A 41,930-nucleotide genomic window follows, 5' to 3' on the forward strand; every position below is an offset into this window, starting at 1 on the left:
TTTTCTTCAAGTCCCTTCATTCCTTCGTTTTCATAATGATGAACCCATCGACGAACCATAGAATGATCAATACCCAACTTTTTAGCCACAGTTTTGTATCCCATTCCTTCATTCTTATACATATCCACTGCTTTCTTTTTGAATGCTACATCATATGTGTTTCGAATTTTACCCATAGAAAAATCCCCTCCATAATAGACAGACTAATGGTTTTTCTTTTTTCTGTCTACTATAAGGGGATCATATCATATTAGGGTTTCTTTTTTGGTCTAAAATAATCATGAAATTCAGTTACGGAGCATTCGAAGATGGTTAATTTTAACCCACTTTTTTATTAATATACAATGCAACAATATTACAATTTTGTTACATTAATGCAAAGCTATTTAAATATCTAGAATGGGAGTGATTAATCTGATATTAAATTAAAACTTTTGACAATACAGAATAATACATGGAGGAAAAATTATGAAATCAAAAATATTGTTCTTATCATTTATTTCGGTTATTATAACTGCTGTTTCAATGTATTTTATTTCAAATGTAGTTTATTCTGTTTTAGGTGCTCTAGTAACATCAATGTTAGTGGGATTATTGTATGTCAATTCAATCATTAAAAGATTAGAAGAATTAAAAAACGGTGTTGAGGCACTAGCAAATGGAGACCTAACAATAAATCTTCAAATGACTTCCAATGATGAATTTGCAAAGATAGGAAAAGCAATTAATAATGTTGTGAATGATCTAAGGTCTAAAATTGGTGAAGTCAAAGATAATGCTAACGAGCTCGAAAGTAATATTGGAATGATTAATTCAAGTATTCAACAGACATCAGCAGCAATGGAAGAAATAGCAAGTGCGATTACTGAAGTGGCTAATGGGACACAAAGTCAAACAAAAGACCTCGAAAACACTGCTTCTAATATAACTCAAATATCAGCAATGATAAAGGAATTAGCAGAAAATAGTCAAAACATTACTTCAATAGCGATAAAATCAGATGAAGATGCTAAAAATGGAAGTAAAATTATCCTTGAAGTTATTAAAAATATAGAAGAGCTTAAAAACACTATAGAAAGTAATGTAAATAATGTATTAACCTTAAAGAATAATGCTGACAGTATAAATAAAATTGTAGATGTAATTACGGAAATATCTGACCAAACAAATTTATTGGCATTAAACGCTGCAATAGAGGCTGCTAGAGTTGGAGAAGCTGGAAAAGGCTTTGCTGTAGTAGCAGATGAAATAAGAAAATTGGCCGAAGAAACCAAGAAATCAACAGATGAGATTACGGCATTAATTAAGACGATTCAAAATGGAGTAGATGACACATCTTCATCAATTTTACATATTAAAAATGAGGTGGATGATGCTCAGAAACAGTCTAAAATTGGTGAAGTAGAGATTCAAAAAATTATTACTGGAATGGGTAATATCCGAATGGAAATTGAAAAAATAGCTGCAGGGCTTGAAGAGATGACTTCAAGTAGTGAGATGGTCGTTGAAGCTACAAATAGTATAACAGCCGTTTCTGAGGAAACCTCTGCTTCAACAGAAGAAATATCTGCATCGACAGAAGAAACAAACGCATCCATGCAAGAAATAGCTGCAAAAACTGATGTACTCACTGACATGGTGACAAAAATGAGAGGGTCAATAGCTCACTTTGTTTTAGAAAAAAGTGTGAATGAAGGAAGGAAAAACTAAGATGGCTGAAAAGCAATATGTTTTTTTAAAACTTGCAGAGGAAGAGTACGGTATAGATATATTACATGTGAGAGAAATAATTAACTATCAAGAAACAACTAAACTTCCAAACACATCAAATGTAATAGATGGTGTAATAAATTTTAGGGGAAATATAATACCAGTTATTAACCTAAAAAAAAGATTTAATTATAATGAGACAATTGTAAAAGAAAATAGCAAAATTATTATCGTAAATATGAGAGAAATAAATATAGGTTTGATAGTTGATGAAGCATCACATATATCAACACTTGACGAAAAAGATATTGAAGACTCACTAGAAACAGTAGAAGGCATGGATCAAAAATATATCGCGGGTATCGGAAGAATGAATGGAAAGATTGTAATTCTATTGAATTTGTCAGAAATCATATCTCTTTGAAATATTATTCTCTAATATTTTAATGTTATAGGTGCCATAGGGGGTTTATGATAATGTAGGGATTCATTAACAAACTCCATTAAAATTTTCTATGGTATCCTTTTAAATAATCTAAGGTGCAGTTATGTATCTTTTTACCTAATAATACTAATAAATATTTTTAAATTGTTTTCTAATTGAATAAAATTAGTTATACTAAATACTATCAATGATTGTAAACCTTTACAATGACCGTTTCTAATATTTAATGTATTAAATTTTTGACAATACGGACAATATCATGAGGGGAAAAATAATGAAAAAAATGAAGCACGAAACATTACAAATAAGCTACAATAGGCAATTTATTTTTTATGTGATTGCAATTTTAACTGTGTTTCTATATCTATTGATGACACCCCCTGTATTAGCTAACGAGAGCATTAAAATAGGTATTTATGACAACAAACCTTTGTTATTTAAGGAAAATGATGAAATACAAGGTTTTCTTGTAGATATACTAGATTATATTGCTAGTGAAGAAAAGTGGGAAATTGAATATGTATATGACACCTGGGAAAATAACTTAAATAAATTAAAAAACAATGATATTGATATGTTGATTGGAATTGCATATTCTCAAGAGCGGGACAAATTATTTGATTTTAATAATGAGACCTTCATCACAAATTGGGCACAAATATATTCGCAAAAAAATCTCGATATTCAATCTATCCTAGATTTAGAGGGGAAGCAAGTTGCAGTACTAAAAGGAGATATTTTTTATACTGGAGATGGGGGCATTAAAGGACTATTAAGTAAGTTCAACATCGATGTTGATTACGTAGAAGTTAATAGTTACGAAGAGGTCTTTCAAAGTATTAGGGATAAAAATGTTGATTTAGGACTCGTAAATAGAATTTATGGTACTCTATATGAAAATAATTACAATGTTAAGAAGACGCCGATAGTATTTAAACCTGTTGAAGTGCGTGCGGCAGTTTCCAGTGGTCAAGGGAAAGAATTATTGGATAAAATAGACGAAAATCTTAAGGCACTAAAGAAAGATAAAACTTCTTTCTATTATCAAAAATTAGATTTTTGGTTAAGTAAAAGTTTAGGTTTTAATCATCAAGCCTTTCTTTGGTACATACTCAAGATATTTGGAGTTTTGCTACTAATTTCATTTATCGTAATCCTAATTACGAGACACCAAGTTATAACTAAGAAAAACGAATTAAAGTTAAGTTATCAACAATTAGAGAAAAAAAATGAAGAATTAATTAACATTAATGAGGAACTTGAGGCGACATATCAACAAGTAGATGCATTGAATAATAATTTAGAAAAAACAATTGAATTGACCGGTAGTTTATCAAAAACGTCTTTTGATAATGAAAAGATTTTTTTATCGAATCTCTTACATACAGCATTAAAATTAATACCTGAAGCTGATTATGGGAGTGTATATACCTATCAAGATAATAATATCAAATTTATTGATGCAATCGGTCATGATCTGGAAATCTTAAAAAAACTATCTATAAAATTAGAAGCTTTCTATCATGATGACAAGGTTAGTATTAAACATAATATTTTACAACACACCGCTAGTAAAATGGATATAAATACAGTTGACAAATTTATGAAAGCATGTATGCCCGTAAAAGAGACATTGACATTTGACTTATATATAGATAATGATAAAATCGCTGGAATAAGTTTAGATATTGCAAAAGAGAGTAATAAAAATTTTAGCGATGATGCTAAAAAGGTTATGAATTCATTTAAGAATCTTGCTTCAGCATTCTTCACCGTGAAGAGGTATAGAGAAGCTCAAGAAGAGTTTCAAAGGGATATAATTGTTTCAATAATTCAGTTACTAGAAATCCATGATAAATATACGAAGGATCATTCTCAAAATGTAGCATTATTAGCTCGAGAAATTGCGAAAGAAATGGAGTTGTCTCGGGAAGAAATTGAAAAGGCATATTGGGCCGGTATGTTGCATGATATTGGAAAAATATTAATTCCCGAAAGCATATTAAATAAAGAAGGACCTTTAACAAAGGATGAATATCAACAAATCAAAAATCATCCTTATTGGGGTTATATGACTTTAAGTAAGTCGAAGTTGTTAACGGATATTTCAGAATATGTGTTGCAACATCATGAACATTGGGATGGTAGTGGTTACCCCAAAAATTTAAAAGGTGATGAGATCCACTTAATTTCGCAAATACTTGCGGTTGCTGACACCTGGGATGCCATGCGTTCAGATAGATCATATCGTAAAGCTTTAACCAAGGAGATTGCTATAAAAGAAATAGTAGATAAAAAAGGTGAACAGTTTTCTCCAAAGGTTGTAGACGTGTTTTTAAGGGTAATCGATAATCAAGTTTAAATAAATAAAGATAAAAAACGAAGAACAAAATCGCCGGATAAGGGTGACTTTGTTCTTTTTATATCATTATTTAGCTTCTTTAACCGCTTGGATAGCTTTTTCATAATTTGGATGGTCTGTTACTTCTTTGACATATTCCACATAGATAACTTCGTTTTCAGAGTTCAATACAAAGATTGCTCGTGCTTCTAAGCGTAAATCTTTGATATATGTTCCATACGCTTTTCCAAAAGACATAGATTGATAGTCTGATAGGGTTATTACACGGTCAATCCCTGCAGCTCCACACCAACGTTTTTGTGCGAATGGAAGATCAACGCTAATCGTTAATACTGTAGCATTTAAATTTGCCGCTTCTTCATTGAAGCGTCTAGTTTGCGCGTCACAAACGGGGGTATCTAAGCTTGGTACTACACTAATCAGTTTGACACCATCAAAATCAGAAAGTGATACAGGTTTAAGGGAATTATCTACAACTGTAAAATCCGGAGCTTTATCGCCAACCTTTATTTCTGGTCCTAATAAAGTTACTGGATTACCAGCAAATGTAACTATTCCATTACGTTCCTCCATTATCCACATCTCCTTTAATAACTTTATATACAATATAGTTTATTATGTATAAATAATATCAACAAATTATTGATTTGTAAAGTATTGAAGATTAACCTTTTTTTAAATAGGGTTTAACAATTAATCGATGTAAACTTATTTCAACAACTCCAAGAAAAAAGGCTAATAAAAGAGTGGATAAAAGGGGAACTTGACCATCAGTAAAGACTATAGGAATTAAATATGTAGTAGTACCCATAAAAATACTTCCCATTAAAGCAGAAGGGATATTATGAAACTTAGGTACAATTATCCAGTCAGCTATAACTCCGATAAAGGTAAAAAAGAGAGGAATAAGGAAAAGATAAAGCTTTGGTAAAATAATTAAATGGACCATTTGAAATGAAAAAAAAATTAATAAAAATAATAAATATTTAATTAAAAAATTTTGTATGTGTACATGGGCAGGAACTCTTTTCATAATATATTTATCACCTAACCCTCTTTTCTTTTTATTCTAAGTATTACCTAGAAAGAAGGGATATATCATTATCTATTAATTTAAATTTCTTTGTCATTTTTATGAAGAATTAAATGTTTATCAATTAAAGTTATTATAATATCCTTTAATTCACGCATTTCATTAGGTGAAAGCCGATCTAAATTATCCAACTTATCCTTAATTAATTCGATTATTTCATCATGTAATGATAAGTCTTTAGGTTTGGTTCGATTAATAAAAAACGTTGCAATCGAACCCGTTAACATACCGATAGTTCCTATTCCCATAAACATCAGAATTGCAGCCACAATTCTTCCTCCTGTAGAAGCCGGAGAGATGTCACCATATCCAACAGTTGTAGTTGTTACAATGCTCCACCATAACGCATCACCAAAACTATCTATTGAATCTTCGAAATACATAATTCCCAAAGAGCCAAATAACACTAAGGCTGTTGTTATAGATAACACGTAGTGTAGTTTATTTGTTCTTAATAGCTCTAGAAGGGGCAACCATAATCTCTTAGAAATAGAAATTACACGTAATATGCGGAATAATCTAGCTAATCTAAAACTCATAAATAGATAATCAAGTGGGATGATAGCTAATAAATCAAAGATGTTTTCTTTGATAAATTTTAATTTTCTATTTGCTAGATATAAACGAAAAAAATAATCGATAGCAAAAATAATTAAGATGGCTTTATCGATAAGATGCAAACTCATAAGTTGCTCATCGGTAAGATTGTAATTCATTTCGATTGTTAAAGTAATAATGACAACGATAGCTAAAATGACTGAAATTATATCATAAACATTTTTATACTTTGAAGGAAGTTTGGAAATTTTAAGTCTTATTTGCTCTTTTAAATACATACTATTCCTCCAGTTCATTTAGTAAAAAAATTTTTTAATTCACATTCAATGAAATAAATTGTTGCATATCCTCCGGATAAGGGACTGAAAAACTAAGAAACCTTTCAGAAATAGGATGATTGAATTGTAATTTAATGGCATGTAATGCTTGGCGATTCATCCCAGCTATTTTTTGTCCACCGTATAAATCATCTCCAACAAGGGGGTGATTTATATGACTCATATGGACTCGAATTTGGTGTGTTCTTCCAGTTGCAAGTTCTAGCTCCACTAAAGAAAAATCTTTTGATCTTTTAATAGTTTTGTAGAAAGTAATTGCTGGTTTACCTTCTTTAAGAATTTTTGGGACTACAATTCTCTTCACAGCATGATCTGGATCCTTTAAAATTGGAGCATCGATAATATCTGCTTCTTTAGCTACAGTTCCGTGGACTATGGCGTGGTAGATCCGTTTTAGATTTCTTGTTTGAAGTTGAAGAGCCAATTTATGGTGAGAATATTGATTTTTTGCTACGACAAACAATCCAGAAGTATCCTTGTCCAAGCGGTGTACAGGACGGAAGCGGTATTGTTTACCTTTGGTTTGCCAATAGTACATTAGTCCGTTTGCAATTGTTCCTAGAAAGTGGTTTTTTGTAGGATGTACTACGATATTTGGGGGTTTGTTTATTACAACAATGTCAAGGTCTTCATAGACAATATTTATTGGTATTGGTTGGGGGATGATGTCCGTTGATGTTTCCTCGGGTACGAGTATCTGCAAAGTGTCTCCCTCTTTAACTCTCATCGTTACATAAACGTGCACACCATTTAAAAAAATACCTTTGTTATTTTTAATTTTTGCAAGAGACTTTCTTGAAAAGTGATAATGGTCATATAATATTTCCTTTATCATCAAACCATCGAAATCTTTAGCTATCTTAATTTTTAGTAATTCATTCATCTGACTCATCCTTTGATTGCTTATCATAATAACATCTTAACCAATCACAAGGCTACAAATCAATCAAAATCTCTCTGGTTCCCTTAATTGCTGCTGTAAGTGTTATATATATATATTGGTTTAAACGCTTTTGAATGTAGTATACTATGATTACTAAGATTAAATGTAGAAAAAATAAAGGTAGGATAAATAAAGGAGAGGAATAACAGTGAAAAAATATCAAATATATAAGATAGATAAGTGGAATCAGATGAATTTAGAAATAAAAGGACGTAAAATCATTGTTAGTAAAATTTCAACCGATTGGGGAGAAGAAACATTTACTTTTAATGGTAGAAGTGAATTGCTTAATTGGGCTGAGAAATATTTCGAAAAAACACCACTCGAACAAACTGATGAAGAATACGATAGGTGGATCAGATTATTCAAATCGATTTAAATGAAAATGCCTTTATGATAAAAATTTTTTTAAACTGTATAGATGATTTTTTTGTGGGGAGATGGAAAGTAATTGTTTTTTCATGGTATTAATTATCAACATATGTTGTTTCAATACCCAATCTTATCTCCTAGATTAACTATTAAAAGACAAAAAATGGAGCAAAAAAAGGATAGAATTCATTTAGTAGAACGGTTTGGTTTTGAACCAGTTCACTTTTTGGAATCGAGCGATACCTATTCTATTCAGAATTGTTTAGAATCCTGTTTTTCTTTTGGGAACGTAGTGGTAGTCTTTAAAGAATTACCCCTACCTATGTTACAATTATCCAAAAATGAAGTAGGTGTTCCTGCTATAGATCTTCGTCTTGCAGACTATTTTGTTGTGGAAACGTTAAAGTTAATGTCTGATCTCAGAAAAATATTCCCTAAAACCCCAATATTTTATTTTAATCAATTGGAGCGCATAAGTCCATTTATTCAATTTAAACGAATTAAATTGCTTAAGAAAGTAAGAATAGGGGAATATAAAGCCTCAATATAAAGAGGTTTTTTCTTTTTAAATTTTGATGTACAATGAAAATGTTATGAAAATTAAGAAAATATCAAAGAAGGTGTCGCTTATGTCCTATCAATTAACTCCTATAGAGGAACTTAAGAAAAGGGTAGATAATCTCCAAAAAAAAATAACTGAATTAGAACTCGATGGGGTACTGTTAACTAACAACGTGGAAATATTTTACTACTCCGGTAGTATGCAAAATTCTATGATGTATATACCTGCAGCAGGTGAACCGGTTCTCTTTGTAAAAAAAAGTGTGGAAAGGGCGATGAAGGAAACCTTATTTTCTGTGGAACCAATGCTTAGCGTTAAAGATCTTCCTCAACTTATTGATAATAGAGGCTTAACATACAGAAAAGTAGGTATTGAATTAGACGTATTACCTTATAATCAATTTCAACGGATTCAAAGGGCATTTAATGGGACGGATTTTTCAGATATTTCACAAGTAACCAGATTACAAAGAAGTATTAAATCTAACTTTGAAATAGAAGCTTTACGTCAATCTGCAGAAGTTGTTAATGAAGCAATCTTGGAAGTTCCTAAGATTTTAAAAAAAGGGATGAAAGAGTTTGAGTTTCAAGCTGAATTAGAAAGGTTTGTTAGATTGAGAGGGCATTTAGGTTATATTAGAACTAGAGGATATAATATGGAACTTGTTTTAGGTATGGTGGCATCAGGAATATCTGCTGCCGTTCCAACATCATTTGATGGTCCCGCCGGTGGCCAAGGGATTTCACCAGCTATGCCACAAGGGGCTGGATGGAATGAAATCAAGGAAAATGAGCCGATATTAATCGATATAGCGGCGGCTGTAAATGGATATATTGTTGATCAAACACGAATGGCTGTAATTGGAGATTTAGACCAAGAGTTAGAACATGCATATCAAACTTCTTTAGAGATAATTAAGGAAATAGAAACTAGCGCTAAACCTGGTACAACTTGGTCAGAACATTTTGAAACGGCTAAGCGTCTTGCAAAAGAGGCCGGCTTAGAAGAACATTTTATGGGTTATAAGCAAAACAAAGTTAAGTTCGTAGGACATGGAGTTGGTTTGGAGTTAGATGAATTACCAATTTTAGCTAAAGGATTAGATCGACCTTTAGAGGCTGGAATGGTAATTGCCATTGAACCAAAGTTCACCTTTCCTAATAAAGGGGTTATTGGAATCGAAAACACATATGTGGTTACAGAGACTGGTTTAGAACTTATCACAATTGCACCTCAAGAAATTATACGACTACCTAAGTAATAAAATAATATAAGTTAGTGCTATCTTTATTTTAAATACAAAAAATTCCCTTAATTTAAGCTACTACCCATGCACTTTATTGTTATTTCTAACATAATATAATCTGAAATCACCCTTGTGAATTGATGGGCCCGAGCAAGGAGGGGTGGAACTTTTGAAGGGTAATGACCAGCATGTAAAGCCGTTATTAACCAATCGAGAAAGAGAAGTATTCGAATTATTAGTCCAGGATAAAACAACCAAAGAAATTGCAAAACAATTATTTATAAGTGAGAAAACCGTTCGCAACCATATAAGTAATGTTATGCAAAAGCTAGGTGTAAAGGGAAGGTCGCAAGCAGTTGTAGAATTGGTTCGGCTCGGGGAACTAAAAATATGAGCCCTTGTGAACCCCTAAAAGCTCTACTATCATGGTAGAGCTTTTAATTATGTCCATTATTATAATATTCTTCTCTTTACCAAATGTTTTTCTGCTATAATGATTGATAACTGAAAATTGCTGTACCAAATACCTAATAGATAAATTGGGTAATAGCTGAGAAACTGTTGTTACTATAGTTCATACTATAATCTGTAATAATATTTCGTAGGGGGAAGAAATAAAATGGATCGACATCAACCTATTGGAATTTTGGATTCTGGAGTTGGTGGATTAACCGTTGTTAAAGAGATTTTCAGACAATTACCACATGAAGAAGTGATTTATGTTGGGGATACTGCCAGATGTCCCTATGGTTCAAGACCGATTGATGAAGTAAAGCAGTTTACTTTGGAGATAGTGGATTTTTTATTAAAATATAACGTGAAAATGATTGTAATTGCATGTAATACGGCTACATCATTTGCACTAGATGCGGTAAAAGAAAAAGTTAAAATTCCAGTGGTTGGTGTCATTCGTCCGGGTAGTTTAGCGGCTATTAAAAACACGAAAACTGGTAAAATAGGGGTAATTGGAACAGAAGGTACGATTTTAAGTGGTGCATATCAGAAGGCATTAAATCAAATCAACCCCAATTTAACTGTTACAAGTCTTGCCTGTCCAACTTTAGTTCCGCTAGTGGAAGACGGTAGTCAATCAGAAGAAACGATTAAAAAAGTAGTTAAACAGGCCCTCAAGCCTATTTTGAATCACGATTTTGATTCGTTAATATTGGGATGCACCCATTATCCTATAATAAGTGAGTATATTCAAGAGGTTGTCGGTAACGAAGTTATGCTTTTAAGCTCTGCTGAAGAAACGGCTAGAGAGGTAAGTATGATTCTTCATTACCAAGATTTATTAGCTTCACACATTAATAAACCGAGTCATCGTTTTTTTACTACAGGAGATAAAAAACACTTTAAACAAATTGGTGAGAAATGGTTACAACAGGAGATAAACGTAGAACATATTGATCTATAATTAGAAGTGGCTAACGTAAAAACGTATTGACATTTATTTAAACAACAAATATAATCAAAGTATAATATCTTGAATTCAAAATAATTTAATTCAAGATATTATACTTAATTTTTTCAATGGATGTGCACATTACAAATTTTTTTAAAATTATATCTTGAATTCGAGATATTTTAGAGACAAATTTTTAAGGAGTGATTCTGTGACCAAAATATTAATTCCCTATTATAGCGCTTATGGCCATATTTATACAATGGCACAAGCAGTTGCTAAAGGTGTAGAAAAAGTTGAGGGTAGTACAGCTAAATTAGTAAAAATACCTGAAATTGAGGTTGCTAAACAAGCTCTATCAACTCAAGAATATTACGTTAAAGCTCAAGCGGTCCAAAATGATGTTCCTGAAGCAACATTGGATGATCTTGATTGGGCGGATGGAATAATTTGGGGAGTTTCAAGTAGATACGGTTTGATGCCAGCTCAAATGAAACAATTTTTAGATTCTGCTGGTGGTAAATGGATGACCGGGGCTTTAGAAGGAAAACCTACTGCGGTTTTCAATAGTACCGGTTCAATACATGGTGGTCAGGAATCTGCTATTTTAACTACGGCAATATCGTTATTACATTTTGGTATGATATTTGTTGGTCTTCCTTATGGTGAAAATCAAGAACAGTTAACGGCTGATGGGATCGGAGGTTCACCATATGGCGCTTCAACAGTAGCTGGTCCGGATGGATCATTGATACCAAATGAGAGGGAGTTATTAATGGCAGAAAGACTTGGTAGTCGGGTAGCACGTATTGCCAAAGCACTTAAATCTGAAAAATAATTTTAAGTTTGCAGCTGTTAATAATATCAGCTGCTTATTTTTTTTATAAAGTAAAATGGTGTCTAATAGACTTCATCTATGATAATGTAATATAATTAATAGATGAATTTATTTCTGACGTAACACGAAAAGGATGAAATATCATGAATAATGAAAAATTCGAGAATACAACGATAGATGAGGATACAGAATTATCATTAAATCTTTTTATAGTGTTCGCCCGTTCATATAGAGAGATTGCTGAGCTAGTCAGACGTGATATCCAAAACTACAATTTAAACCCAACAGAGTTTGGTGTATTAGAATTACTTTACCATAAAGGACCTCAACCATTACAACATATTGGTAAAAGAATATTATTAGCTAGTGGTAGTATTACTTATGTTGTTGATAAACTAGAAGAGAAAGGTTTGTTAAATAGGAAGAATTGTCTTAAGGACCGTCGCGTAATATATGCTGAAATTTCTGAGCAAGGAAAAAGGTTAATGGAAGAAATATTTCCTAAACACCGTGAGGCTCTTAAGAAGATTTTTTCCGGTATTGATGTTGAAGAAAAACGTTTGGCAATAGCATTACTTAAGAAAATTGGTTTTTACGCTAATAATCTTGATAGCCAATAACATTGATGTAATTGGTTTATGAAAAAATGTTCCATGGAGGAAACAAATGTCGGATATATTTGTTTACGCACAAGATCTAGTTAATAATTGGCAAACAATACTTATTAATTATGTGATTGCCTTTGTTATTTTTCTCTTTTTTCTTTTTCTCAGAAAAATATTTACTAGATACCTTTTTAACTTATTTTTAAAAATGACTAAAAAAACGAAGACAGACGTGGATGAGATTTTTCTCATGGCTTTCCAACGGCCATTAAGACTTTTTATTGTTATATTTGGTTTATATTTATCATTAAGTTATTTACCGCTTAGCTCGGGGTACGATGTAATCAGCTTAAAAATTTTTCGTTCCGCAATCATTATTTTACTAGCTTGGGGAACAGCAAATTTATCTAATTCAACTCAACTATGGATCGAATGGTTAGGGAAAAGGTATAACTTAGAGATCGATAAGATTTTAATTCCATTTTTTTCAAAGGTTTTAAAGTTTATAATTATCGCATTAACGATTAGTATCGTAGCTCAAGAATGGAACTATGATGTTAATGGCCTAATTGCAGGCTTAGGTCTTGGTGGTTTAGCATTTGCTTTAGCTGCAAAGGATGCGGTTGGCAATATTTTTGGTGGAATAGTCATTATTACTGAAAAACCATTTACTTTAGGAGATTGGATTGAGACGCCTAGTGTTGAAGGTACGGTCGAAGATATTACATTTAGAAGTACTAAAATTCGAACTTTTGCTCAAAGTTTAGTTACGATCCCTAACTCAACTTTAGCCAATGAACCGATCACAAATTGGAGTAAAATGGGTAAAAGAAGGATTACTTTTTATCTAGGTATTACTTACGATACCCCTCGGGAAAAAATTGAAACTGTTGTTAAACGCATCAGAGAAATGTTAGAAACGCATCCAGAAATACATCAAGAAACAATTTTTGTCCGCTTTGATAAGTTTAGTGAAAGCAGTTTAGATATTTTTCTATACTTTTTCACCAAAACAACTAATTGGGGAGAATGGTTGCGGGTTAAAGAAGACTGCAATTTAAAGATATTAAAAATCTTAGAAGGAGAAAATGTTTCAATCGCATTTCCAAGCCGAAGTATTTATCTTGAAACTCCTATAAAACAGGAGACGTAATTGCAAAAAATACTATATTATAAATCATGGGTGCTGTTCTCTGAACAGCATCTTTTTTTATTTTAAAACAATATTTTTTCAATGAATTATAGCTTATTAAACTTCTATTTGTTTTTTTGGACAAAATGGGTAATATTTCTCCTTAATGCTCGTATACATAGAACTAGAGATGCATTGAGGAGGGGGAAAAATGTTTACAAGCAAGCGATTAATGGTAATAGTAATATTAAGCTTGATTATTCTTTTATCAGGATGTGGATTATATGGACCTGAGGAAGCGGTAGAAATAGACCCACCACCAGTAACATTAGAAGTACCAAATGATACGGAAATAAGTCTTGATACGACAGAAGTTGCTGCAGACGAATTATCTTCTACAGAGGTAAATGATGAACAGGCAAATAAAAAAGTTAGATTAACTATTTATTATTTTGATCAAAGTGATGATGTTGTTCCGCTAACTTTAGATATTCCAAAAGTAGAAGGTATTGGACAACAGATGTTGAAGTATATGACTGTCGGTGGTCCAGCGGAAGAGATTATTCCAACCGGTTTTAGACCAGTCTTACCTGCGGGAACTACATTTACAATGAATGTAAAACCGGAGCAAAAATTGGCTATTATCGATTTTTCCAAAGAATTTCTAAATTATCAAGCGAAATCACCCGCTGAAGAGAAGAAAATATTGGATGCGATTACTTGGAGTATAACTGGTTTTCCAACAGTAGAGCAAGTTGAAATTAGGGTTAATGGATATATTTTAGAAGAGATGCCAGTATGGAAAACTCCGATAGTAGGTCCTTTAAGTAGAGCTGATGGAATAAATTTAGAATTGGCGGGTAATCTTGATATTTCTAGAACTACTCCGGTTACCCTATATTTTTATCGCACTTTGCAAGATAAGGAGTATTTAGTACCTGTTACAAGACTAATTCCAAAAACTGATGATATTGCAAAAGCAACTTTAGAACAGTTGATTATTGGTCCAAAACCTGGGTCAAATTTAACATCATCATTGTTACCAACAACAAAAATCTTAAGCGTTAAAGTCAGCGACAATTATTTAGTTGCTGACTTTGACGAAGAAATACTAGGCTTGGACAAACAATTATCTAATCAGTTGATTGATATGATTGTATATTCTTTAACCGAAAACACAAATATTCCAACGATTCAAATTAAGATAAAAGGAGAAACAGGAAATATACCGGGAATCTTATCTGAACCGATTATGCGGCCAGAAAAAATTAATTCAATAGTCTTCTAAATCATACCGTAAAGAAACCTCCTACTTTAAAGGATAAGGTAGGGGCTAATTTGTTGCTTGCTTGAGGGGAAATTAACCAAATGGTATAATGTATCAAAAGCGTTTTCGTGTATTACAAAGGAGATTTTTTAACACTCCTTTTTTCTTTTTTTACTTTGCTTTAATATGATGATATGATAAGCATCTATCTAATTATTGTCATAATATTAATTGGTCATAATAAGAGAGAAAAGCAAATTGGAGGTTAAAATATGAGAAATGATGAAAGAAAAAATACAGAGTTAAGGAAAGTTAATATAACTAGAGATTACATAAAACATGCTGAGGGTTCAGTTCTGATTGAAGTAGGTGATACCAAGGTTATTTGTACTGCTACGATTGAAGATAGAGTACCTCCGTTTATGCGTGGTGAAGGGAAAGGTTGGGTTACAGCTGAATATTCAATGATTCCCAGGGCCACCCATACAAGAAACCCAAGAGAATCGACAAAAGGTAAAGTTAGCGGTAGAACGATGGAGATATCAAGACTAATTGGGAGAGCTTTGCGTTCTGTAGTTGACTTAGAACTTTTAGGAGAGAGAACCATTTGGGTAGATTGCGATGTAATTCAAGCTGATGGTGGAACAAGGACAGCTTCAATTACTGGAGCATTTGTCGCAATGGTAGATGCTTGTAACAAGCTAATACGGGAAGAACAACTTGAGAAAATGCCGATTCAATCATTTATAGCTGCAACAAGTGTTGGAGTAATTGACGACCAAACGATGTTAGACTTAAATTATGAAGAAGATTCCCAAGCCAAGGTTGATATGAATATCGTTATGACTAGCGAAGGAAAGTATGTAGAGATTCAAGGAACAGGTGAGGAGTCTCCATTTAGCGAAGAAGAGCTTAATCAATTATTGCATCTAGGTAAGCAAGGCATTATGCAATTAATCGAGATTCAAAAAGAAACATTGGGCGAGATTGCCGGATTAATTGGGAAGTGAGTTTAGCAAATGTTTAAAGAAGTAATTGTAGCAACGAAAAATCAAGGGAAATTAAAAGAATTTTCGAAGATGTTAGGGGATCTTGGGATCAATGTACGATCATTGACAGATTTTGATGATGTCCCAGAAATAGTTGAGGATGGGGAAACATTTGAGGAAAATGCTAGGAAAAAGGCTGAGTTTATTAAAAATCTTTACAACTTACCAACAATTGCTGATGACTCAGGCTTAATGGTTGATATTCTTGATGGTAAACCGGGAATTTATTCTGCGCGGTTTGCAGGCGAAGAAAAAAATGATCAAAAAAATATGGAAAAATTACTAAGTCTTTTGCAAGACGTGGAGATAAAAGAAAGAACGGCAAGGTTTGTGAGTGCTATAGCTTTAGCTATTCCAGGCGAAGAAACTATAATAGTACGTGGGACCTGTGAAGGTTTGATAAGTTATGAGCCTAGAGGTAAAAATGGTTTTGGGTATGATCCGATATTTTATTTACCTCAATATGATAAGACTATGGCTGAAATCACTCCAGAGCTAAAAAATCAAATTAGCCATCGTTCTAATGCGTTGAAAGAATTACTGAGAGTGATAAAAAAATTTTAAAAAAGTATTTGACGAAATTAAACGTCCTTGATATAATATATCTTGTCGTCTGAGATGACGAAAACTTAAGTCTCAGTAGCTCAGCTGGATAGAGCAACGGCCTTCTAAGCCGTGTGTCGGGGGTTCGAATCCCTCCTGAGACGCCATATTACAGTACATAAACGTCTCTATCATCGGAGGCGTTTTTTTTATATTGTTTGATAAAAAAATATCCATAGGTCAGGATTGGTAATAATATAATAGAAGAAGATAATTTTGTATGGTTCTAATCTTGAAAAGAAAAGGGTTTATGTTATAATGTAATGGTTATACTGTCAATTAGATAATAAAAACCTTAATTATATATTTTTTATTGAGAATGGTTGAAAGATTAAGGAGGAAGCATTTAATGAAAGCAAGTTGGGGAAAAATAGAAAACGAAAAAAATAAGGGAATACTTCATGTTGAAGTAGAAGCTGAGCAAGTTGCTGAAGCTTTAGACAAAGCATTTAAAAAAGTAGTAAAACAAGTTAATGTTCCAGGTTTCCGTAAAGGGAAAGTACCTCGTAAGATTTTCGAAGCTCGCTTTGGGGTTGAAGTTTTATACAATGATGCCTTAGATATCCTTTTACCAAAGGCTTATGAAGAGGCTATTAAAGAAACAGGTATTGAGCCAGTTGATCGTCCGGAAATTGATATTGAGCAATTAGAGCAAGGTAAATCTTTAATTTTTAAAGCTACAGTTACAGTTAAACCAGAAGTTGAACTTGGTGAGTATAAAGGTTTAGAAATCCCAGAGAAAGACTTTACAGTTAAAGAAGAGGATATTGAAGAAGAATTGAAACAATTACAAAACCGTCATGCTGAGCTAATCATTGTAGAAGATGGAACTGTTGAACAAGGAGATACAGCAGTTATTGATTTTGAAGGTTTTATGGACGGTGTTCCTTTCGAAGGTGGAAAGGGAGAAAAACATCCATTAGAAATTGGATCTGGTTCTTTTATTCCGGGTTTCGAAGATCAAGTAGTTGGAATGAAAAAGGGAGAAGAAAAGGATATTGTTGTTACTTTCCCAGAAAACTATCATGCTGAAGATTTAGCGGGTAAAGAAGCTACATTTAAGGTAAAAGTTCACGAAATCAAGCGTAAACAATTACCTGAATTAAACGATGATTTTGCTAAAGATGTGGATTTCGATACTTTAGAAGAATTGAAAGCTGACATTAAAAATAAATTAGAAGAGAAAGCAAAAAAGGATGAAGAGAACTATCGCAAAGATACTGTAGTTGAAAAAGCTGTTGAAAATGCCCAAGTAGATATTCCAGAAGTGATGATCGAGCAAGAAATTAAAAGAATGACTGAAGAGTTCGAGCAACAACTTACGTACCAAGGAATGAACCTTGAATTATATTACCAATTCTCCGGAACTGATGAAAAAGCACTAAAAGAGCAATTTAAAGATAATGCACAAATTCGTGTGAAGACTAACTTAGTATTAGAGGCTATTGCTAAGCAAGAAAATATTGAAGTAACTGAAGAAGAGGTCGAAGAGGAATTAAAGCGTCTTGCTGAATTATATAAGCGTGATTTAGAAGAAATCAAAAGTATTTTCACTTCCCGTGATAATGGATTAGACGGTTTAAGAGAAGATCTTCGAATCCGTAAAGCGATTGATTTCTTAGTTGGACAGAGTAAATAAATTTAAGAAAACGTAAATAATATATAAAGACGAAAATAATAAATAAGGCACGGTCTTCCGTGCCTTATTTTAAAAAAAAAACCAAAGTGGAACTTTGCAACTCAAAGGATGAAAATGTTAATTTTTATATGGTAGAATAAAGTAGAAGTTTTTTAAGGGCTATACCTTAAAGAAGGGGTGAATAAAGATGTTTAAATTTAGCGACGAAAAAGGAACTTTAAAATGTTCTTTTTGCGGCAAATCCCAAGATCAAGTCCGTAAGCTGGTTGCTGGACCCGGAGTATATATATGTGATGAATGCATCGAGTTATGCAATGAGATTATAGAAGAAGAAATTGGTGCTGAAGAAGAAATAACTCTTAAAGATATACCAAAACCCCAAGAAATTAGAGAGATCTTAGACCAATATGTTGTAGGGCAAGACAAAGCAAAGAAAACGCTTTCAGTGGCAGTCTACAATCACTATAAAAGAATAAATTCTTCCAATAAGTTGGATGACGTTGAGCTGCAAAAGAGTAATATTTTGCTTATGGGTCCGACAGGAAGCGGAAAAACGTTGTTGGCTCAAACATTAGCAAAAATACTTAATGTTCCTTTTGCAATAGCTGATGCAACTTCATTAACAGAAGCAGGTTATGTTGGTGAGGATGTTGAAAATATCTTGTTAAAGTTGATACAAGCTGCAGACTTTGATATAGAGCGTGCTGAACGTGGTATCATCTATATTGATGAGATAGATAAGATCGCTAGAAAATCTGATAATCCTTCAATAACGCGTGACGTATCTGGAGAGGGAGTTCAGCAAGCCCTATTAAAGATCTTAGAAGGTACAATCGCAAGTGTTCCTCCGCAAGGTGGAAGAAAGCATCCGCATCAAGAATTCATTCAAATAAATACTACCAATATCTTGTTTATTGTTGGTGGTGCCTTTGATGGAATCGAAAACATTATTAAAAGAAGAATTGGTAAAAAGGTTATCGGATTTGGAGCGGAAAGTGTTTCAGAGGTTAAAAAAGAAGATATATTATCCAAAGTTTTACCTGAGGATTTGCTCAAGTTCGGTTTAATTCCTGAGTTCGTGGGACGTATTCCTGTTTTAGCTACATTAGAGCAATTAGATGAAGAAGCTTTAATAGAGATTTTAACTAAACCTAAAAATGCTTTAGTGAAGCAATATCGTAAGATTTTAGAAATGGATAATGTTGAGTTAGAATTCGAAGAAGGAGCTTTAGTTGCAATAGCCAAAGAAGCAATAAAGCGGAATACTGGAGCTAGGGGATTACGTTCGATTATTGAAAGTATTTTACTAAATGTGATGTATGAGCTACCTTCTAGAACCGATGTTTCCAAATGCGTTATTACAGAAGACACGATAGTTAAGAAAGTTCCACCGATCCTCTATGATCATAATGGGAAAATCGTAAACTTTGATATTAAAACTGAAGAAAGTGCCTAGATAAAAGCCGCCAGATAATTGGCGGTTATTCTTTGTTCAAATGTTCTTTAATATTTTATTTCTTGTATTAAATGTATATTTATTGATTATGTGTCCATCCCAAAGGAAATACTATATTTTAGGGTTTTATTGGAGTTACCCAAATCATTGAAAACTTTGGGAGGTATATATGAATTTGACAGCGTTAATTATCATTGTTCAGTTATTTTTTGGGATCGTAATCGGTTTGTACTTTTGGAATTTGCTAAAAAATCAACATAACACTAGAACTTCTATAGATAGGGAATCAAGGAAAGAATTTGACAAATTGCAAAGGCTTAGAGAGATTTCCTTGACCGAACCGTTAGTTGAGAAAACTAGACCAAGCAATTTTGCAGAAATAATAGGTCAAGAAGAAGGACTTAGGGCTTTAAGGGCTGCCTTATGTAGTCCAAACCCTCAACATGTAATAATTTATGGTCCTCCAGGTATAGGAAAAACTGCTGCGGCGAGGCTTGTGTTAGAGGAGGCAAAAAGATTACCGTACTCTCCTTTTAATGAAAACTCCAAATTCGTAGAGGTAGATGCCACTACAGCTAGATTTGATGAACGGGGTATTGCAGATCCGTTAATTGGTTCTGTCCATGATCCTATTTATCAAGGTGCCGGTGCTATGGGTCAAGCAGGAATTCCACAACCAAAGCCTGGTGCAGTGACAAAGGCACATGGAGGAATTCTTTTTATAGATGAAATTGGAGAGTTACATCCAATCCAAATGAATAAATTATTGAAAGTGTTAGAAGATAGAAAGGTTATTCTAGAAAGTGCGTATTATAGTTCAGAAGATACAAACATCCCAAAACATATTCATGATATATTTCAAAATGGATTACCGGCAGATTTTAGGTTAGTTGGTGCTACAACTCGACAACCTGACGAAATACCACCAGCGATCCGCTCTAGATGTTTAGAGATCTTCTTCAAACCTTTATCCACAGATAATATTGCAACAATTATAAAAAATGCACTAAACAAGATTGAACTTGAATATGAACCTGGTGTAGTAGAAATAGCTAAGCGTTACGTATCAAATGGTAGAGAAGCGGTTAATTTGGTTCAAATTGCTGCAGGAATTGCTCTATCTGAACAAAGAAAGAAAATTTTGACTAAAGATATTGAGTGGGTAATAAATAATAGCCAACTAACACCAAGACCAGAGAAAAAGGTTTCAGATCATCCAGAAATTGGTGTAGTAAATGGTTTGGCAGTTTATGGTCCGAACATGGGGGTATTATTGGATATTGAGGTTACAGCTAAGAAGGTTACTAAGTCATCAGGAAAAATTAAAATTACAGGGGTAGTGGAAGAAGAAGAAATAGGTGGTAATCAAAAGACTATTAGAAGAAAAAGTATGGTATTAGGATCACTAGAAAATGTGTTAACGGTATTAAATAGTACAACTGATATAGATCCTTATGATTACGACATACACGTTAATTTTCCGGGTGGAACTCCGATTGATGGACCTTCAGCAGGGATCACTATGGCGACAGCTATATATTCTGCCATTAAGAAAATCCCTGTTGATCCTAAAATAGCGATGACTGGTGAATTAAGTATTTTTGGGAAGGTTAAACCGATAGGGGGGGTAGTTGCAAAAATAGAAGCGGCTAAAGAAGCAGGGGTGGAAAAAGTAATCATTCCTAAGGAGAATTGGCAAGAGATATTTAAAGACATAAAAGATATTGAGATTATAAAAGTTGAGAATATACAAGAGGTGTTAGAGATAGTTTTAATAGAAAAGAAAAATGAAGGTTTTACTTCAATAAAGGATGTGTTACCAGCATCTGCAACATTGAATTTTAAATCTTTAAATTAGACAAAAACCGGTATTTAGGTTAAAATTTTTTAAGTAGCATTCATCATGTAACAATCGGAGGTGTAATTAGAATTGGGTTCTAATCATAAAAAGACCATTCCTCTATTACCATTGCGTGGTCTTCTTGTATTTCCAAGTATGGTATTACATTTGGATGTTGGTAGAGATAAATCTGTAAAAGCCCTTGACCAAGCAATGATGGAAGATAATTCTTTCATTTTCTTAGCTACTCAAGAAGAGGTGCAAATAGAAGAACCAACACCTGATGATATTTATAGGATAGGGACAATATCAAAAGTTAGACAAATGCTAAAGCTACCTAATGGAACAATTAGGGTGCTGGTAGAAGGACTATATCGGGCTAAAATCATAGATTATGTAAATGATGATACATACTTTGAAGTGACATATCAAAAATTAGATGATGAAGAACAAGAAGGTTTAGAGATGGATGCTCTTTCTAGAGCAGTATTAGACCTATTTGAACAATATATTAATGCTTCCAAAAAAGTATCTCCAGAAACTTTGGCAACCGTTTCAGATATTAACGAACCAGGTAGGATCGCTGACGTTATTGCTTCACACTTACCACTAAAAATAAAAGATAAACAGCGCATTCTAGAGACTATATCGGTTAAAGAACGTTTAGAAAAAATCTTGGATATACTAAATAATGAACGGGAACTTCTTGAACTTGAAAAGAAGATTAGCCAGCGGGTAAAAAAACAGATGGAGAAAACACAAAAGGAGTATTATTTGCGGGAGCAAATGAAGGCGATTAAAAAAGAACTTGGCGAAAAGGATGGAATTGCAGGAGAAGTCGCTGAGCTACGAGAAAAACTAAAAGATCTTGATGCTCCTGATTATGTTAAGGAAAAAATTAAAAAGGAAATTGATCGTTTAGAAAAAATTCCTGCTGCTTCTGCTGAAAGTGGTGTTATTCGTACATATATTGATTGGCTTTTTGACATTCCTTGGACAGAATCAACAGAAGATGACCTAGATATTCATCGGGCAGAAGAGATACTTGATCAAGAACATTATGGATTAGAAAAGGCTAAAGAAAGGGTGTTAGAATATTTATCGGTTCAAAAGTTAGTTAAGAAGATGAAAGGACCTATCTTATGCCTAGTTGGTCCTCCAGGTGTTGGTAAGACTTCTTTAGCTAAATCGATTGCAAAATCATTGGGGCGGAAAGTTGTTCGTATCTCTCTAGGGGGGGTACGTGATGAATCTGAAATTAGAGGACATCGACGTACCTATGTTGGAGCGTTACCTGGTAGAATTATTCAGGGAATGAAAACTGCGGGTACGGTAAATCCAGTATTTATCTTAGATGAAATAGATAAGATGTCATCCGATTTTAGAGGGGACCCTGCTTCTGCTTTACTAGAAGTATTAGACCCAGAACAAAACAATTCATTTAGCGATCATTATATTGAAATCCCTTATGATCTATCCAAGGTGATGTTTATTACTACTGCTAATTCAACACATACTATACCAAGACCTTTGTTAGATCGTATGGAGATCCTAAATATATCTGGTTATACAGAAATAGAAAAACTACATATAGCCCAAAAATACTTGCTTCCAAGACAATTAGAAGCTCACGGCCTTTCTAAAGATAAATTACAAGTGCAAGAAGGTGCACTAATTGAGGTTATCCGTCGATATACTAGAGAGGCTGGAGTTAGAAATCTTGAGCGAGAAATGGCTACCTTATGTAGGAAGGCAGCAAAAATAATCGTGGCTGGTGAAAAGAAAAAAGTTATCGTTACTGCGAAAAATCTTGCTCAATACCTTGGTAAACCCAAATATCGCTATGGTATGGCAGAAAGGGAAAATCAAATAGGGGCAGTAACTGGTTTAGCTTGGACTCCAGTTGGAGGAGATACCTTGACAGTAGAGGTTTCTGTGTATCCTGGTAAAGGAAAATTAACTTTAACAGGTCAACTTGGAGATGTTATGCAAGAATCTGCCCGAGCGGCATTTAGTTATATAAGAGCAAAAGTTGAAGAATTGCAGATTGAACCGGATTTTTATGAAAAGAAGGATATACATATTCATGTGCCAGAGGGAGCTATACCAAAGGATGGACCGTCGGCTGGAATAACTATGGCAACCGCATTAGTATCTGCCTTAACTGGTAAAAAGGTCTCAAAAAGTGTAGGAATGACTGGAGAAATAACTTTACGTGGAAGAGTACTTCCAATTGGTGGTTTAAAAGAAAAAACATTGGCTGCCCATAGAGCTGGTCTAACTACGATTATTATTCCAAAAGAAAATGAAAAGGACCTAGAAGATATTCCCGATAGCGTAAAAAAAGATTTGGAATTTGTTCTAGTAGACCATCTAGATCAAGTATTAGAGAAGGCATTGGTGAAATGATGAAGATTACAGCAGCTGAAATAATTATAAGTGCAGTAAAACCTGAACAATATCCTAAAGGATCCCTGCCAGAGATTGCACTAGCGGGGCGGTCTAACGTTGGCAAATCATCATTAATCAATAAGATGATTCAACGTAAAGCATTGGCAAGAACTAGTTCTAAACCGGGAAAAACTCAGACCCTTAATTTTTATCTGATTAATGAAAGTTTCTATTTTGTAGACCTTCCTGGTTATGGCTACGCCAAAGTATCTAAAAAACAAAGAGAACAGTGGGCGAAGATGATCGAAGAGTACCTTATAAGTAGGGAAGAACTTAAAGTGGTAATCCTAATTACTGATCTTCGTCATCCACCTACAAAAGATGATAAATTAATGTATGATTGGTTGAAATATTATCAGATACCGGTGATCGTAATAGGAACGAAAGCCGATAAAATACCTAAGGGAAAATGGGATAAACACAAAAAGATTGCGAAAGAAACTCTGGAGTTTGATCCATCTGATAAATTTGTTATCTTTTCAGCGGAGACTGGACTAGGTAAAGATCAGCTATGGAATGAATTACTCGGTTATATAAAAAATTAGCACCCATATCAGGGTGCTAAAATTATTTCCATCTTAACCCTTTTGGGTAATGATTTTTTATTTGTCCATTAGAGATTTTCCCCCAACCTAATGGATATTTACCAATAGTTATCAAGCTCCAGCCTGTTTGTGAGGTATCACTTTGGATTGCTTCGCCCCTTAAATATTTGGTCGCTTGTTTTACATCAAGGTCATAGTATTGTTTCACTTGATCATTCGTTAATCCCATAGCTAAGGCATGACTAGGTTCAAATCGTTTCTTTTTAAGTTCCCCTAAATGCCAACCTAATCTTACAATCTTAATTCCTCTGAGGTCAGGTAATTGATCAGGAACTAGATAAAGGTGTTCAGAAAAGGAATGAAAATGCCCAGAAGGAATATCCTCGAGATATTCGTTAGCAAATTTTTGATAGTATTCCACTGCTTCAGCTAGTGGTTTGAATTTCATCAACTTTATTTTTGAGGTAGCTATACCTTCTTTTTTGCGTAATTTAGCGACAAAATGACCTTCTCCTTGAAAATGATGTGGCCATAATCTAATAGTTTTTTTAAGAGGAGAATCTTCTGAATGGCCTATCCATTTAGGTTGTCCTTCGTCTAAAAGGGAGTTAAGTTGAGTTGTAACTTGTTCAACCTCAAACATGGGATATTTGTTAAGGAAATTAGCGATGGTTCCTTCATTTTCTTCTGGTGCAAAGGTACATGTAGAATAAACAAGTACCCCACCTGGTTTGAGCATCTTTTGAGCTTCGTCTAATATTTCTAGTTGTCTTATTGCACAATACTTAACATTTTCTATTGACCAGTCCTCTATAGCAGTAGGATTTTTTCTAAACATTCCTTCGCCTGAACATGGTGCATCAACTATAATTCGATCGAAGAATTCTGGAAAAACTTTTGCTAGCTTATTTGGTGATTCATTAGTAATTACTGCATTTCTTGCTCCGAATCTTTCCAGGTTTTCTGCAAGTGCTTTGACTCTTGTGGGGTGGATTTCATTGGCTACTAAGAGACCAGTATTTCCCATTAAAGAGGCGATATGGGTTGATTTACCACCCGGTGCGGCACTTAAATCTAGTACTTTCTCGTATGGTTTAGGTTCTAGGATTTTTGCCACCACCATTGCGCTGGGTTCTTGAATATAATAAAGCCCTGCAGCATGGTAAGGGTGTTTACCGGGCTTATCCTCTTCATTATAATAATAACCTTCATCACACCAAGGAATAGGTGTTAAAGAAAAAGGTGAGATTGATAAAAAATCTTTAACATCACATTTTAAGAGATTTACTCTTAAACCATGAGTCTGTTGTCTATTGTATGATTCGATGAATTGATCATATTCATTACCAAGAAGCTCTTGCATTCGATTCATAAAATCTAAAGGAAGTTTTATCATTTCTTTAGCTCCATTCCGTTAATACTTCTATATTACTACATTTCCTATAAATTATAACAAAAAAAACACCGGTAATTAACCAGTGTTATTTAATAGTCAACATTCGCTCTAAAGCTAACAATGCGTTATCAGCAATTTCTTTTTCTACAGTAATTTGATTAACGACTTGGCCTTCTTCTAATCTTTCTAGAGACCATAGTAAATATGGTAAATCAATACGATTCATAGTATAACAATTGCAAGTAAATGGGTTTAAAGAGATGATATCTTTATCATGATGCTCTTTTATTAGGCGATTAACTAGATTATTTTCAGTTCCAATTGCCCACTTACTGCCACTAGGGGCATTTTTGATTGTTTGGATAATTTTATTTGTAGAACCATTTTCATCTGATAATTGTACTACATCAAACGTACATTCAGGATGAACGATAATTTTCCGATCTGGGTCATTTTTTCTGACCTGTTCTACATTTTCTACAGTGAAGTTTTGATGGACAGAGCAATATCCATTCCACAATATTATTTTAATATTTTGGATATCACCCTCATATTCTAAACGATTTTCCTCCGGATCCCAAACAGCCATTTCATCAAGTTTAATTCCAAGATCGTATGCAGTGTTTCTACCCAAGTGTTGATCTGGTAAGAATAAAATACGTTCTTTTTGAGTTAATGCCCAAGAAAGTATCTTTTTTGCATTTGATGATGTTACTGTAGCTCCACCATTTTTTCCAACAAATGCTTTGATAGCCGCTGTGGAGTTTACATAAGTTAAAGGTAGGATAGTGTCTCCAAATAGTTCCGTTAATTTATCCCAAGCCCTTTGGGTCTGTTCGATATTTGCCATATCAGCCATTGAACATCCAGCATTTAGATCAGGCAAGATAACTTTTTGATCAGGTCTTGTTAAAATATCAGCAGTTTCAGCCATGAAGTGAACACCACAAAATACGATAAATTCTGCTTTTTTGTTTTGAGCGGCTAGCTTAGCCAATTGTAAAGAGTCGCCAACATCATCAGCAAATTGAATAACTTCATCCTTTTGGTAATGGTGCCCAGGAATATATAGCCGATCCCCAAACTTTTCTTTTATCTCTCGTACCCGATCCTCCATCTGTTTAACGCTCAGATCCAACAGTTTCATATTTTTTACCTCCTGATATATTAAAGCTAATATCTAATGCGTGTACAGAATGGGTAAGCATACCCAATGAAATATAATCAACACCTGTGTCTCCGTAGTTAGCGATATTTTCAAAGGTAATTCCACCTGATGCTTCAGTAATAATAGAATCTGGAACCAAAGAAACGTATTCTTTCACTTCTTCTGGGCTACAATTATCAAATAAAATTACGTCTGCACCTGCCTTAACAGCTTCAATAACGTCTTCTTTTGATTCAGTTTCTACTTCAATTTTTGTCATATGTCCAAGCTGTTTTTTTACCAGTTCTACCGCTTTTGTAATGCTTCCTGCGTATGCAATGTGATTATCTTTAATCATTACGGCATCATATAAGCCAAAACGATGATTAAAGCCACCGCCACAACGAACAGCGTACTTTTCTAACATCCGTAATCCAGGAGTCGTTTTTCTAGTATCACATACCCTTGTATGGCTACTATTTAACTTATCAACAGCCATTCTAGTCATGGTAGCAATTCCGCTCATTCTTTGTAATAGATTGAGAATAACCCTCTCACCACTTAATAAATAGGCTATCGGTCCATTAACTGTTGCTACAATATCTCCAGCTTTTACTAGATCTCCATCTTTAGCATGGAAATTTACTTCTATGGAAGGATCGAATAATGAGTAAGCCTCCCTGATTATTGGTAGACCAGCGATAACTCCATCTTTTTTTATCAAGAATTGTCCCGTAGTCTTTTCATCTATCGAAAAAATAGTTTCACTTGTTATATCTCTTTCACCTAAATCTTCATTAAACAATTGTTGTAAAAGCATTTTCAGTTTGATAGGATTCATTTTCATTTCTCCTTCTAATAATGCAACGTTTTAACCATAATTTATCATTAGAATCTGGGTAATCATTACGATAATGTCCTCCGCGACTCTCAGTTCTTTGTAATGCAGAGGTAGTAATTAGCCAACCAACTGTTATCATATTTAACTTTATCTTCTGCTCGATTGGAATATCCAAAACGTGTTTTGCTTTAATAAATGGGATAAATTGTTCAAACCATTTTTTAGCGGTAAGGAGCCCTTCTTTACCTCGAACTATTCCAACGTTTTTCATCATTACTGATTGAATTTCTTGCAAGCTTGGTAATGATAAGTCTTCCTTAATTAAAGTAGGAAGAGAAAAATCAACAACTCTGGTAGGTTGTTTGATAATATATTTGGCTAATTTGTTTGCAAAAACTACTCCCTCAAGTAACGAATTGCTTGCTAAGCGGTTAGCACCATGTACACCTGTATGAGCCACTTCTCCGACAGCGTATAGTCGTGGGATAGTGGTTTCACCATGCAGATTTGTTTTTACCCCGCCCATGATAAAGTGGGCTCCGGGTGATATTGGTAGCTTTCCTTCTTCGATATTGATGTCATTTTGTTCACATAACTTTGTTATTGAAGGAAAACGTTGTCTGAAATTGGGAATCATAGATATATCCAAATATACTTTTTCGCCACTTTGTATAGAATTATAAATCTGTCTAGCAACAATATCTCTTGGAGCTAGGTCTTCCAAAGGATGTACACCTTTCATGATCAATTGACCCTTATCATTGATAATTTTTGCCCCTTCACCTCGAACTGCTTCAGAAATCAAGGAATTGGAGCTAATCTCATTGACTAACATAGTCGGATGAAATTGAATAAATTCAAGATCAGCCAAATCAGCACCTGCTCTATAAGCCATTGCGATTCCATCGCCAGTAATTGTTGGATCATTTGAGGTAACTGTATATAATCTACCGATTCCCCCGGTAGCAAGTATCGTATGTTTTGCCTTATAGATAATCAATTGATCTAGATCATTTTTAGCGACTGTACCTACGCATTTCCCGTTTTCAATTATGAGGTCGTAAGCCATAACTCTTTGGTGAATAGTGATGTTTTGTTTAACATGATTTATTAAGCTCTTAATAATTTCTTTTCCCGTTGCATCTCCACCCGCATGAACAATTCTTCTTTTATGATGCCCTCCTTCACGACCCAACTCCAGTTGATTATCTTCGTTGCGATCAAAAGGTATTCCTAGGTCAATTAATTGTTTGATTGCTTCATTTGCACCTTTTACTAGTTGTTTTGTTGTTTCTTCAAGATTATGATTCTTTCCAGCAATTATAGTATCTTTAAAGTGATCTTCCCAGTTATCGTTATCATCTATAGCTGCAGCAATCCCTCCTTGGGCTAAGATGGAATTACTGTTATCAATATTGTTTTTCGTGATTAAAATCACATTTTTTTTATCTGAAAGAAGATTAGCGGTAAATAAACCAGCAATACCACTACCGATGATCAGTACATCGGTTTCTATTATTTCCATGTGTTGTCACCTCAATGAAAATATAAATGTCTTTACATCTATCTTTACACAATAATCAGCTTAAAACAAGGGTTTATATCAGAAAAGCCCGCATATTTTAATATACCATAAAGTGAAAAAATAAACACTTTTATAACGATTAGATTTTCAAAATATACTACATTTTGAAATTGGAAAAAAATAAAAAAATTATTTTTAAAAAAGATATTCACATTCTGGCTAGACAATGGTATTATAAACTCACCAAATATGTTAAATGTTTGGTGAGAGTTACATAATGTTATGCTTTTGCCGTAACTAACGTTTAGTTACGGCCCTTTTTTTTTGTTTTCTTTAACAATAATTTACTCCCTAGATCTATAAGAACTAGGGAGTAAAATTTTAATATGCTCTTGCGAAGATTACTGTAGTAGTGCTCTCCTTTCCGCAGCAAATACATTTTCCTTGTCCTTCACGTTGATCAAATGGAATATTTCTAGCTGTAGCACCAGTTTCTTCCTTTACCTTATCAAGGCAAGTGATGTCTCCACACCACCAACTTTTTATAAATCCTTTTTCTTTTAGCAATTGTTCTTTCATTTCATCAATGGAGTTTGCCTCAAAGGTATGTGTTTTAAGGAACTGTTCAGCTTTATTGAACATATTTTGTTGTATTTCATCTAATTTGGCAGGTATGATTTTGGTCAGATCAGCTAGAGAAAGAAATTCTTTTTCACCTGTGTCTCTTCTAGCTAAAACGAACTGTTCCTTTTCTATATCTTTAGGTCCAAGTTCGATTCGGATTGGTACACCGCGCATCTCATATTCATTGAATTTCCAGCCTGGCGTCATTTCTTCACGATCATCTACTTTAACGCGGATACCAAGTTGACTTAATTGATCTTTGATTTGATGAGCTTTATTTTTTACTTCTTCTTTATCTTTACGTAAAATTGGAATGATCACAACTTGTATAGGTGCTACCTTCGGAGGTAGAGCAAGACCTCTATCGTCGCTGTGGGTCATAATTAAACCACCTATTAAACGGGTGGAAACACCCCAAGATGTTTGATGAACATATTGTAATTTGTTGTCTTTGTCAGAGTATTGGATTTCGAATACTTTAGAGAAGTTTTGTCCTAAGTGATGAGAAGTACCTGCTTGTAATGCTTTACCATCACTCATTAAAGCTTCAATACTGTAAGTATGAACTGCACCTGCAAATTTTTCATTCTCGGTTTTTCTTCCTTTGATAACAGGCATTGCTAAGACTTCTTCCACAAAAGACTTATAAACATCTAACATGGTTAGAGCTTCTTCTTCTGCTTCTTCAAAAGTTGCATGAGCTGTATGTCCTTCTTGCCATAAGAATTCGGATGTACGCAAGAAAGGTTTGGTAGATTTTTCCCAACGCATTACATTTGCCCATTGATTTAATTTCATTGGTAAGTCTCGGTAGGACTGAATCCATTGGCTCATCATTGAACAAATAATTGTCTCTGATGTAGGACGTACAACAAGACGTTCTTCTAATTGTTCATTTCCACCTTGGGTTACCCAAGCAACTTCTGGTGCAAATCCCTCGACGTGGTTCATTTCTTTTTGTAGATAGGATTCAGGGATTAAAAGAGGGAAATAAGCATTTTCATGTCCTGTTTCTTTGAAACGTCGGTCCAAGTCTTTTTGAATGTTTTCCCAAATAGCATACCCATATGGTTTAATAATCATTGTTCCTTTTACTGGACCATAATCCATTAAATCTGCTTTTTTAACAATATCTAAATACCAGCGAGAATAGTCTTCTTCCATACTTTGAATTTCCTTAACAAACTTTTTATCTTCCAAAATCTTCACTCCTTTATTTTAATTTGACTATGTTTACATTTGGTTTGGTTGGAATTGAAAATAAAATTAGATATAAAGAAAATAATTAAAAAAGGAGTCTTTATCCCTAAAGGACGAAAAGACTCCGTGGTACCACCTTTATTAACACGTATAATTGACTTAGAAACAAAATACGTGTTCACTTAAGACCATTAACGCTGGAAAACGTTCTGTTCATCACAGACACTTAGGAGTGGGTTCAGATTGGGGGTTGGAGAAACTTTCAGCCATGGTTTCTCTCTCTATAAAACAACCCGAACAATCTTACTGGCTCCATCATCGTTTTTAGATAATATTAATTGCTTTATAATTATAATGATTTGAAGATAAAAGTCAAGAAAATTATATAAAATCTATTTTTTAAGTTTCTGTAAAATATCTCTTGCAACAACTACACCACAGGCACTAGCTTGTGAGAGACCTCTTGTTATCCCTGCACCGTCTCCGCCGACGTATAATCCCTTGATTTCTGTTTCGAAGGTATTAGACAATTTTGGTCTTGCTGAATAAAATTTCGCTTCAACACCATAGAGTAAAGTATGTTCACTTGCAAAACCGGGGGAGACTTTATCTAATGCTTCAATCATTTCTATAATACTGGTTATTGTACGATGAGGAAGTACTAATGCTAAATCACCCGGAACAGCGGTTTTTAACGTAGGTTCCACAAAACCTTTTTTAATTCGTTTCTCTGTAGAACGTCTTCCTTTTTTTAAATCACCATAACGTTGAATGATAACATTACCGTTACTTAGCATATTGGCTAATTTAGAAATATATTTTGCATATTGGATTGGTTCATCAAAAGGTTCGGTAAAATGATGAGAAACGAGTAATGCTAAGTTAGTATTGAACTGTTTTTCTCTATCATTTTTATATGCGTGGCCATTTACAGTCATAATACCACTATGGTTTTCGATCACAACACGTCCCGAAGGATTAGCGCAAAAAGTACGTACAGTATTGCTATATGTAGGGGTGTTATAAATAAGTTTGGCTTCATATAAGTGCTCGTTAATATCGGTCATTACAGTATTAGAAACTTCAACTCGTACTCCGATATCAACTTGATTATTTGTTAATTTTAAATTTTGTTTCTTTAAGATATTTGCAAGCCATTCACTTCCATCTCTACCGGGAGCAATATAAACAAAATCTGCAAAAAGATGTTCATCATTTTCAAGAATAACACCTTTGATGTGTTTATCTTCAATAATTATGTCTTTAACTTTAGTACGATGTCTTATTTCTAGTTTATCCTTCAGATATTCGTAGATCTTGGTTAATATTTTTAGGTTTTCCTCTGTTCCTAAATGACGAACCTTAGCTTTTAAAAGTTTCATTCCTGCAGAAGTAGCTTTTTGTTCAATTTCATGGATTTTAGTTAAGGAAAATAATCGCTTTTTTAACTCCTTTAAAGACTTTTTTAATTCTAGAGATTGATTTTCTTCAATACGAAATTCTAAATCATCAATTTCACGCTCTAATTTCTTGATTGACTCTGAAATTTCAAGGCTACCGTGTGTTTCTTGTGTTGCTCCAAAGTATAAATTGATCTCATCCACATATTCAATAAGACTCAACAATTCTGAGCGGTCCAAATATTCGTTCATCCACCCCCCAAAATCGGTGGTAATATTGAATTTACCATCGGAAAAAGCACCAGATCCACCCCAGCCACCGGTTAAGGCGCATGTTGGATAACATCCTTGATATTCAAATTTCTTAGTTGTAGGACATTCGGTTAAAAAACCCTTATGTATGGGGCAGGAGCGACGATATATATCTTGTCCCTTGTCTATGAGCAGAAGTCTAATATTAGGATTAATCTTCGTTAATTCATAACTGGCATAGATACCAGCTGGACCTGCTCCCACGATAATAACATCATAATAATTGTGGTAACCCATATAATTCACCCTTATAACCAAATTTTCACATTATTTATCATAACATATTTCGATTAAATTACAAACATTATTTACAAAATTATATACAAATGTTCGTGTTTTACTACATGAATGTTCAGATGTTAATAAATCGTGGAGATAGTTATAAATTAAAGAATGAATTTATTTAAAAAGATCTGTTTTTATTTTTTTTCCTAGTTGCTTAGCTTGTAAGATAGATTCCTCGTCTTCTAATACTTCTAGCGGTTTAACACCTTTTCCAATTATATAACCTCTAAAATCAAGTTCTAAGAATTGGCATATCAATTGAAACTGTTGGACCAGGGGAAGAGCAGTGTAAGGGGCGGATTCGCCTCCAACAATTACAAGGTAAATTTTTTTCCCCTTCATTTCTTCTTTGAAATCATATTCTTGAGAGCGGATACTTTGGGAAAATCTATCAATAAAGATTTTTAGTTGACCCGACATTCCGTACCAATATAATGGGGTGGCGAATAAGATTGCATCATGATTAAGAAGTTCTTTTGCTAAATTATCATAATCGTCATTTATCCGTTGGAATCCAGTAGAAGTATGTCTCTGATCAATAATTGGCTTGATTTGATAATCCATCAAAAATATCTCGTTATAACTATTTTTATCTAAATTTTGTAAAACAATTTTAGTTAATGCTTCTGTATTACCGTTTTTTCGTGAACTACCATAAATTGCAAGGAGTTTCATTTCCATTCCTCCTTATGTTTAAACTTAACTAGTAATATATGCTGTTATAATTTTGATTATTACACTTTTTAATAAGTAAGTTATAAAAAAAGTCCCTAGAACATCTAGGGACCGTTGTAAGTTTGAAATTAATTTATAATATTAGAAGCATAAATCTTATATGTTAAAGATTAACTTCTCTTATAATCTTTCAACGTTAGCTGCTTGAGGGCCACGATCGCCATCTACGATTTCAAATCTTACTTTTTCACCTTCGTTTAAAGTTTTAAAACCTTCACCTTGGATTGCTGAAAAATGTACGAATACATCGTTTCCATCTTCAACTTGAATAAATCCATAACCTTTTTCAGAATTGAACCATTTTACTGTACCTTCTAGCATTTAAAAATACCTCCTACAAATTGCGCTATTGCGCTTTAACCTTTTATTAACCATCGTTATTGCTTAAGTTATAAAAAAACAGGATCTTTCAGGAAAGTAAGGTATGAATAATATCCAAATACCTTCCATGAAAGATCCGTTTATTATTCAAACTTACTTATAAAACAAATAACAATGGCTTTATCATCATAACATAAACCAAATTATTTGTCAATTATAAAATTTTGTGAATTTTTTTAATATTATTTTTTCAATCCTTATAAAGTTGTTCCATTTCGTTAACATATGCTTCTTCATCATCACTGGTAACAGCATGCCAATCTTGTTGTTCAGAATTTAGATTTGAAGTCTTACTAGGGCCTTGATTTTTTTGGTTTTTCTTTGCCATATGCAGTCCTCCTAATAACCGTGAGTATTAGCTAAACTTAAAAAAGTTATAACCTACTCTTATTATGAACTTTTTGATAAAAAATTAATCAGAAAAATTGTCTATAAAAGAAGGGCCATTTAGCCCTTATATAATTAGATTATTTAATTTCTGTAAATGTCCAGTTAAATAATGCAGCATGTTCTGATTCGTCATGTTGGATCGAATACAATAGATCACGTATCATTTGGCAATTAGTTGACAGGTACATTTCCTTATAAAATTCAGCTGCTTCAATTTCACCTATAAAGGCTTTTTGCAAACCATCGTAAAAATGGTTAAATTCAACATCTTTAAAGTCTATATTTGGTTTACTTCCAGTTAGATATTTATATAATTTGGTAAGTTTTTTATCATGAATTTTTTCATCATCTAAAGCTGTTTTTAGGCTATGTCTCGCAAATTCTGTAGGAGCGATCTTGTATAATTCAGTGTAAAAATTTATAGTTTTTCTTTCATTTGCGATAGCTAACTGTAAGTCATCAAGAAATTTCGGATAATTTTTGAATCTAACCATCATCCAGTTCATTTGAGGGTTATAGTGATAGTTCATTTTATTTAAACCTCCCAGTCTCTACTTCCATATAGTCTATGGCCTAGTAAGGATAAATGTTATTTAAAGGTATAAATTTGGGCTCAACTTATTCTGTAGACAGACTTGTCTCTTTAGGATATTATTGAACTGGATAATATTGCAATTTTGGGAGGTAAAAATTATGGCTTTAAAATGGAGAGAAGATTTAGCTGTTGGAATTAACAAAATTGATCAACAACATAAAGAACTTTTTGAACGGACTGACCAATTATTAAATGCTTGTAATCTAGGAAAAGGTCGTGAAGAAGTAGCAAAACTGATCGACTTTTTATTGGAATACGTTGTTACTCACTTTAAAGATGAAGAGCAGTATCAAAAAAAATATGGTTATCCTGACTATGATAATCACAAGATGTTACATGATAAATTTATTGATGAAGTGAAAAATTTGAAAAATAAATTAGACTCTGAAGGTTCATCGATTGGCTTAGTTATTGAAATTAATCGCAAAGTTATTGATTGGTTGGTAAATCATATTGGAAAAGTGGATAGACAGTTGGCTACATTTTTAAAAAGTAAAAATGTGGTATGATACGATACATATAATCGTAAAAAATGAAAATCATAACATAAAAGAAAGGAGGTTTTGTTTTTGGAAGTTAAGCCTTATTTTTGCCCTAATTGCAGGGGTAATCGTACCAAGTTTAGGATTATTCAAAGAAAAGCTAAAGACGTACAAAAAGATGCGTTTAATGGAGAAATTGTTTCAATGGGAACAGAAATACCATTTGTTTCAGAACAAGGTGATACCGAAGTGGAATGTTTAGTTTGTCACTATGTTGGATATGAAATGATGTTTATTAAAGCAGCAGAGCGTGAACCAAGGGTTAGGACAGAAGTTTGACGAAAATAAAAAAAATAAATATACTGTACTTGATGTTGAGAAGTTTTGGGAGTGGGCATATTGGATATTAACGAGGTCTTAAAGATCTTAAAGGCTAATGGTTATAAGTCGACCGAACAGCGGAAGGAGATTATCCGATCAATAATTAACAAAAATCGATATGTCTCTGCAAAAGAAATTTTGAATCAAGTACAAAGAAGATTTTCAAGCGTTAGTTTTGATACTATTTATCGAAATCTAGCTATTTTGTCTGAATTAGATTTGATTGAAGTGAGGAAGCAAGATGGTGAGTCTAAATTTAAAATTTCCTGTACTGATGATCACCATCATCATATAATTTGTAATAATTGCGGAAAAATATATATTCTTCCTGAATGTCCTATGGAATTGCTTAAAGAATGCAATGAAGATTTTAAAATAACAGGCCATAAGTTTGAGATATATGGCATTTGTAGTGAATGTCAAAATGCTTAAAATATTTCTGAATATTAGATAAGCCCTAAGAATATGATTCTAAGGGCTTGTTTTTATTCTGATTAATTCTTTATTCATAGCACTCCTAACGAAGCTCACTATATACTCAATATCTTCCTTAGAAGCGTTGTCAACGTGGATTCCGATAAGTACAGATGAAGTATGTCCTAGAACCTTAACTGCTAGTTCAGCACATTCTTTTGCCAATTCCCCCTCTTTATGTCCGGGTAGTTCTAGAAGGTCGACATTAATTTGGTTATTATTTAGGTATGCAGTAGCCACAGCTCCGATATGAGCTGTTCCACCGGTTATGATGAAGACGTAATCTTTACCCATTTCTGTTGTTTGAATATGAATATTAAAAGGATTGTCAGCTACCATTATCTTTCTCCTTCTTAATATTGTGGTATATATTCGATAAGGATTTTATTCCCAATAAAGTTCTAATTTATCCCCATCTTTGATTGGAGTTTTGAAATCCGCTTCTTGGTTATTTATCCGAATAACATATTTGATAGAGCCTTTTGGTGGTGTTGTATCAAAATCAACGTATCTGAATACATCGCTAAAAGTTAGTGTTTGATTATTTCCAAGCTTAATTTCAATTGAACTATTAGGTTCAATAGTAGAATCTAGTGTTACTTCTTTCTGATTCATAAAAACTTTAAAGGATGATGATTGTATCTTGATAGGTTGACCATTAAATGTTACGCCTATTTCCCAGCCAGATATAGTTTCTTCTTGTAAAATATCTTTTATGGTAGGGAAGGGTTTATCCTGTTTGTCAAAAGTTATGATATCTCCATCATGTATAGGGTCTTTTATGTTGACTGGTTTTCCGTTTTGATAAATCTGTCTAGCTGAATATATAAGGTTTTGGGTTTTGCCATCTAATTGAAAACTAATATTTTTTTCTGTATATGGTTTTGTTGAATAACCTGCTAGAATTAGTGCCTCTTCAATATTTTTGACATGATGAAAATTGATCGTGTCACGATCTTTAATCGTTGCTGAGTAATCCATATCGATTCCATTTATTTCAACTAAAGGTAATAACTCTATTTTTTGATCTTCGATCTGAATATTAAATGGTTGAATCGAGCTATACTTTAATGCTTGCTTAAGTGTTAATGAAGCATTTTTACCGTTTTTTCCTGGTTTAACGTCAATTTTATCTAAGCTTTTGATAATTGTATCTAAAGTAGCTGTTTCTCCATTTAGAGTTATTTCTGGTAAGGTTCCATGTTCTCCGGGGATCATAATTAATTTGCTGTTTATTTTAACGGTCATTGCCATCCCTGGTTTTCCAAAAAGACTTTTGATAGGGATCCCTGCTGCAATTAGAGCATCTCCAATGGTTAAGGATTTCATTTCAAATAAACGGACAGTTTCACCATTAACATAAAATGAAATGTACTTTATTGGATTTTCTCTTGAAGAAATTCCGATTCCGATAGGGGTCACTAAGTCCGGTCCTTTAGAAGTATCTTTTGGCCAAATTATTTTGTGTTGGATTGCTTCGGCTCCTCTAACGGCAACTCTTTGAGGGGGTAGATCTAATAAAGAAGCAATTTTTTCGGTTAATTTTGGAGTTTGACTTCCTCCCCCGACTAGTATAACAGCTTGTGGTGGTTTCCCATTCAAATCTAAAATCCTTTGTGAAATATTATCAGCTAACTTGGTTATCTCTTGGTCAATCTGATTGATTATTTCTTCTGATGAAATGGTATATTCCATCCCAAGAATATCAGTAAAAGTTACTTCCTTTTGTATCGAAATTCTTCTTTTTATTTCTTCAGCAATATGAAAGTCTAAAATATAAGATTGACTGATAGCCTCTGTTATTTCATCTCCTGCAAATGGCACCATTCCATAGGCAATTATCGTCCCTTCGGCAGTGATAGCAATGTCTGAAGTTCCGGCACCGATATCTACAAAGGCAATGTTTAATTTTCTCATTGAAGGAGGTATGAGAACATGGATGGCTGCAATCGGTTCCAATGTGAGTGCAGACATCTCTAGATTTGCTCTCTTTAGTGACGATATTAAAGAATCTACAACAACCCTAGGTAAGAAGGTTGCGATAATCTCTACAGATGCTTTCTTACCACGTTGGTCTATCAGACTTCCGATTATTTGATCATCTAGAAAATAGTTAACAACACTGTATCCAACACAGTGGTAGTTGGTAGCAGAGTCTGACTTGATTTCTTCTATCAATTGTTTCTGAGCCTCTTGAACTGCTGATAGTTCTAATGCACGAATATCTTCTTTTCTAAGTAAGGGTTGTCCATCTATATTAAGATCGATAGTAACTCTTTTTGTTTTTAAAGAACGGCCAGCTGCAGCAACAGCAGCATTATTCAGTGGGCCATGATCAGCTTCTAGCTGTTTTTTAACCATTTTAATTGTATCTGAAACGGCTAGTACGTCGTGTATTTGACCATCGAGCATTGACCGCTCTTTATGTTCTGCTAATTTTATATCTTTGATTTCAAAGATACCTTCAGATGTTGGTTGAAGGATGACTCCAATGACACTTCTTGTGCCAATATCCAGAGCAAAAATAGCTGTTTCTTGTTCCACAGTTGTCACCTCTTCGACAAAGTTTCGACGTAGCGTCATTTATCTTCTATTCTCCTTAAGCCTATAATAATCCTTTTTTCTTTGCAATTGAATCTAAAAAGGTTATAATCTGAAGTATGTGAGCTCAAGAATATGGGAGGCTGTTTTATGAGTAATCAGGAATTGGAAGAATTAAGAGCTAAAGTTGATGAGATAAATTTACAGTTGTTACATTTAATTAATAAAAGAGCGGAGATCATTCAAGAAATTGGAAATATTAAAACAAAACAAGGCATGCCTCGATTTGATCCTATAAGAGAAAGGGAAATGATTGATAAAATAAGGGCTAATAATAATGGTCCTTTTGATGATAATACAATTCTTCATCTTTTCAAGCAGATATTTAAGGCTTCATTAGACTTGCAAGAAGTTGATAATAATAAAAAGTTGTTGGTAAGTAGAGATCGTCATCCAGAGGATACGATCGTCACAGTGGGAGATACTGAAATAGGTAAAAAACCAATAATGATTGCCGGTCCTTGTTCAGTTGAAAGTGAAGAACAGGTAAGTATCGTAGCTAAAAGTTTAGTCGAGCAGGGAGTTAAATTGATACGTGGAGGAGCATTTAAGCCACGAACCTCCCCTTATGATTTTCAAGGTTTAGGTATAGAAGGTCTTAAAATATTAAGGAAAGTTGCCGATAATTACGGGTTAAAGGTTGTAAGTGAAATCGTAAATCCAGCAGATATTGAGATTGCCCCAGAGTATGTGGATGTAATACAAATTGGAGCAAGGAATATGCAAAATTTCGAGTTATTAAAGGCTGCTGGGCAAGTAAATACACCAATTCTATTAAAGCGTGGTTTAGCAGCTACCATAGAAGAATTTTTATTTGCAGCTGAATACATCGTATCTAGAGGTAACACCCAGGTAATTTTAGTGGAAAGAGGAATTAGGACATACGAGAAATGGACTCGTAATACTTTAGATATCTTGGCAGTTCCAATAATTAAACAAGAAAGTCATCTACCAGTTATCGTTGATATTAGCCATTCAGCTGGTAGAAAAGACGTTGCAATACCAATTGCAAAAGCTGCCTTAGCTGCTGGTGCTGATGGGATAATGGTTGAAGTTCATCCGGATCCCCCGGTAGCATTATCTGATGCTAATCAACAGTTAGACCTAAATGAATTCAATAGTTTAATGACAGCCTTAAAAAAGGCAAACTTCTTCTAAGTAGTTATTTCTGATAAAAACACCATCAAAATCACCCGTTTGGGTGATTTTTTTAGGAACTTTTGCTTATTTTTTGATGGAATATATGATTTAAGTAAATAATATGGAGGAATATATGTGTTATTTGTCGAAAAAAATTTAAATATGTAAAACTAGGTGTTAATTTGGATTAATAATCGTTGAATGAAAATTTTTTTTATCGTAGAATGATATTAAATTTTAACACAATTAATACGAACGGGGAGATATTATGCCAGTAACTATTTACGATGTTGCTAGAGAATCGGGTTTTTCAATGGCAACCGTTTCAAGGGTGATAAATGGTAGTTCAAAAGTTAAACCTGCCACCAGAAAAAAAATCTTAGAAACGATTGAGCGATTAGGATATAGACCTAATGCGGTTGCGAGAGGGCTAGCTAGCAAGAAAACGACTACTATCGGCGTTGTTATTCCGGATATTTCAAGTTCATTCTTTGCTGAAGTAGTTAGGGGTATTGAAGATATTGCAAATATGTATAACTATAATATTATTTTATCTAACTCAGACAAAAATCTTGAAAAAGAGTTAAATCTTATCAATACATTATTAGAAAAACAGGTTGATGGTCTGTTATTTATGGGTGGTGAAGTTACAGAGCAACATGTGGATATTTTTCAATCATCCACAGTTCCAGTAGTCTTAGCGGCTACTAAAGATCCAAAAAATATTTTTCCTTCAGTCGATATTGATCATTTTCAAGCCGCGAAAGATGCTGTAATGGCATTCATTGAAGCAGGTCATAGAAAAATCGCATTTATTTCCGGACAATTAACCGATCCACTAACTGGTTATGCTAGATTTCAAGGTTATAAAAAGGCATTAGATGAAGCTAATATCCCTTTTGATGAGCGGTATGTTAAAATCGGTAATTACCATTATGAATCTGGTATGGAAGCTATGAGGTATTTTCTTTCATTAGATGTAAAACCCACAGCAGTATTTGCTGTAAGTGATGAAATGGCAGTAGGCGCGATACATGAAATTCAAGATCAAGGATTGAACGTACCAAATGATATTGAAGTTAGAGGATTTGACAATACACCTATATCTTCAATGGTAAGGCCACTCTTATCAACGGTTTCTATACCACAGTACGATATTGGAGCTGTAGCCATGAGATTTTTAACAAAACATATCAACGAAGAGCCGATTGAAAATCAGTTTGTTATTTTACAGCATCAATTAATAGAGAGAAAATCAACAAAGCAGTCTAGTTAGAAAAAATTATTAATTTTATAACAGACTAAGGTAATTCGGGTAGTGTCAAAAGTTCTATGAAAAATTAAACGTTTGGTGAAAAAGAAATTAAGAATGACAAAATTGGGGAACAAAGAACTTCACAAAGGGTTAAACAAGTATAGCAAAAGCATGACTTCATTTAAACAGTGACAAAAAAGAGCATACTGAAGCAGACTCTTAAAACAGAGCCTAATTAATACTGTTAGATTAAGCAGACTGTTGCTCTAAAATAAATTCCTGTGACAACTCAATAAGTTTAGACCAC

General features: G+C 33.6%; 41 protein-coding genes, 1 tRNA gene and 1 other annotated feature. Of the genes, 25 read left to right on the forward strand and 17 right to left on the reverse strand.

The window, feature by feature from the left end; translation table 11 throughout:
- Positions 1-176: helix-turn-helix domain-containing protein (locus BHF71_RS12515; RefSeq protein ID WP_141705318.1), on the reverse strand; the 176-nt coding region annotated here is incomplete at its 3' end.
- 292 nt (positions 177-468) lie between these two features.
- Between BHF71_RS12515 and BHF71_RS02620 the strand changes: the two genes are divergently transcribed.
- The 3 genes from BHF71_RS02620 (at position 469) to BHF71_RS02630 (ending at position 4,517) form a co-directional block, all read left to right on the forward strand.
- On the forward strand, positions 469-1,710 hold the full coding sequence (locus tag BHF71_RS02620) for a methyl-accepting chemotaxis protein (RefSeq protein WP_069656119.1): 1,242 nt from the start codon (positions 469-471) through the stop codon (positions 1,708-1,710).
- A gap of 1 nt (position 1,711) precedes the next feature.
- Complete coding sequence (locus tag BHF71_RS02625; protein WP_176717287.1) at positions 1,712-2,134, forward strand: chemotaxis protein CheW; 423 nt, start codon at positions 1,712-1,714, stop codon at positions 2,132-2,134.
- A 295-nt stretch (positions 2,135-2,429) separates the two neighbouring features.
- Positions 2,430-4,517, forward strand: coding sequence for an HD domain-containing phosphohydrolase (locus BHF71_RS02630; RefSeq protein WP_069656121.1), 2,088 nt, complete (start codon positions 2,430-2,432; stop codon positions 4,515-4,517).
- Between the two features lie 66 nt (positions 4,518-4,583).
- Here the strand turns inward: BHF71_RS02630 and tpx are convergent, their stop codons facing one another.
- The 4 genes from tpx to BHF71_RS02650 form a co-directional block, all read right to left on the reverse strand.
- The gene (gene tpx, locus BHF71_RS02635; protein ID WP_245683808.1) at positions 4,584-5,090 is read right to left on the reverse strand and encodes a thiol peroxidase; all 507 of its coding nucleotides are present in this window, start codon (positions 5,088-5,090) and stop codon (positions 4,584-4,586) included.
- Positions 5,091-5,181: 91 nt separating this feature from the next.
- Complete coding sequence (locus tag BHF71_RS02640; protein ID WP_069656123.1) at positions 5,182-5,550, reverse strand: DUF2512 family protein; 369 nt, start codon at positions 5,548-5,550, stop codon at positions 5,182-5,184.
- An 80-nt stretch (positions 5,551-5,630) separates the two neighbouring features.
- Positions 5,631-6,446: a potassium channel family protein gene (locus BHF71_RS02645; protein ID WP_069656124.1), complete on the reverse strand. Its 816-nt coding sequence runs from the start codon at positions 6,444-6,446 to the stop codon at positions 5,631-5,633.
- A 34-nt stretch (positions 6,447-6,480) separates the two neighbouring features.
- A complete protein-coding gene (locus BHF71_RS02650; protein ID WP_176717288.1) occupies positions 6,481-7,389 on the reverse strand; it encodes an RluA family pseudouridine synthase in 909 nt (302 codons plus the stop codon).
- Positions 7,390-7,597: 208 nt separating this feature from the next.
- Here BHF71_RS02650 and BHF71_RS02655 point away from each other — a divergent pair, with 208 nt between their 5' ends.
- The 17 genes from BHF71_RS02655 to yihA all read left to right on the forward strand — a co-directional run bounded on the left by BHF71_RS02655 (position 7,598) and on the right by yihA (position 24,459).
- Positions 7,598-7,828, forward strand: coding sequence for a hypothetical protein (locus BHF71_RS02655; protein ID WP_084024137.1), 231 nt, complete (start codon positions 7,598-7,600; stop codon positions 7,826-7,828).
- Between the two features lie 72 nt (positions 7,829-7,900).
- Complete coding sequence (locus tag BHF71_RS02660; protein WP_069656125.1) at positions 7,901-8,371, forward strand: hypothetical protein; 471 nt, start codon at positions 7,901-7,903, stop codon at positions 8,369-8,371.
- A 79-nt stretch (positions 8,372-8,450) separates the two neighbouring features.
- Positions 8,451-9,644 carry a M24 family metallopeptidase gene (locus tag BHF71_RS02665; protein WP_069656126.1) on the forward strand — a complete coding sequence of 398 codons (1,194 nt, stop codon included), beginning with the start codon at positions 8,451-8,453 and terminating at the stop codon, positions 9,642-9,644.
- 154 nt (positions 9,645-9,798) lie between these two features.
- The gene (locus tag BHF71_RS02670; RefSeq protein WP_069656127.1) at positions 9,799-10,023 is read left to right on the forward strand and encodes a helix-turn-helix domain-containing protein; all 225 of its coding nucleotides are present in this window, start codon (positions 9,799-9,801) and stop codon (positions 10,021-10,023) included.
- A gap of 225 nt (positions 10,024-10,248) precedes the next feature.
- Positions 10,249-11,046 (forward strand): glutamate racemase, encoded by a 798-nt coding sequence (gene racE / locus BHF71_RS02675; protein WP_069656128.1) that lies wholly within the window; start codon positions 10,249-10,251, stop codon positions 11,044-11,046.
- A gap of 199 nt (positions 11,047-11,245) precedes the next feature.
- Positions 11,246-11,872, forward strand: a complete 627-nt coding sequence (gene wrbA / locus BHF71_RS02680; RefSeq protein WP_069656129.1) for an NAD(P)H:quinone oxidoreductase — start codon at positions 11,246-11,248, stop codon at positions 11,870-11,872.
- Between the two features lie 143 nt (positions 11,873-12,015).
- Positions 12,016-12,492 carry a MarR family winged helix-turn-helix transcriptional regulator gene (locus BHF71_RS02685; protein WP_069656130.1) on the forward strand — a complete coding sequence of 159 codons (477 nt, stop codon included), beginning with the start codon at positions 12,016-12,018 and terminating at the stop codon, positions 12,490-12,492.
- Positions 12,493-12,538: 46 nt separating this feature from the next.
- Complete coding sequence (locus BHF71_RS02690; protein ID WP_069656131.1) at positions 12,539-13,630, forward strand: mechanosensitive ion channel family protein; 1,092 nt, start codon at positions 12,539-12,541, stop codon at positions 13,628-13,630.
- A gap of 190 nt (positions 13,631-13,820) precedes the next feature.
- Positions 13,821-14,897, forward strand: a complete 1,077-nt coding sequence (locus tag BHF71_RS02695; RefSeq protein ID WP_069656132.1) for a GerMN domain-containing protein — start codon at positions 13,821-13,823, stop codon at positions 14,895-14,897.
- Between the two features lie 251 nt (positions 14,898-15,148).
- Positions 15,149-15,886 carry a ribonuclease PH gene (rph, locus tag BHF71_RS02700; protein WP_069656133.1) on the forward strand — a complete coding sequence of 246 codons (738 nt, stop codon included), beginning with the start codon at positions 15,149-15,151 and terminating at the stop codon, positions 15,884-15,886.
- Between the two features lie 9 nt (positions 15,887-15,895).
- Positions 15,896-16,489, forward strand: coding sequence for an XTP/dITP diphosphatase (locus tag BHF71_RS02705; RefSeq protein WP_069656134.1), 594 nt, complete (start codon positions 15,896-15,898; stop codon positions 16,487-16,489).
- 69 nt (positions 16,490-16,558) lie between these two features.
- Positions 16,559-16,635: transfer RNA gene (locus tag BHF71_RS02710), tRNA-Arg, on the forward strand.
- A 242-nt stretch (positions 16,636-16,877) separates the two neighbouring features.
- Positions 16,878-18,167 (forward strand): trigger factor, encoded by a 1,290-nt coding sequence (gene tig, locus BHF71_RS02715; protein WP_069656135.1) that lies wholly within the window; start codon positions 16,878-16,880, stop codon positions 18,165-18,167.
- Between the two features lie 187 nt (positions 18,168-18,354).
- Positions 18,355-19,623 (forward strand): ATP-dependent protease ATP-binding subunit ClpX, encoded by a 1,269-nt coding sequence (gene clpX / locus BHF71_RS02720; RefSeq protein WP_069656136.1) that lies wholly within the window; start codon positions 18,355-18,357, stop codon positions 19,621-19,623.
- Between the two features lie 169 nt (positions 19,624-19,792).
- Complete coding sequence (gene lonB, locus BHF71_RS02725) at positions 19,793-21,481, forward strand: ATP-dependent protease LonB (protein ID WP_069656137.1); 1,689 nt, start codon at positions 19,793-19,795, stop codon at positions 21,479-21,481.
- A gap of 72 nt (positions 21,482-21,553) precedes the next feature.
- A complete protein-coding gene (gene lon / locus BHF71_RS02730) occupies positions 21,554-23,872 on the forward strand; it encodes an endopeptidase La (RefSeq protein WP_069656138.1) in 2,319 nt (772 codons plus the stop codon).
- Positions 23,872-24,459 carry a ribosome biogenesis GTP-binding protein YihA/YsxC gene (gene yihA / locus BHF71_RS02735; protein ID WP_069656155.1) on the forward strand — a complete coding sequence of 196 codons (588 nt, stop codon included), beginning with the start codon at positions 23,872-23,874 and terminating at the stop codon, positions 24,457-24,459. The genes lon and yihA overlap by 1 nt, the downstream gene beginning before the upstream one ends.
- Before the next feature lie 22 nt (positions 24,460-24,481).
- Here yihA and BHF71_RS02740 read toward each other — a convergent pair whose 3' ends face one another.
- The 10 genes from BHF71_RS02740 to BHF71_RS02780 all read right to left on the reverse strand — a co-directional run bounded on the left by BHF71_RS02740 (position 24,482) and on the right by BHF71_RS02780 (position 35,225).
- Complete coding sequence (locus BHF71_RS02740) at positions 24,482-25,855, reverse strand: RsmF rRNA methyltransferase first C-terminal domain-containing protein (RefSeq protein WP_069656139.1); 1,374 nt, start codon at positions 25,853-25,855, stop codon at positions 24,482-24,484.
- A gap of 85 nt (positions 25,856-25,940) precedes the next feature.
- The gene (gene nadA, locus BHF71_RS02745; RefSeq protein ID WP_069656140.1) at positions 25,941-27,002 is read right to left on the reverse strand and encodes a quinolinate synthase NadA; all 1,062 of its coding nucleotides are present in this window, start codon (positions 27,000-27,002) and stop codon (positions 25,941-25,943) included.
- The gene (gene nadC / locus BHF71_RS02750; RefSeq protein ID WP_069656141.1) at positions 26,977-27,843 is read right to left on the reverse strand and encodes a carboxylating nicotinate-nucleotide diphosphorylase; all 867 of its coding nucleotides are present in this window, start codon (positions 27,841-27,843) and stop codon (positions 26,977-26,979) included. The genes nadA and nadC overlap by 26 nt, the downstream gene beginning before the upstream one ends.
- The gene (nadB, locus tag BHF71_RS02755; protein ID WP_245683809.1) at positions 27,800-29,368 is read right to left on the reverse strand and encodes an L-aspartate oxidase; all 1,569 of its coding nucleotides are present in this window, start codon (positions 29,366-29,368) and stop codon (positions 27,800-27,802) included. The genes nadC and nadB overlap by 44 nt, the downstream gene beginning before the upstream one ends.
- Positions 29,369-29,749: 381 nt before the next feature.
- Positions 29,750-31,195: a proline--tRNA ligase gene (gene proS / locus BHF71_RS02760; RefSeq protein WP_084024143.1), complete on the reverse strand. Its 1,446-nt coding sequence runs from the start codon at positions 31,193-31,195 to the stop codon at positions 29,750-29,752.
- Positions 31,196-31,298: 103 nt separating this feature from the next.
- Positions 31,299-31,520 (reverse strand) — a binding site (T-box leader).
- 64 nt (positions 31,521-31,584) lie between these two features.
- On the reverse strand, positions 31,585-33,141 hold the full coding sequence (locus tag BHF71_RS02765; RefSeq protein ID WP_069656142.1) for an NAD(P)/FAD-dependent oxidoreductase: 1,557 nt from the start codon (positions 33,139-33,141) through the stop codon (positions 31,585-31,587).
- A gap of 162 nt (positions 33,142-33,303) precedes the next feature.
- Positions 33,304-33,864: a flavodoxin family protein gene (locus tag BHF71_RS02770; RefSeq protein ID WP_069656143.1), complete on the reverse strand. Its 561-nt coding sequence runs from the start codon at positions 33,862-33,864 to the stop codon at positions 33,304-33,306.
- 180 nt (positions 33,865-34,044) lie between these two features.
- The gene (locus tag BHF71_RS02775) at positions 34,045-34,245 is read right to left on the reverse strand and encodes a cold-shock protein (protein WP_069656144.1); all 201 of its coding nucleotides are present in this window, start codon (positions 34,243-34,245) and stop codon (positions 34,045-34,047) included.
- A gap of 250 nt (positions 34,246-34,495) precedes the next feature.
- The gene (locus tag BHF71_RS12035) at positions 34,496-34,633 is read right to left on the reverse strand and encodes a hypothetical protein (protein ID WP_176717289.1); all 138 of its coding nucleotides are present in this window, start codon (positions 34,631-34,633) and stop codon (positions 34,496-34,498) included.
- Positions 34,634-34,772: 139 nt separating this feature from the next.
- On the reverse strand, positions 34,773-35,225 hold the full coding sequence (locus BHF71_RS02780; RefSeq protein WP_069656145.1) for a ferritin family protein: 453 nt from the start codon (positions 35,223-35,225) through the stop codon (positions 34,773-34,775).
- A gap of 163 nt (positions 35,226-35,388) precedes the next feature.
- Between BHF71_RS02780 and BHF71_RS02785 the strand changes: the two genes are divergently transcribed.
- From BHF71_RS02785 to BHF71_RS02795, 3 genes are read left to right on the forward strand one after another with little or no spacing between them, the layout of a single operon-like run.
- Positions 35,389-35,799 carry a bacteriohemerythrin gene (locus BHF71_RS02785; RefSeq protein ID WP_069656146.1) on the forward strand — a complete coding sequence of 137 codons (411 nt, stop codon included), beginning with the start codon at positions 35,389-35,391 and terminating at the stop codon, positions 35,797-35,799.
- 60 nt (positions 35,800-35,859) lie between these two features.
- Positions 35,860-36,111, forward strand: coding sequence for a hypothetical protein (locus tag BHF71_RS02790; protein WP_069656147.1), 252 nt, complete (start codon positions 35,860-35,862; stop codon positions 36,109-36,111).
- Between the two features lie 60 nt (positions 36,112-36,171).
- Positions 36,172-36,585, forward strand: coding sequence for a Fur family transcriptional regulator (locus tag BHF71_RS02795; RefSeq protein ID WP_069656148.1), 414 nt, complete (start codon positions 36,172-36,174; stop codon positions 36,583-36,585).
- Between the two features lie 39 nt (positions 36,586-36,624).
- On the opposite strand, the gene lpdD is transcribed toward BHF71_RS02795, so the two are convergent.
- Entirely contained in the window at positions 36,625-36,966 is a 342-nt protein-coding gene (gene lpdD / locus BHF71_RS02800) for a prenylated flavin chaperone LpdD (RefSeq protein WP_069656149.1), read from the reverse strand.
- A gap of 45 nt (positions 36,967-37,011) precedes the next feature.
- On the reverse strand, positions 37,012-39,210 hold the full coding sequence (locus tag BHF71_RS02805) for a cell division protein FtsA (RefSeq protein ID WP_069656150.1): 2,199 nt from the start codon (positions 39,208-39,210) through the stop codon (positions 37,012-37,014).
- A gap of 108 nt (positions 39,211-39,318) precedes the next feature.
- Here BHF71_RS02805 and BHF71_RS02810 point away from each other — a divergent pair, with 108 nt between their 5' ends.
- Together BHF71_RS02810 and ccpA are read left to right on the forward strand one after the other, a co-directional pair.
- The gene (locus BHF71_RS02810; protein WP_069656151.1) at positions 39,319-40,386 is read left to right on the forward strand and encodes a bifunctional 3-deoxy-7-phosphoheptulonate synthase/chorismate mutase; all 1,068 of its coding nucleotides are present in this window, start codon (positions 39,319-39,321) and stop codon (positions 40,384-40,386) included.
- Between the two features lie 250 nt (positions 40,387-40,636).
- A complete protein-coding gene (gene ccpA, locus BHF71_RS02815; RefSeq protein ID WP_069656152.1) occupies positions 40,637-41,644 on the forward strand; it encodes a catabolite control protein A in 1,008 nt (335 codons plus the stop codon).
- The last annotated feature ends 286 nt before the right edge of the window (positions 41,645-41,930 follow it).

It is taken from the genome of Vulcanibacillus modesticaldus (assembly GCF_001730235.1).
GTDB classification, from domain to species: domain Bacteria; phylum Bacillota; class Bacilli; order Tepidibacillales; family Tepidibacillaceae; genus Vulcanibacillus; species Vulcanibacillus modesticaldus.

What these genes read in the sequence shown, in the direction of transcription:
- BHF71_RS02620 (WP_069656119.1), top strand. Translation starts at nt 469, where the DNA reads ATGAAATCAAAAATATTGTTCTTATCATTTATTTCGGTTATTATAACT.
- BHF71_RS02625 (WP_176717287.1), top strand. Translation starts at nt 1,712, where the DNA reads ATGGCTGAAAAGCAATATGTTTTTTTAAAACTTGCAGAGGAAGAGTAC.
- BHF71_RS02630 (WP_069656121.1), top strand. Translation starts at nt 2,430, where the DNA reads ATGAAAAAAATGAAGCACGAAACATTACAAATAAGCTACAATAGGCAA.
- tpx (WP_245683808.1), bottom strand. Translation starts at nt 5,090, where the DNA reads ATGGAGGAACGTAATGGAATAGTTACATTTGCTGGTAATCCAGTAACT.
- BHF71_RS02640 (WP_069656123.1), bottom strand. Translation starts at nt 5,550, where the DNA reads ATGAAAAGAGTTCCTGCCCATGTACACATACAAAATTTTTTAATTAAA.
- BHF71_RS02645 (WP_069656124.1), bottom strand. Translation starts at nt 6,446, where the DNA reads ATGTATTTAAAAGAGCAAATAAGACTTAAAATTTCCAAACTTCCTTCA.
- BHF71_RS02650 (WP_176717288.1), bottom strand. Translation starts at nt 7,389, where the DNA reads ATGAATGAATTACTAAAAATTAAGATAGCTAAAGATTTCGATGGTTTG.
- BHF71_RS02665 (WP_069656126.1), top strand. Translation starts at nt 8,451, where the DNA reads ATGTCCTATCAATTAACTCCTATAGAGGAACTTAAGAAAAGGGTAGAT.
- racE (WP_069656128.1), top strand. Translation starts at nt 10,249, where the DNA reads ATGGATCGACATCAACCTATTGGAATTTTGGATTCTGGAGTTGGTGGA.
- BHF71_RS02685 (WP_069656130.1), top strand. Translation starts at nt 12,016, where the DNA reads ATGAATAATGAAAAATTCGAGAATACAACGATAGATGAGGATACAGAA.
- BHF71_RS02690 (WP_069656131.1), top strand. Translation starts at nt 12,539, where the DNA reads ATGTCGGATATATTTGTTTACGCACAAGATCTAGTTAATAATTGGCAA.
- BHF71_RS02695 (WP_069656132.1), top strand. Translation starts at nt 13,821, where the DNA reads ATGTTTACAAGCAAGCGATTAATGGTAATAGTAATATTAAGCTTGATT.
- rph (WP_069656133.1), top strand. Translation starts at nt 15,149, where the DNA reads ATGAGAAATGATGAAAGAAAAAATACAGAGTTAAGGAAAGTTAATATA.
- BHF71_RS02705 (WP_069656134.1), top strand. Translation starts at nt 15,896, where the DNA reads ATGTTTAAAGAAGTAATTGTAGCAACGAAAAATCAAGGGAAATTAAAA.
- tig (WP_069656135.1), top strand. Translation starts at nt 16,878, where the DNA reads ATGAAAGCAAGTTGGGGAAAAATAGAAAACGAAAAAAATAAGGGAATA.
- clpX (WP_069656136.1), top strand. Translation starts at nt 18,355, where the DNA reads ATGTTTAAATTTAGCGACGAAAAAGGAACTTTAAAATGTTCTTTTTGC.
- lonB (WP_069656137.1), top strand. Translation starts at nt 19,793, where the DNA reads ATGAATTTGACAGCGTTAATTATCATTGTTCAGTTATTTTTTGGGATC.
- yihA (WP_069656155.1), top strand. Translation starts at nt 23,872, where the DNA reads ATGAAGATTACAGCAGCTGAAATAATTATAAGTGCAGTAAAACCTGAA.
- BHF71_RS02740 (WP_069656139.1), bottom strand. Translation starts at nt 25,855, where the DNA reads ATGATAAAACTTCCTTTAGATTTTATGAATCGAATGCAAGAGCTTCTT.
- nadA (WP_069656140.1), bottom strand. Translation starts at nt 27,002, where the DNA reads ATGAAACTGTTGGATCTGAGCGTTAAACAGATGGAGGATCGGGTACGA.
- nadC (WP_069656141.1), bottom strand. Translation starts at nt 27,843, where the DNA reads ATGAATCCTATCAAACTGAAAATGCTTTTACAACAATTGTTTAATGAA.
- nadB (WP_245683809.1), bottom strand. Translation starts at nt 29,368, where the DNA reads ATGGAAATAATAGAAACCGATGTACTGATCATCGGTAGTGGTATTGCT.
- BHF71_RS02765 (WP_069656142.1), bottom strand. Translation starts at nt 33,141, where the DNA reads ATGGGTTACCACAATTATTATGATGTTATTATCGTGGGAGCAGGTCCA.
- BHF71_RS02770 (WP_069656143.1), bottom strand. Translation starts at nt 33,864, where the DNA reads ATGAAACTCCTTGCAATTTATGGTAGTTCACGAAAAAACGGTAATACA.
- BHF71_RS02775 (WP_069656144.1), bottom strand. Translation starts at nt 34,245, where the DNA reads ATGCTAGAAGGTACAGTAAAATGGTTCAATTCTGAAAAAGGTTATGGA.
- BHF71_RS12035 (WP_176717289.1), bottom strand. Translation starts at nt 34,633, where the DNA reads ATGGCAAAGAAAAACCAAAAAAATCAAGGCCCTAGTAAGACTTCAAAT.
- BHF71_RS02780 (WP_069656145.1), bottom strand. Translation starts at nt 35,225, where the DNA reads ATGAACTATCACTATAACCCTCAAATGAACTGGATGATGGTTAGATTC.
- BHF71_RS02785 (WP_069656146.1), top strand. Translation starts at nt 35,389, where the DNA reads ATGGCTTTAAAATGGAGAGAAGATTTAGCTGTTGGAATTAACAAAATT.
- lpdD (WP_069656149.1), bottom strand. Translation starts at nt 36,966, where the DNA reads ATGGTAGCTGACAATCCTTTTAATATTCATATTCAAACAACAGAAATG.
- BHF71_RS02805 (WP_069656150.1), bottom strand. Translation starts at nt 39,210, where the DNA reads ATGACGCTACGTCGAAACTTTGTCGAAGAGGTGACAACTGTGGAACAA.
- BHF71_RS02810 (WP_069656151.1), top strand. Translation starts at nt 39,319, where the DNA reads ATGAGTAATCAGGAATTGGAAGAATTAAGAGCTAAAGTTGATGAGATA.
- ccpA (WP_069656152.1), top strand. Translation starts at nt 40,637, where the DNA reads ATGCCAGTAACTATTTACGATGTTGCTAGAGAATCGGGTTTTTCAATG.